At 73.2% G+C, this 42,302-nt stretch carries 44 protein-coding genes (1 of these 44 cut by a window edge); 17 read left to right on the forward strand and 27 right to left on the reverse strand.

The genetic code is table 11. The features are described from left to right. Positions 1 to 798, forward strand: the 3' portion of a protein-coding gene (gene glgC, locus HGA03_RS06595; protein ID WP_168629429.1) for a glucose-1-phosphate adenylyltransferase. Its footprint begins 444 nt before the window's first position; 798 of the gene's 1,242 nt are visible here — the last part of the coding sequence; its start codon lies beyond the left edge, outside the window; it ends in the stop codon at positions 796 to 798. A gap of 43 nt (positions 799 to 841) precedes the next feature. Further along, positions 842 to 1,483, forward strand: coding sequence for a phosphoserine phosphatase SerB (gene serB, locus HGA03_RS06600; protein ID WP_168629430.1), 642 nt, complete (start codon positions 842 to 844; stop codon positions 1,481 to 1,483). Between the two features lie 624 nt (positions 1,484 to 2,107). Here the strand turns inward: serB and HGA03_RS06605 are convergent. From HGA03_RS06605 to fabG, 3 genes are read right to left on the reverse strand one after another with little or no spacing between them, the layout of a single operon-like run. Then, positions 2,108 to 2,632, reverse strand: a complete 525-nt coding sequence (locus HGA03_RS06605) for a SixA phosphatase family protein (RefSeq protein WP_239073609.1) — start codon at positions 2,630 to 2,632, stop codon at positions 2,108 to 2,110. An 18-nt stretch (positions 2,633 to 2,650) separates the two neighbouring features. Beyond that, positions 2,651 to 3,418 (reverse strand): enoyl-ACP reductase FabI, encoded by a 768-nt coding sequence (fabI, locus tag HGA03_RS06610; RefSeq protein WP_168629432.1) that lies wholly within the window; start codon positions 3,416 to 3,418, stop codon positions 2,651 to 2,653. A gap of 35 nt (positions 3,419 to 3,453) precedes the next feature. Continuing rightward, the gene (fabG, locus tag HGA03_RS06615) at positions 3,454 to 4,182 is read right to left on the reverse strand and encodes a 3-oxoacyl-ACP reductase FabG (protein ID WP_275407594.1); all 729 of its coding nucleotides are present in this window, start codon (positions 4,180 to 4,182) and stop codon (positions 3,454 to 3,456) included. A 150-nt stretch (positions 4,183 to 4,332) separates the two neighbouring features. Between fabG and HGA03_RS06620 the strand changes: the two genes are divergently transcribed. The 4 genes from HGA03_RS06620 to HGA03_RS06635 are packed head-to-tail and all read left to right on the forward strand — an operon-like array spanning position 4,333 to position 6,416. Next, positions 4,333 to 4,683, forward strand: a complete 351-nt coding sequence (locus tag HGA03_RS06620) for a DUF3099 domain-containing protein (RefSeq protein WP_168629434.1) — start codon at positions 4,333 to 4,335, stop codon at positions 4,681 to 4,683. Next, positions 4,667 to 4,915 (forward strand): hypothetical protein, encoded by a 249-nt coding sequence (locus HGA03_RS06625; protein WP_168629435.1) that lies wholly within the window; start codon positions 4,667 to 4,669, stop codon positions 4,913 to 4,915. Before HGA03_RS06620 ends, HGA03_RS06625 begins: the two co-directional genes overlap by 17 nt. After that, the gene (locus HGA03_RS06630) at positions 4,912 to 5,778 is read left to right on the forward strand and encodes an SURF1 family cytochrome oxidase biogenesis protein (protein WP_168629436.1); all 867 of its coding nucleotides are present in this window, start codon (positions 4,912 to 4,914) and stop codon (positions 5,776 to 5,778) included. Before HGA03_RS06625 ends, HGA03_RS06630 begins: the two co-directional genes overlap by 4 nt. Before the next feature lie 29 nt (positions 5,779 to 5,807). Continuing rightward, positions 5,808 to 6,416 (forward strand): hypothetical protein, encoded by a 609-nt coding sequence (locus HGA03_RS06635; RefSeq protein WP_168629437.1) that lies wholly within the window; start codon positions 5,808 to 5,810, stop codon positions 6,414 to 6,416. On the opposite strand, the gene HGA03_RS06640 is transcribed toward HGA03_RS06635, so the two are convergent. Next, positions 6,389 to 7,987, reverse strand: a complete 1,599-nt coding sequence (locus HGA03_RS06640; RefSeq protein ID WP_168629438.1) for an ABC-F family ATP-binding cassette domain-containing protein — start codon at positions 7,985 to 7,987, stop codon at positions 6,389 to 6,391. The two genes, HGA03_RS06635 and HGA03_RS06640, sit on opposite strands and share 28 nt — an antisense overlap. 298 nt (positions 7,988 to 8,285) lie before the next feature. Between HGA03_RS06640 and HGA03_RS06645 the strand changes: the two genes are divergently transcribed. The 5 genes from HGA03_RS06645 (at position 8,286) to ypfJ (ending at position 11,489) form a co-directional block, all read left to right on the forward strand. Then, on the forward strand, positions 8,286 to 8,894 hold the full coding sequence (locus tag HGA03_RS06645) for a biotin transporter BioY (protein ID WP_168629439.1): 609 nt from the start codon (positions 8,286 to 8,288) through the stop codon (positions 8,892 to 8,894). Continuing rightward, positions 8,891 to 9,592 (forward strand): energy-coupling factor ABC transporter ATP-binding protein, encoded by a 702-nt coding sequence (locus HGA03_RS06650; RefSeq protein ID WP_168629440.1) that lies wholly within the window; start codon positions 8,891 to 8,893, stop codon positions 9,590 to 9,592. Before HGA03_RS06645 ends, HGA03_RS06650 begins: the two co-directional genes overlap by 4 nt. After that, on the forward strand, positions 9,589 to 10,140 hold the full coding sequence (locus HGA03_RS06655) for a CbiQ family ECF transporter T component (RefSeq protein WP_168629441.1): 552 nt from the start codon (positions 9,589 to 9,591) through the stop codon (positions 10,138 to 10,140). Before HGA03_RS06650 ends, HGA03_RS06655 begins: the two co-directional genes overlap by 4 nt. Positions 10,141 to 10,168: 28 nt before the next feature. Continuing rightward, the gene (locus HGA03_RS06660; protein ID WP_168629442.1) at positions 10,169 to 10,528 is read left to right on the forward strand and encodes a hypothetical protein; all 360 of its coding nucleotides are present in this window, start codon (positions 10,169 to 10,171) and stop codon (positions 10,526 to 10,528) included. 64 nt (positions 10,529 to 10,592) lie between these two features. After that, the gene (gene ypfJ / locus HGA03_RS06665) at positions 10,593 to 11,489 is read left to right on the forward strand and encodes a KPN_02809 family neutral zinc metallopeptidase (protein ID WP_168629443.1); all 897 of its coding nucleotides are present in this window, start codon (positions 10,593 to 10,595) and stop codon (positions 11,487 to 11,489) included. 151 nt (positions 11,490 to 11,640) lie between these two features. Here the strand turns inward: ypfJ and HGA03_RS06670 are convergent, their stop codons facing one another. Further along, the gene (locus HGA03_RS06670; RefSeq protein WP_168629444.1) at positions 11,641 to 12,354 is read right to left on the reverse strand and encodes an HNH endonuclease; all 714 of its coding nucleotides are present in this window, start codon (positions 12,352 to 12,354) and stop codon (positions 11,641 to 11,643) included. Between the two features lie 367 nt (positions 12,355 to 12,721). Here HGA03_RS06670 and HGA03_RS06675 point away from each other — a divergent pair, with 367 nt between their 5' ends. Both HGA03_RS06675 and HGA03_RS06680 read left to right on the forward strand, forming a co-directional pair. Beyond that, positions 12,722 to 13,195: a very short patch repair endonuclease gene (locus HGA03_RS06675; protein WP_168629445.1), complete on the forward strand. Its 474-nt coding sequence runs from the start codon at positions 12,722 to 12,724 to the stop codon at positions 13,193 to 13,195. Next, positions 13,192 to 14,154, forward strand: coding sequence for a NaeI family type II restriction endonuclease (locus HGA03_RS06680; RefSeq protein WP_168629446.1), 963 nt, complete (start codon positions 13,192 to 13,194; stop codon positions 14,152 to 14,154). Before HGA03_RS06675 ends, HGA03_RS06680 begins: the two co-directional genes overlap by 4 nt. 36 nt (positions 14,155 to 14,190) lie before the next feature. Here HGA03_RS06680 and HGA03_RS06685 read toward each other — a convergent pair whose 3' ends face one another. From HGA03_RS06685 to HGA03_RS06725, 9 genes are all read right to left on the reverse strand, one after another. Continuing rightward, the gene (locus tag HGA03_RS06685) at positions 14,191 to 15,450 is read right to left on the reverse strand and encodes a DNA cytosine methyltransferase (RefSeq protein ID WP_168629447.1); all 1,260 of its coding nucleotides are present in this window, start codon (positions 15,448 to 15,450) and stop codon (positions 14,191 to 14,193) included. Positions 15,451 to 15,752: 302 nt separating this feature from the next. Continuing rightward, entirely contained in the window at positions 15,753 to 16,085 is a 333-nt protein-coding gene (locus HGA03_RS06690) for a metal-sulfur cluster assembly factor (protein WP_168629448.1), read from the reverse strand. Then, positions 16,082 to 16,561 carry a Fe-S cluster assembly sulfur transfer protein SufU gene (gene sufU / locus HGA03_RS06695; protein WP_203767494.1) on the reverse strand — a complete coding sequence of 160 codons (480 nt, stop codon included), beginning with the start codon at positions 16,559 to 16,561 and terminating at the stop codon, positions 16,082 to 16,084. Before sufU ends, HGA03_RS06690 begins: the two co-directional genes overlap by 4 nt. 1 nt (position 16,562) lies before the next feature. Continuing rightward, a complete protein-coding gene (locus HGA03_RS06700; protein ID WP_168629449.1) occupies positions 16,563 to 17,849 on the reverse strand; it encodes a SufS family cysteine desulfurase in 1,287 nt (428 codons plus the stop codon). 74 nt (positions 17,850 to 17,923) lie between these two features. After that, positions 17,924 to 18,682: a Fe-S cluster assembly ATPase SufC gene (gene sufC, locus HGA03_RS06705; protein ID WP_168629450.1), complete on the reverse strand. Its 759-nt coding sequence runs from the start codon at positions 18,680 to 18,682 to the stop codon at positions 17,924 to 17,926. A 25-nt stretch (positions 18,683 to 18,707) separates the two neighbouring features. Beyond that, positions 18,708 to 19,031: a non-heme iron oxygenase ferredoxin subunit gene (locus HGA03_RS06710; protein ID WP_168629451.1), complete on the reverse strand. Its 324-nt coding sequence runs from the start codon at positions 19,029 to 19,031 to the stop codon at positions 18,708 to 18,710. Continuing rightward, on the reverse strand, positions 19,028 to 20,365 hold the full coding sequence (gene sufD, locus HGA03_RS06715) for a Fe-S cluster assembly protein SufD (RefSeq protein ID WP_168629452.1): 1,338 nt from the start codon (positions 20,363 to 20,365) through the stop codon (positions 19,028 to 19,030). The genes HGA03_RS06710 and sufD overlap by 4 nt, the downstream gene beginning before the upstream one ends. After that, positions 20,365 to 21,804 carry a Fe-S cluster assembly protein SufB gene (gene sufB, locus HGA03_RS06720; RefSeq protein ID WP_203767492.1) on the reverse strand — a complete coding sequence of 480 codons (1,440 nt, stop codon included), beginning with the start codon at positions 21,802 to 21,804 and terminating at the stop codon, positions 20,365 to 20,367. The genes sufD and sufB overlap by 1 nt, the downstream gene beginning before the upstream one ends. 81 nt (positions 21,805 to 21,885) lie before the next feature. Then, a complete protein-coding gene (locus HGA03_RS06725; RefSeq protein WP_168629453.1) occupies positions 21,886 to 22,608 on the reverse strand; it encodes a helix-turn-helix transcriptional regulator in 723 nt (240 codons plus the stop codon). Positions 22,609 to 22,715: 107 nt separating this feature from the next. Here HGA03_RS06725 and HGA03_RS06730 point away from each other — a divergent pair, with 107 nt between their 5' ends. The 3 genes from HGA03_RS06730 (at position 22,716) to HGA03_RS06740 (ending at position 25,514) form a co-directional block, all read left to right on the forward strand. Next, the gene (locus HGA03_RS06730) at positions 22,716 to 23,666 is read left to right on the forward strand and encodes an ABC transporter ATP-binding protein (protein WP_168629454.1); all 951 of its coding nucleotides are present in this window, start codon (positions 22,716 to 22,718) and stop codon (positions 23,664 to 23,666) included. Next, positions 23,663 to 24,424 carry an ABC transporter permease gene (locus HGA03_RS06735; RefSeq protein ID WP_168629455.1) on the forward strand — a complete coding sequence of 254 codons (762 nt, stop codon included), beginning with the start codon at positions 23,663 to 23,665 and terminating at the stop codon, positions 24,422 to 24,424. Before HGA03_RS06730 ends, HGA03_RS06735 begins: the two co-directional genes overlap by 4 nt. Positions 24,425 to 24,590: 166 nt before the next feature. Next, positions 24,591 to 25,514 carry a COX15/CtaA family protein gene (locus tag HGA03_RS06740; protein WP_168629456.1) on the forward strand — a complete coding sequence of 308 codons (924 nt, stop codon included), beginning with the start codon at positions 24,591 to 24,593 and terminating at the stop codon, positions 25,512 to 25,514. A gap of 355 nt (positions 25,515 to 25,869) precedes the next feature. Here the strand turns inward: HGA03_RS06740 and HGA03_RS06745 are convergent, their stop codons facing one another. The 13 genes from HGA03_RS06745 to HGA03_RS06805 form a co-directional block, all read right to left on the reverse strand. After that, a complete protein-coding gene (locus HGA03_RS06745; RefSeq protein WP_168629457.1) occupies positions 25,870 to 26,493 on the reverse strand; it encodes an NUDIX domain-containing protein in 624 nt (207 codons plus the stop codon). Position 26,494: 1 nt separating this feature from the next. Further along, positions 26,495 to 28,177, reverse strand: coding sequence for a CTP synthase (gene pyrG / locus HGA03_RS06750; protein ID WP_168629458.1), 1,683 nt, complete (start codon positions 28,175 to 28,177; stop codon positions 26,495 to 26,497). Between the two features lie 81 nt (positions 28,178 to 28,258). After that, entirely contained in the window at positions 28,259 to 29,335 is a 1,077-nt protein-coding gene (locus HGA03_RS06755; protein WP_168629459.1) for a glycosyltransferase family 4 protein, read from the reverse strand. Then, positions 29,332 to 30,960, reverse strand: coding sequence for a murein biosynthesis integral membrane protein MurJ (murJ, locus tag HGA03_RS06760; protein ID WP_239073608.1), 1,629 nt, complete (start codon positions 30,958 to 30,960; stop codon positions 29,332 to 29,334). The genes HGA03_RS06755 and murJ overlap by 4 nt, the downstream gene beginning before the upstream one ends. Continuing rightward, positions 30,957 to 31,859: a hypothetical protein gene (locus HGA03_RS06765; RefSeq protein WP_168629460.1), complete on the reverse strand. Its 903-nt coding sequence runs from the start codon at positions 31,857 to 31,859 to the stop codon at positions 30,957 to 30,959. Before HGA03_RS06765 ends, murJ begins: the two co-directional genes overlap by 4 nt. Next, on the reverse strand, positions 31,856 to 32,911 hold the full coding sequence (locus HGA03_RS06770; RefSeq protein ID WP_168629461.1) for a copper transporter: 1,056 nt from the start codon (positions 32,909 to 32,911) through the stop codon (positions 31,856 to 31,858). Before HGA03_RS06770 ends, HGA03_RS06765 begins: the two co-directional genes overlap by 4 nt. 49 nt (positions 32,912 to 32,960) lie before the next feature. Further along, positions 32,961 to 34,151, reverse strand: a complete 1,191-nt coding sequence (gene steA, locus HGA03_RS06775; RefSeq protein WP_168629462.1) for a putative cytokinetic ring protein SteA — start codon at positions 34,149 to 34,151, stop codon at positions 32,961 to 32,963. 6 nt (positions 34,152 to 34,157) lie between these two features. Next, positions 34,158 to 35,900 carry a DNA repair protein RecN gene (recN, locus tag HGA03_RS06780; protein WP_168629463.1) on the reverse strand — a complete coding sequence of 581 codons (1,743 nt, stop codon included), beginning with the start codon at positions 35,898 to 35,900 and terminating at the stop codon, positions 34,158 to 34,160. 400 nt (positions 35,901 to 36,300) lie between these two features. Then, a complete protein-coding gene (locus HGA03_RS06785; protein WP_168629464.1) occupies positions 36,301 to 37,206 on the reverse strand; it encodes an NAD kinase in 906 nt (301 codons plus the stop codon). Continuing rightward, a complete protein-coding gene (locus HGA03_RS06790; protein ID WP_168629465.1) occupies positions 37,203 to 38,000 on the reverse strand; it encodes a TlyA family RNA methyltransferase in 798 nt (265 codons plus the stop codon). The genes HGA03_RS06785 and HGA03_RS06790 overlap by 4 nt, the downstream gene beginning before the upstream one ends. Before the next feature lie 4 nt (positions 38,001 to 38,004). Then, positions 38,005 to 38,148, reverse strand: coding sequence for a hypothetical protein (locus HGA03_RS06795; protein WP_168629466.1), 144 nt, complete (start codon positions 38,146 to 38,148; stop codon positions 38,005 to 38,007). A gap of 48 nt (positions 38,149 to 38,196) precedes the next feature. Further along, a complete protein-coding gene (locus HGA03_RS06800; protein WP_168629467.1) occupies positions 38,197 to 39,228 on the reverse strand; it encodes an HAD-IIA family hydrolase in 1,032 nt (343 codons plus the stop codon). After that, positions 39,225 to 40,268 (reverse strand): tetratricopeptide repeat protein, encoded by a 1,044-nt coding sequence (locus HGA03_RS06805; RefSeq protein ID WP_168629468.1) that lies wholly within the window; start codon positions 40,266 to 40,268, stop codon positions 39,225 to 39,227. The genes HGA03_RS06800 and HGA03_RS06805 overlap by 4 nt, the downstream gene beginning before the upstream one ends. Here HGA03_RS06805 and HGA03_RS06810 point away from each other — a divergent pair. After that, on the forward strand, positions 40,197 to 42,290 hold the full coding sequence (locus tag HGA03_RS06810; protein ID WP_168629469.1) for a hypothetical protein: 2,094 nt from the start codon (positions 40,197 to 40,199) through the stop codon (positions 42,288 to 42,290). The two genes, HGA03_RS06805 and HGA03_RS06810, sit on opposite strands and share 72 nt — an antisense overlap. The last annotated feature ends 12 nt before the right edge of the window (positions 42,291 to 42,302 follow it).

Below are 42,302 nucleotides of genomic sequence, written 5' to 3' on the forward strand. Positions count from 1 at the left end.
GTGGCCGGCATCCGGCAGCCGATCGAGATGGCCGACCAGTTCGGCGTGATCGAGACCGACCCGGAGAACCCGGTCAAGATCGCGGCGTTCCGGGAGAAGCCCACCGACCCGGTCGGCCTGCCGGACTCCCCCGGCGAGATTCTGGCGTCGATGGGCAACTACGTGGTCAACACCGACGCCCTGATCCGCGCCGTCACCGAGGACGCCGAGAACCCCACCTCCCGGCACGACATGGGCGGCGACCTGGTCCCGGCCTTCGTCGAGCGCGGCACCGCGGCGGTCTACGACTTCATCCACAACGACGTGCCCGGCTCCACCGACCGCGACCGGCAGTACTGGCGCGACGTCGGGACGCTGGACTCGTACTACGAGGCGAACCAGGACCTGATCTCGATCGAGCCGGTGTTCAACCTCTACAACAACCAGTGGCCGGTCTACACCGGGTACACCGGGCTGCCGCCGGCCAAGTTCGTGCACGCCGGCGCCGGACGGCTCGGCCACGCCGCGGACTCGATCGTCTCCCCCGGCGTGATCGTCTCCGGAGCCACCGTCTCCGGGTCCGTGCTGTCGCCCGGGGTGTACCTGCACTCCTGGTCGCAGGTCACCGACTCGGTGCTGATGGACGGCTGCATCGTCAACCGGTACGCCCAGGTGCACCGGGCGATCCTGGACAAGAACGTGATCGTCGAGGAACGGGCCCGGGTCGGCATCGACCGGGAGCTCGACCTGGCCCGCGGCTTCACGGTCACCGAGTCCGGCATCACGGTCGTGCCCAAGAACACGGTGATCACGGACTAGACGCCCCGACCGGCGCGGACACCCCGGCGACTACCCTGCCCGCGTGAACACCTTCCCGCGCCTGGTCGTGATGGACGTCGACTCCACGCTCATCACCGCCGAGGTGATCGAGCTGCTGGCCGCCCGCGCCGGATCGCTGCCGGTGGTCGCCGAGGTCACCGCCCGGGCCATGCGCGGAGAGATCGACTTCACCGAGTCGCTGCGGTCCCGGGTGGCCACGCTGGCCGGGCTGCCGGAGAGCGTGTTCGCCGACGTACTGGCCGAGGTCGAGCTCACCCCCGGCGCGGTCGAGCTGATCGAGGAGCTCGATCGCCGCGGCTGCGCGGTCGGGCTGGTGTCCGGCGGGTTCATCGAGGTGGTGGCGCCGCTGGCCGCCCGGCTCGGCATCACCCGGGCCCGGGCCAATGCGCTGGAGGTCGCCGCCGGGCACCTCACCGGGCGGGTCGCCGGGCAGGTGATCGACCGGGCGGTCAAGGCCCGCACCCTGCGCGAGTGGGCCGCCGCCGAGGGCATCGACCTGGCCGACACGGTGGCGATCGGCGACGGGGCGAACGACCTGGACATGCTGGCCACCGCGGGCTACGGGGTGGCGTTCAACGCCAAGCCGGTGGTCGCAGCCCAGGCGGACGCGGCAGTGACCGGGCGACTCGACGGCGTGCTGACCCTCCCGCCCTTCGCGGGCTGACCCACCGCGCGCCGGCGCCCGACCCCGCAGCACGCGGGCCCACGCGGGTACGGCCACGCCCTGCTCGCGACCCATTCCGGACCCGGCCACGCCCTGCGCGCGACCCAATCCGGACCCGGCCACGCCCCGCGAACGACCCCTTCCGAGCCCGGTCCGGCCACGCGGACCCCTCCTGGACCCGGCCCTGCCGCACGCGACCCCGCGACCCCCTCCCGGACCCGGCCCTGCCGCGACGAGTGCGGAGAAACTGCCGCCCGGATCGCCCGAATCGCAGCACCTTCTCCGCACTCGTGCACCGAGGGCGCAGTTAACGGTGGCCGGGGCCCCGGTTGGCCGACGCGAACTGCGCCCTCGGCGCGCGGGCCGGGCAGGGTCGCGCGGGACCCTCCCGTGCCCGCACAGCTCCGCGCGGACCCGCCCACGCCCGGCCTGCCGCGACGAATGCGGAGAAACTGCCGCCCGGATCGCCCGAATCGCAGCACCTTCTCCGCACTCGTGCACCGAGGGCGCAGTTGACGGTGGCCAGGCGCTCGGGCCACCGACGCGAACTGCGCCCTCGGCGCGCGGGCCGGGCGGGGTCGCACCGGGCCGGGCGGGATCGCGCCGGGCCGGGCGGACCGGCGGCTACGCCGGGTCGGGCGAGACGACCGTGGCGAGCCGGACGCCGCCGACCGTCCAGTCGGCGAAGGGGGCGTCCGACTCCAGGACGCTGTACGTGGCGGTGGGCACGCCGGTGCGGACCCGGGCCAGCGCGGCGTCGTCGGACCGCTCCGGGTCGGCGAGGGTCGCAGCGGTCTGGGACACCGTGGGCTCGTGGCCGACCACCAGCAGGCGGCGGACCTCCCCCGGTGTGGCCCGGACCAGTTCCAGCAGTGAGCGCACCCCGGCGTTGTAGACCGCGTCGCTGAGCGTGGCGATCTCCGACGGCACCTCCAGCCCGGTGCGCACCAGGTCCCAGGTCTGCCGGGTGCGTAGCGCCGAGGACACCAGGGCCGCGTCCGGGATCAGCCCGGCACCACGCAGCCCGGTGCCGACCGCACCGGCCTGGCGACGCCCGGCGAGCGCCAGCGGACGCAGGTGGTCGGCCAGCGAGTCAGCGTGCTCGGCCTTGGCGTGCCGGAGCAGGACGAGCTGATAGGCGTGGGTCACGCCCACCAGGGTCGCACGTCACTGCCCCATTGCGTGCACGCCGCCGTCGACGTGCACCATCTCCCCGGTGGTCTTGGGGAACCAGTCGGACAGCAGGGCGGCCACGGCGCGGGCGGTCGGCTCCGGGTCGGAGACGTCCCAGCCCAGGGGCGCGCGACCGTCCCAGTTCTCCTCCATCGACGCGAAGCCGGGGATCGACTTGGCGGCGGTGGTGCGGATCGGGCCGGCCGAGACCAGGTTCACCCGGATGTCGTCGGGGCCCAGGTCGCGGGCCAGGTAGCGGGAGGTGTTCTCCAGCGCGGCCTTGGCCACCCCCATCCAGTCGTACACCGGCCAGGCGAAGCGCGCGTCGAAGGTCAGCCCGACCAGCGACCCGCCACCGGTCATCAGCGGCTTGGCGGCCACGGCCAGCGACTTGAAGGAGAACGCGGAGATCTCCAGCGCGGTGGCGACATCCGCCCACTCACCGGCCAGGAAGTTGCCGCCCATCACCGACTGCGGCGCGAAGCCGATCGAGTGCACCACGCCGTCCAGATGGTCGACGTGCTCGCCGACCCGGGCGGCCAGCTGGTCCAGGTCCTCGGCGCTGGTCACGTCCAGCTGGATCACCGGGGCCTCCTGCGGCAGCCGGCGCGCGATCGCCTGGGTGAGGCGGAACTGGCGGCCGAAGGAGCTCAGCACCACCTGCGCGCCCTCCTCCTGCGCCAGCCGTGCCACGTGAAATGCGATCGAGCCGTCGGTGAGCACACCGGTGACCAGCAGCTTCTTGCCTTCGAGCAGACCCATGAGTCGTCGTCCTGTCGTGTCGTGGTGGAGAGAGGTCAGTGGCCCATGCCGAGGCCGCCGTCGACCGGCAGCACCGCACCGGAGATGTACCCGGCGGCCGGCGAGGCGAGGAACTCCACCGTCGCGGCGATGTCGTCGGCCGAGCCGAAGCGCCCGGCAGGGATGGAGGACAGGTACGCGGCCTGCCGGTCCTCGGGCAGCGACTCGGTCATCGCGGTCTCGATGAAGCCCGGCGCGACGACGTTCGCCGTGATGCCGCGCGCACCCAGCTCGCGGGTGATCGACCGGGCCATCCCGACCAGGCCGGCCTTGCTCGCGGTGTAGTTGATCTGCCCGGCGTTGCCGTAGAGCCCGACCACCGAACCGATCATGACGATCCGGCCGCGGCGCAGCCGGATCATGCCCTTGGAGGCCTGGCGGACACAGCGGAACACCCCGGTGAGGTTGACGTCGAGTACCGCCTCGAAGTCCTCGTCGGTCATCCGCATCAGTAGTCCGTCGCGGGTGACGCCGGCATTGGCGACCAGGACCTCGACCGGCCCCTGCTCGGCCTCGATCGCGGCGAAGGCCGACTCGACCGACGCGGTGTCCGACACGTCGCCGGGCACCGCCAGCACCCCCGCGGGCACGTCGCCGCCGGAACGGACCAGCGTGGCCACCCGGTCCCCCTGGGCGACGAACCGCTCGGCGATCGCGCGGCCGATGCCACGGGTCGCACCGGTCACGAGCACACTGCGGGGCTGGGGGCCTGGGGTCTCAGTCACGTTCACCGACGCTAACCGAGCCGGGGCGGGCACACCGTGCAACACGGCGGCACAGGTTGCGGGCCGGTCGTTGTCCGAATCGCACAATCCGGTGACCAGCACCACGATCCTCGACCCGTCAGGGCGGTCGTGGCGCGCCTACGATCAGATGTGCCCAGGCGGACCCCTCCCGCAGTCAGCGTCACCAGTGCCCCGCAGTCACTGGCCGCCGACCAGTCCCGCCGTGCCTCGCGCTACCTGATCCAGATGGGCATCCGGGTGGCCTGCTTCCTGCTGGCGGTGCTGCTGTGGAAGCACGTGCCGCTGTGGGTGAGCATCCTGTTCATCGTCGGGGCGGTGGTGCTGCCGTACACCGCGGTGCTGTTCGCCAACGCCGGCCGGGAACGGGTGGAGTCGTCCGGGGCGATGATGGCGGGGCCGGAGCTGACCACCGGACCGGCGATGACCCGGCACCAGGACGACGACCAGACCCCGGAGGAGCCCGATGACCGACGCCGTTGACGAGCTGATCTGCTCCGCGCGCGGCTGCCGGCAGGAGGCCACCTGGGGCGTGCTGTGGAACAACCCGAAGCTGCACACCCCGGACCGGCGCAAGGTCTGGCTGGCCTGCGACGAGCACCGGGAGCACCTGGAGGAGTACCTGCGGGTGCGCGCGTTCTTCAAGGAGACCGTTCCCGCCGCCGACCTGGACCGGGTCGAGCTGGGCACCCGGCCGGGACCGTTCGGGCGATGACCCTGTCCCCCGCCACCCGCCGGGCGATCGGCCTGGTGCTGCTGTCCGTGGTGCTGGCCACGGCGTGCGCGTTCCTCGGACGCTGGCAGTGGAACCGGCACGTGGCCCGGGATGCCGCGATCCAGCTGGTGCAGGACAACTACCACGCCGACCCGGTGCCGCTGGCCGAGCTGGTCCCGACCGTCGACGACCAGCTCGATCCCGGCCTGGTCTGGCACCCGGTCACCGTCACGGGCCACTACGACCCGGACGGCACCGTGCTGCTGCGCAACCGGCCGGTGAACAGCCAACCCGGCTTCCACGTGCTGGTCCCGCTGGTCCAGGACGACGGCACCGTGCTGGTGGTCGACCGCGGCTGGGTCGCCTGGGACTCCGACGCCTCCGCCGAGGTCACCGTGCCCGAGCCACCCACCGGCGAGGTCACCGTCACCGTGCGGCTGCGCCCCCAGGAGACCGCCAGCACCCGCGGCGCCCCGGACGGCCAGGTGCAGGCGATCAACGTCGGCCAGGTGCTGGACGCCGCCGGGCTGTCCGATGCCCAGGCCTACCCGGTCTACGGCGCGCTGGTCACCGAGAACCCGGCCGCCGGCACCGCACTGGGCGCGCTGCCCACCCCGTCCACCGACCCCGGCTCGCACCTGTCCTACGCCTTCCAGTGGTGGGCGTTCGGCATCATGGCGCTGTTCGGCTTCGGCTGGATGGCCCGCCGTGAACTGCGCGACGAGCGCGGCATCCCGCGCGGACCGTCGGTGGCGCTCGGCGACCTGCTCCCCGACGAGGACGGCCGGGTCCGGACCCCCCGCCGCCGCCGGGTGTCCGACGAGGACACCGAGGACGCACTGATCGACGCCCAACTGCACTGACCGCGCCCGTGGGCTGGCAGAGTGTCCGGATGGACTGGGGTCGGACGTGGATGGCGCCGTGGCGGGCGCGACGGGGTGCGCGGTCGCTGCCGCTGGCGGTCGCCGGGTCGGCGCTGCTCGCGCTGAGCCTGGCCCAGGTGGCGGTGCCGTTCTCCCAGCGGCTGATCGTGCAGATGGTGATCCCGCCGGCGGCCGCGGTGGTGCAGTGGGTGGTGTCGGTGCGCCGGCCACCGGTCCCGGCCGGGTCGCCGGGTGAGGGCTACGCCGGGCTGGCCGTGTTCACCGCGCTGGCCTGCCTGCTGTTCCCGCTGACCATCCTGTACGCCGGGCCGGTGGCGCCGGTCGCCTTCGGGCTGCTGGTGGTGGCGCTGCGGGGCCGGGACGTGGTGCTGCTGATCGCCGCGGGCGCGCTGGCCCTGGCGGCGTGGCCGTTCCGGCAACTGATCTGGGCCTCAGCCCCGCTGCGCGGCACCGACCTGCCCGGGATCGGCGCCCAGGCCATCGGCGGGCTGGTCCTGATCCTGGTCGCACTCCGCTGCCGCCGCGACGAGCGCCGGCTCGCGACTGAGCCGGATGACGCCGAGGACCCGCGGCCCGGGCCCGATGACGCTCAGGCCAGCGTCACCAGGTCCAGGTAGTCCGCGTTCCACAGGTCCTCGTCGCCGTCCGGCAGCAGCACGACCCGCTCCGGCTGCAGCGCCTCGACCGCGCCCTCGTCGTGCGAGACCAGGACCACCGCGCCGGTGTACCCGCGCAGCGCCGCCAGGATCTCCTCCCGGGACGCCGGGTCGAGGTTGTTGGTCGGCTCGTCCAGCAGCAGCACGTTCGCGCTGGAGACCACCAGCGCCGCGAGCGCCAGCCGGGTCTTCTCGCCACCGGAGAGCACCCCGGCCGGCTTGTCCGCATCGTCGCCGGAGAACAGGAACGACCCGAGCACCGACCGCACCTGGGTGTCGGTGAGGTCGGGCGCCTGCGAGCGCAGGTTCTCCACCACCGTCCGGTCCAGGTCCAGGGTCTCGTGCTCCTGGGCGTAGTAGCCGAGCTTGAGCCCGTGGCCCGGGACGACCTCACCGGTGTCCGGCTGCATGATCCCGCCGAGCATCCGCAGCAGGGTGGTCTTGCCCGCACCGTTCAGCCCGAGCACCACCACCCGGCTGCCCTTGTCGATCGCCAGGTCCACCCCGGCGAAGACCTCCTGCGACCCGTAGGACTTGGACAGGTCGGTCGCGGTGAGCGGGGTCTTGCCGCAGGGCGCCGGCTCGGGGAACCGCAGCTTGGCGACCTTGTCCTGCGCGCGGACCTCGTCCAGGCCGGACAGCAGGCGCTCGGCACGGCGGGCCATGTTCTGGGCGGCGACCGTCTTGGTGGCCTTGGCCCGCATCTTGTCCGCCTGGGCCATCAGCGCGGAGGCCTTCTTCTCTGCGTTGGCACGTTCCCGGCGACGGCGCTTCTCGTCCGTCTCCCGCTGCTTGAGGTAGGCGTCCCAGCCGAGGTTGTACTGGTCCAGCTCGCCGCGGTTGGCGTCCAGGTGGAAGACCTTGTTCACGGTGGCGCGCAGCAGCTCGACGTCGTGGCTGATCACGATGAACCCGCCGGGGTACACCTTGAGGTACTCGCGCAGCCAGACGATCGAGTCGGCGTCCAGGTGGTTGGTCGGCTCGTCCAGCAGCAGGGTGTCCGCGCCGGAGAACAGGATCCGGGCGAGCTCGACCCGGCGGCGCTGACCACCGGAGAGCGTGCCGAGGGTCTGGCCGAGCACCCGGTCGTCCAGGCCGAGGTTCGCGGTGATCCGGTGCGCCTCGGACTCGGCGGCGTAGCCACCGGCGGCGGTGAACCGGGCCTCCAGCTTCTCGTACCGGTCCATCGCCTTGGCGCGGACGGCGTCGTCCTCGGCGGCCATCTCCGCCTCGGTGGCGCGCATCTTGGCGGTGATCGCGTCCAGGCCGCGGGCGGACAGCACCCGGTGCAGGGCGAGGGTGTCCGGGTCGCCGGCCTTGGAGTCCTGCGGCAGGTAGCCGACATCGCCGGAGACGCTGATCGTCCCGCCGGTGGGCTGGGTCTCGCCGGAGAGCGTCTTGGTCAGGGTGGTCTTGCCGGCACCGTTGCGGCCGACCAGCCCGATCCGGTCGCCGGCGGCCACCCGGAAGGTGGTCGGGGACAGCAACGTGCGTGCCCCGATCCGCAGCTCGACGCCCTGCGCTGTGATCACCGTGTCACTCCAGACGGGCCCACCGGCCCGATCGCGGCACCGGCCCCCGGGTGGCGTGCGCCGTCCGGACGGGCTCGGCGACTGTGCGGAATCCTCCAGGTGCCGCGCGGCAGCACGGCCGCTCGGCACAAACGCCGATCATTCTACGGTCGCCCCGCACGGGGCAGCACCCGGATTTCGCTGCTGGCGACTTCCTCCAAGACCGGGGTGGCGGAACTGGCCGCGGTGGTCAATGCCCCGGCGACCGCGGGCGAACTAGCGTGGCGGCTCGGTGAGTTGCACCGACGATGGGAGACCCGTGACCGACCCGCAGCCGCAGCCCGCGACCGTCCTGCCCGCCCCGGCGGTCCGGCGCTCCGCCGCCACCGACCTGGCCCTGATCGCGTCCTTCGCCGCCCTGGTCGCGGTGTGTGCGGTGCTGCCGGCGATCCCGGTCGGCGGCGCGGTGCCGATCACCCTGCAGACCTTCGGGGTGGCGCTGACCGGCCTGGTGCTCGGCCCGCGGCGCGGGTTCCTGGCGATGCTGTTGTACGTGGCGGTCGGGCTGGCCGGCCTGCCCGTGCTGTCCGGGGCCACCGGCGGTCTGGGGGTGCTGGCCGGGGCGTCCGCCGGGTACCTGCTGGCCTTCCCGCTGGCCGCCGCGGTCGCCGGTGCCGGGTCGGTGCTGGCCCGTCGCGCCGCCGGGCGCTGGCAGGTGCCGGCCCTGTTCGCCGCCGCCACCGCGGGCAGCCTGCTGGTCGTGCACCCGCTGGGCATCGCGGTGATGGGCTGGCGGCTGGGGCTGTCCGCCACCGAGGCGCTGACCGCCGGCGCGGTGTTCCTGCCCGGCGACGTGCTGAAGAACGTGCTGGCCGCCGTGGTCGCCGCCGCGGTGCTGCGGGCGTTCCCGGAGCTGCGCCGCCGGTGATCGAGCTCCACGGCGCGCTGGTCACCGCCACCGGCCCGCACGGCCGGGAGGCGGTCCGGTTGCTCGGCCCGGTCGACCTCACCCTGGCCGAACGCCGGATCGCGGTGGTCGGTGCCAACGGCTCCGGCAAGTCGACCCTGGCCCGGCTGCTGAACGGCCTGGCGCTGCCCGCGGCCGGACAGGTGCTGGTGGACGGGCTGGACACCGCCAAGGACGGCCGGGCGGTCCGGCGCCGGGTCGGCTTCCTGTTCACCGACCCGGACGCCCAGATCGTGATGCCGACCCCGGTGGAGGACGTTGCCCTGTCGCTGCGCCGGACCGCCGTACCGCCCGCCGACCGGGACGCCCGTGCCCGTGCCGCCCTGGCCCGGGTCGGCCTGGCCGAGCGCGCCGACCTGCCGGTGCGTGCCCTGTCCGGCGGCCAGCGCCAACTGCTCGCCCTGGCCGCCGTGCTGGCCACCGAGCCGGAGGTGCTGGTCTGCGACGAGCCCACCACCCTGCTCGACCTGCGCTGGCGCCGGGTGGTCACCGACCTGATCGCCGGTCTCCCCCAGCAGGTCGTCCTGGTCACCCACGACCTGGACGCCGCCGCCCACGCCGACCGGGTACTGGTGGTCGACGACGGCCGGATCGTCGCCGACGGCCCGCCCGCCACCACCCTCGACCACTACCGCACGCTGATGGCCGCCCTGCCGTGACCGGCGCCAAGCTGCTCGCCCTGGCCGCCCTCGGGGTGACCGTCGTGGTCCTGCGCGGCCCGGTCGGCGCCCTGCTGCTGCTCGCCGCGGTCGTCGCCCTGGCCCTCGCCGTCCGGCTCCCGCTGCGCTCCACCCTGCGCGGCCTGTTCCCGGTGCTGGCCACCGCGGTGGTGGCGGCCGGCTACCAGTGGTTCACCCGCGGCCCCGGACCCGCCGTCGAGGTCGCCGCCGACCTGCTCACCCTGGTGCTGGCCGCCACGCTGGTCACCGCGACCACCCCCACCGACCGGCTGCTGGACGTCCTGGTCCGCGCCGTCCGCCCGCTGCGCCGGGTGGGGGTCAATCCGGAGGCGGTCGGCTTCGCGGTCACCCTGCTGCTGCGCACCGTCCCGGAGATCGCCCGCCTGGTGTCCGAGGTGCGCGACGCCGCCCGGGCCCGCGGACTGGAGCGCGACCCCCGGGTGTGGCTGACCCCGGCGGTGCTGCGGGTGGTCGGCCGGGCGCGGGACCAGGGCGAGGCGTTGGCGGCGCGAGGCGTGCTGGACTGAGGATCGGCCGGCACGCCAAGATCGGGGCGTGTCCTTCCCCACATCCCCCGCAACCCCCGAACCCGTCCTCGCCCGGCTCGGCGACATGGTGTTGTCCGAGCACTGGGTCACCACGCCGTGGGGCTCCGCGCCGCTGGCCGGTGCGCAGTGGACCGCCACCGACCAGGCCTACCCGGCGCAGCGGATCCCGGTGTGGGCGATCGTGCTGGCCATCGTCCTGTTCCCGATCGGGCTGCTGTTCCTGCTGGCCAAGGAGACCCAGTGGCAGGGCTGGATCGACATCACGGTCCGGGCGCCCGGTCTGGCGCACACCACCCGGGTTCCGTACAGCCCGGCGGAGTCGGCGCGGGTGGCGCAGGCATTGAGCTGGGCCCAGGCCCGGTCCTGACCCCCGAGGGCCGGACGGCCGGCCCGCCGCGCGCGGGGCGATCGGCGGCGTTACGGTCCCCGGCATGACGTTCCAGCACGGCGGGCAGTTCGAGGGTGGGCGGGTCCAGACCCGGCGCGGTGGCGGCCGCGGTCGTGGCATCGCGATCGGCGGCGGGCTCGGCGGGCTGGTGGTGGTCGTGCTGGTGGCGCTGCTCGGCGGCGACCCGACCTCGTTGCTGTCCGGCGGGTCCGGCGCCGGCGGCGGCGAGCAGCACGGGGTGATCGCCGCCTGCGATGCCGAGCAGGCCAACAGCCGGCGCGACTGCCGGCTGAGCGCGACCGTCGAGGCGCTGGACAGCTACTGGGTCGAGGCGCTGCCCGCGGCCGGGGTCGGCGCCACGGCGGAGCAGATCCAGCCCGGTGTGGTGTCCTTCGAGCAGGCGACCACCACCGGGTGCGGGCAGGCGTCGGCCAGCACCGGACCGTTCTACTGCCCGCCCGACCGCACGATCTATCTGGACCTGGGGTTCTACGACCTGCTGTCCAGCCAGTACGGCGCCTCCGGCGGCAGCCTCGCCGAGATGTACGTAGTCGCGCACGAGTACGGGCACCACATCCAGCAGCTCACCGGGGTGTTCGACCGCACGGACCGCTCCGGCACCGGCGACGACTCCGACTCGGTCCGGGTGGAGCTGCAGGCGGACTGCTACGCCGGACTGTGGGCCGGGCACGCGGCGAGCACGCAGGACCCGGAGACCGGCGTGACCTACCTGGAACCGATCCGCGAGTCCGAGCTCGCCGACGCCCTGTCCGCGGCGGCGGCGGTCGGCGACGACCACATCCAGCAGCAGTCCGGCGGCGGCGTGGACCCGGACTCCTGGACACACGGGTCCAGCGAGCAGCGCCGGCGCTGGTTCACCACCGGCTACCAGCGCGGCACGCTGGACGCCTGCGACACGTTCGGGGCCGCCACGCTCTGAGTCGGTCCGGCCATACGCGTCGGAGGTCGCGAACTCTCTGAGTACCCTCGCCTGCCCACTCGGCTCCGTCGGAACCCGACAGAGATTTCGGAACACTACGACGCGCGGGGAGACGGGAGCCGCACACCTGTTGCGGTAGCGGGTCGCGAAGTCAGATGGGCTGCAATCGAGAGCGAAGTTCAGCCGGGGTGAGCCATGGTCGCGCGCGGTGGATCATGCGGTGGCAGTTAGAGCACAGGAGTGCGAGGTCCCGGAGCCGCGTGATTGTCTCCCCCGAAGTGTGCAGGGGAAGCACATGATGGACCTCAACGAAGCCCTCGCCGAGCTCTCCGTATCGTGCACCGAAGCTAAACCCGCACACCTCGCACCGGATCTGCCCACCGCTTGCGAGCACAAACTGCAGCTTCGCCTGCCGTAGCGGGCGGTTGCGCTCGCGGCGGTAGTGCGCAACGAGCATGGCCCGGCCCTCACGCGCCTCAGCCTCGGCGAGGTCGTCGTCTAGGTCCATGACCGGCCCCTCTGCCACAGGTGCAGCGGCCAACCGGAGAGCCCTGGCCTCAACGTCAAAGAGTTCGGGATTGGCCTCGTACTCGACGACGACCTTCCTGGTGAGGGATCCGCCTTTCGTCGGTGTCCCCTGGTACCACGACGCTGCCGTGACGATGTCGTATGACTTGCGCTGGATGCTCTCTGGAGAGCGGAATGCCGCATCGCGATCGGCCTCCGGGACGCTGGACAGCTCCCGTATGAGTGTTGACAACTCCGACGCCTCTTTCGAGCTCGCGTGGAACGCCTTCCAGCCCCTCGCGGCAACCGCCTCACAGATGAGGACCAGCTCGTCGCGCGTCCAGTCATGCTTGGGCATGGTGCGAGGCTACGGCTCGCTGACCCAGGGCTGCCAGGTCGTAGCATCTTCTCTGCCCTACAACACCCACGCGGTGAACGAGGTCGCCGTCCTGGCGTTCGACAGGCCTGGCAGCGCGGCACTAGGCATGTGCGCAGGTGCCGATCCAGCACCCCTTCTTCGTCTCCATAGTTCAGGCCAGGCACGCGTGCTTGCATCTTCGTTGTGACCAGTTCTCTTGGCACTACGTGGCCGAAGCGATCGTGCCGAGCAGTCGGGAGGGGATCGGACGGTCTCCGCACTTGTCACGAACGTGACCGGATCGAACAAGCACGCTCGTGACCATGCTGAGTTCGACGCTGCCCTCGGCGAGTGAGACGCTCGAAGGATGGCGGAACAGGTGTCTTGGGCGTCCTCGCCCGGCCGTCGGCGGAACATGCAGGCCAACAGGCGCCGCGACACGGTGCCGGAACTGGCCGTGCGCCGGCTTCTACACGCCCGCGGGTACCGCTACCGAGTGGACTTCGCGCCGATGCCCGGTCTACGGCGCCGGGCGGACATCGTGTTCACCCGGTCCCGGATCTCCGTCTTCATCGACGGCTGCTTCTGGCACGGCTGCCCCGACCATGGGCGGTCGAACTTCGCTCACAACCCCGAGTACTGGCCCGGCAAGATCGCGGGGAACATTGCCCGCGATTCCGACACCAACTCGCGCCTGACCGAGGCTGGATGGACCGTTCTGCGCTTCTGGGAGCACGAGACGCCCGACGACGTCGTCGCACGCATCGAGCAGGCCATCGAGCGCGGGGCTCCCGAGACTCGTCGTGCCGCCGCTGATCTGCCGCTACGCTCGCGCTTGTGATAAACGATCTCGTTCCTGGCGTGTCGGGACCACAGTACGACGCTGATGAGGCGAGAGACGCGGTGGTTGATGCCTTCCGCATCGACGATCCTGATGGTTCGCGCGCTGCAGCGGTCTTCCGCGCCACGTTCGATCAGCTCTATGACGGGCAGCACACCGGCCGTTTCCGTTGGGATCAGCTGAACAAGACCGAGAAGACCCACTACGGGACGCTGCTGGAGATCAACCTGCGCCGTGCGTTCGACGATGTGGTCGGCGACGGCAAACTGCTCGACTACCGGATCTGTGGTCATGACATCGACTGCAAGTACTCGCAGAAGATGGGCGGGTGGATGCTCCCTCCGGAGAGCTTTGGGCAGCTCCTGCTCGTCGCCCACGCCGACGACGCCGGGGGCACATGGAGCCTCGGCGTCGTTCGAGCCAGCGAAGAGAACCGCCGACGGAGCGAGAACCGCGACGGCAAGACCAGCCTCAATACCCGCGGCCGCCAGCAAGTCGTCTGGCTCCACTATGAGGCTGAGCTTCCGCCCAATGTTCTGCTCGGGCTGGACGACGAGACCCTCCAGGCCGTTCTCAAGCCGAGCAGCGGGCAGGGCCGCGTCAACGAGTTGCTGCGCAGGGTCACGAACGTGCGCATCGGCCGCAATACGATTGCGACGCTCGCCCGGCAGGCCGACTACATGGCCCGTCTGCGGGACAACGGATCTGGCGCCCGGACGATCCTGCGGAAGGAGGGTTACCTGATCCCCGGCGAGTACGAAGCCCACAAGCGGGTCGCACGCGATTTGGGCATCCCCGTCCCCGGCCCGGGCGAGGTCGTCTCGGTCCGGGTGGTCCCCGCCGGGGACGGTGATACTCCTGTCGCCGAGATTGACGGCCGCATGTGGCGCGCAGCTCGCTCGGGTGAAGCGGCCGTCGAATCGGCGCCCAAGCTGCCCGAGACGCGTCGGCGCCCCTAATGCCGCGACGCACCCCAATGCGGGCGGCGAGCTACATCAGCTGATCTTCGATCTCGCAGTCTCGAACGCAAGATGGCGTGCGTGGTCTTCCTGACCAATGAAGCCCTTGAACGGACCGAGCACGTAGGTTCGTTCCTCACCAGACCCGCCATAGGTGATCTCGAAGTCGCGCGAGAGCATACCCAAGCGCTGCTCGAAGTCCCGCGCCTCGGCCGCTCCGCCGGCAGCCTTGACGATCTGGCGGGCAGTGAGCGGACGATCCGCGTGCTTCAGTGCCACGTAGATCGGGTCGTGCATCGCCTCGGCCTCAGCCTGGACGATGTCCCTCGGCATCCCCTGGTGTGTCAGCGCCGCGGCGATCGCGCCGCCAACCGCCCGTGCCACCGGCGGCGGGAAGGCGTTGCCGATCTGCCGGTAGCGGCTGGTCTTGCGCCCCGTGAACTCCCAGCGATACTCCGGCTCCGGCCCCCATCCTTGGATGCGCGCAACCATTTCCGTCGTCAACTTCGGGACGAAGTTGACGGGATGTTCGGAAGAGGGCGGTGCGTCGCTCACACCGAGGCCGTCGACTCCGAGCGCCGCCCACGCCCGCTTGGCACGAGTAGGTCCGAGGTCTGCTCCACCGTGCTTCTTGGAACCTCCGACAATCGTGGGGGCGATACCGTTCGCGCGCGCCGCCCACGCAGCGGCGCCGGGCCACCCGCCGGCGGCCATGAGGTCGCGCAAAGCAGATCCGACAGTGCCGATGAAGGGAGTGGGTTCGGGCCAGCTGAAGTACCGCGCATCTTCCTCTCGCAAAGCAACGAGGATGAACCGGGGGCGCAGTTGTGGGACACCGAAGTCGCGGGCCTCGAGGAGCTTCCAGTCCGACCAGTAACCCAGTTCGGCAAGGCGGTCCTTGACGTGCTGCCGGTAGCCCGAGAACCGGGGCATAGACAGGCCCCGGACGTTCTCCAGGAGAACCGCTCGCGGCTGCATACGCCCGGCGAGTTCGATCGCCCAGGCGAACAGGTCGCGCTCGTCGCTGGTTCCCAGCTGCTTGCCTGCGATTGAGAACGGAGGGCAGGGAACGCCACCGGCGAGAAGCGCCAGGTCTTCGCTGTACTCCTCCGGGTTCCAGGTCCCCTCGTCAGCGACGTCGCCGACCTTGACGTCCCAAGGACGGTTCGCCTTCAGTGTGGCCGCGGCGTTGACATCGAGCTCGACTGCAAGCCTGTGCTCGAACCCGGCGAGTTCGAGGCCGAGGGCTTGGCCCCCCGCTCCCGCGCAGATCTCAACCACCGTCAGACCGCTCACAATCAACTCCTCTTGGGTCCCACCGAGGCTAGTCCACGGCGATGCTGGCACCCGCCACCGACACAGATCCCGGCGCGGGGGTTTGGGCGTCATCGTGTACACGACTGCGGCTCGCGACCAGTCCTCAGCGCTGCCAGCTGTGGAAAACGTACGTACTCGACAGGTGTGGACAGCCGAGGACCCCGGCCTTCCGGGCAGATCGTCGCTACCGCGGGCCATTCGTGTAGTCGGTTGTCGTGGAGGCACCCGGGCGCGCAACTTCGATGAGTCACTGAACCGGAGCCCGGAGGGTCCGGACCCGCTCAGATGTTGAACCCAAGCGCCCGCATCATCGCCCGGCCGTCCTCGGTGATCCGCTCCGGCCCCCACGGCGGCATCCACACCCAGTTGATCCGGAAGCTGTCGACCAGCCCCTCCAGGGACTGCCCGGCCTGGTCCTCGATCACATCGGTCAGCGGGCAGGCCGCCGAGGTGAGCGTCATGTCGATGGTCACGTGCCGGTTGGGTTCCAGCGCGATCCCGTAGATCAGGCCCAGGTCGACGATGTTGACCCCGAGCTCGGGGTCGATGACGTCGCGCAGGGCTTCCTCGATGTCGGCCGCGTTCGCGGGTGCGGCCTGCGTGGACTCGGTCATCGTGTCTCCTCGGTTGCGGCGGCCTGGGAGACCGCGTCCTTCATCGCCGACCAGCCCAGCAGGGCGCACTTGATCCGGGCCGGGTAGCGGGCGACCCCGACGAAGGCGACCGCGTCGCCCAGCGGGTCGTCCTCGTCGTCGGCGCGGTCGGCCCAACGGTCGGGCAGCTCGCCGCGGGAGTCCATCAACTCGCGGAACTCGCCGGACAGCCCGAGGGCCTGGTCGACCGGTCGGCCGGTGACCGCCTGGGCCATCACCGACGCGGATGCCTGCGAGATCGAGCAGCCCTGGCCGGTCCAGGTCAGTTCGGCGATGCTGCCGCCGTCGACCCGGACCCGCAGGGTGACCTCGTCCCCGCAGGTGGGGTTCACGTGGTGCACCTCGACGTCGTACGCCTCCTGCTCACCGCGGTGGGCCGGGTGCTTGGCGTGGTCGAGGATGAGCTGCTGGTACAGCTGTTCCATTCCGGTGCTCATGTCAGTCCTCCAGACCGAAGAACGCCCGGACCCCCGCCAGAGCTTCCCGGAAGACCTCGATCTCCTCCCGGGTGGTGTAGACCGCCGCCGAGGCGCGCGCGGTGGCGGCGATCCCGAACCGGCGGTGCAGCGGCTGCGCGCAGTGGTGACCGACCCGCACGGCGACCCCGGCGTCGTCCAGCACCTGGCCGACGTCGTGGGCGTGCACCCCGTCGACGACGAAGGACACCGCGGCCAGTCGCTGCTCCGGAACCGTGGGGCCGATGATCCGGACCCCGGGCACCGAGGACACCGCGTCCAGCAGCGCGACGGTGAGCTCGGCCTCGTGCGCGGCGACCGCGTCCATGCCCAGCTCGGCCAGGTAGGTCGCGGCGGCGCCCATCGCCACCGCCTGGGACACCATCTGGGTGCCGGCCTCGAACCGGCGCGGCGGCGGGGCGAAGGTGGTCGACTCCATGGTGACCACCTCGACCATCGAGCCGCCGGTGGTCACCGGGGGCATCGCCTCCAGCAGCTCGCGGCGACCGTAGAGCGCACCGACACCGGTCGGGCCGAGCATCTTGTGCCCGGAGAACGCGGCGAAGTCCACCCCGAGCTGGTGCAGGTCGACCGGCAGGTGCGGCACCGACTGGCAGGCGTCCAGCACGGTCAGCGCGCCGACCTCCCGGGCGCGGGCGACCAGCGGGGCGACATCGGTGATCGCACCGGTGACGTTGGAGGCGTGCGTGAACGCCAGCACCCGGGTGCGCTCGTTCACCACGGTGCCCAGGTCCGACAGGTCGATCCGGCCGTCGTCGGTCACCCCGAGCCAGCGCAGGGTGGCGCCGGTGCGGGCGGCCAGCTCCTGCCACGGCACCAGGTTCGCGTGATGCTCCAGCTCGGTGGTGACGATCTCGTCACCTGGGCCCAGGGCGAACTGCCGGGCGGCCGCTCCCCCGCGGCCGGCGCTGGCATTCGACATCGCGTAGGCCACCAGGTTGATCGCGGCGGTGGCATTCGAGGTCCAGACGATCTCCTCGGTGTCGGCGCCGACGAAGGACGCCACCTGGGTCCGGGCCGCCTCGAAGGCCTCGGTGGCCTCCTCGGCGAGCTGGTGCGCGCCCCGGTGCACCGCGGCGTTGCGCTGGGCGTAGAAGTCCTGCTCGGCGTCCAGCACCACCTCGGGCTTCTGCGAGGTGGCGCCGGAGTCGAGGTAGACCAGCGGCTTGCCACCGCGCACGGTCCGGGTGAGCAGCGGGAAGTCCGCGCGCACGGCGGCCAGCTCGGCCGCCCCCAGGGTTGTCGTCACGTCAGTCCTCGTTCCAGGAGGCCGCCACCCGGCGTGATCCGGGCGGCGGCCGTCGGCTTGATCGGTGGGCCTGATCAGGCGGAGGGGACCAGGAACCGGTCGTAGCCCTCGTTCTCCAGGCGCTCGGCCAGCTCCGGACCGCCCTCCTCGGCGACCCGGCCGTCCACGAACACGTGCACGAAGTCGGGCTTGATGTAGCGCAGGATCCGGGTGTAGTGCGTGATCAGCAGCACGCCGACATCGGTGGTCTCCCGGACCCGGTTGACGCCCTCGGACACGATCCGCAGCGCGTCGACGTCCAGGCCGGAGTCGGTCTCGTCCAGGATGGCGATCTTCGGCTTGAGCAGCTCCATCTGGAGGATCTCGTGCCGCTTCTTCTCCCCACCGGAGAAGCCCTCGTTCACCGAGCGCTCGGCGAACTCCGGGCCCATCCGGAGCTTCTCCATCGCGCCGTTGACGTCCTTGATCCAGCTGCGCAGCGCCGGGGCCTCGCCGTCGATCGCGGTCTTGGCGGTCCGCAGGAAGTTGGACACCGACACGCCCGGCACCTCGACCGGGTACTGCATGGCCAGGAACATGCCGGCCCGGGCGCGCTCGTCCACGGTCATCTCCAGCACGTCCTCCCCGTCCAGGGTGACGGTGCCGGAGGTGATCTGGTACTTGGGGTGACCGGCCAGGGAGTAGGCCAGGGTCGACTTGCCGGAGCCGTTCGGGCCCATGATGGCGTGGGTCTCGCCGGAGCGGATGGTCAGGTCGACGCCGCGCAGGATGGGCTTGGGGCCCTCCTTGGTCTCGACGCTGACGTGCAGGTCGCGGATCTCCAGGGTGGACATTCGATCTCCTCGGAAGCTCAATACATCAGCCGACGTCGACGAGCACGCGCTCGCCGTCGACGGTCAGGGGGTACACGGGGACGGGGCGGACGGCGGGCGGGCCGAGCGGTTCGCCGGTCTTGAGGTCGAAGCGGGAGCCGTGCAACCAGCACTCCACGGTGCAGTCCTCGACCTCGCCGTCGGACAGCGAGACTGCGCCGTGCGAGCAGATGTCGCTGATCGCGTACAGGCCGCCGTCCTCGGCACGAACCACGGCCACCTCGACCACGCCGGACGGCCCCTCCAGCTCGACGCGCAGTGCGCCGGCCTCGGGGACGTCGGCGGTGTAGCAGGCCAGCTGAGCGCTCACAGTCGCTCGTCCGCGCTGGTGACGCTGGCCGGCTCGGACAGGATCGCCCGCTCGCCGTCGGTCTGCTCGGTGACGTCGGAGGCGAAGTCGCCGCCCGCCGGTGCCTCCAGCGCATCGGCGAACTCCGACATCGACTGGGCCAGCTCGCGCTCGATCGCCGCGATCAGCCGCTCCTCGACCTCCGGGACACCGATCTCGTTGATCAGCTCGGCGAAGAAGCCCCGCACCACCAGCCGGCGGGCGTCGGTCTCCGGGATGCCGCGGGCCTGCAGGTAGAACAGCTGCTCGTCGTCGAACCGGCCGGTGGCGCTGGCGTGACCGGCACCCTCGATCAGGCCGGTCTCGATCTCCAGGTTCGGCACCGAGTCCGAGCGCGCACCGTCGGTGAGCACCAGGTTCCGGTTCAGCTCGTAGGTGTCGGTGCCCTCGGCCGCCGCGCGGATCAGCACGTCGCCGACCCAGACGGTGTGCGCGCCCTCGCCCTGCAGCGCGCCCTTGTAGGTGACCCGGGACTTGCAGTTCGGCACCGCGTGGTCGACGAACAGCCGCTGCTCCTGGTGCTGCCCCGCATCCGCGAAGTACACCCCGAGCATCTCGACCGAGCCGCCCTCGCCGACGAACTCGGTGTCCGGGGTCAGCCGGACCACGTCGCCGCCCAGGGTGACCACGATGTGCTTGACCGTCGCGTCCCGGCCGATCCGGACCCGGTGCGCGGCGTTGTGCACCGCACCCTCGGCCCAGTCCTGCACGGTGACCACGGTCAGGTGCGCGCCCTCCTCGGCCACCACCTCCACCGTCTCGGTGAGCTGGGCGCTGCCGACGTGGTCGATCACCACGGTGGCCTGGGACAGCGGCTTGGCGTGCACCAGGATGTGCGCCGCGGTCGGCTCGCCGTTGCCCTCGACGCCCTCGACCCGGACCGAGGTCACCTGGGAGGCGACCGCCTCGGTGGGCACGGTGACGACGGTGGCGCGCGGCGCGGAGGCCCAGGCCACGGCGGCGGCCCGGTCGCCCGGCTTGCCCGCCAGGCCCAGCCGGCTGTCGTCGCGGTCGACGATCTCGACCTCGACCTCCGGGGCGTCCACCACGGTGGTGAGCACCCCGTGGCCGGTGAGCTTGCCGGTGTCCGCGGCGAACAGCGGTGCCAGCCGGTCGACCGGGCTGAACCGCCACTCCTCCTCGCGCCCGTTCGGCACCGGGAAGTCGGTCACCTCGAAGGAGGTCAGCCGGGCCGCGCGGGAGGACTCGGGGGCGGCGGCGACCCCGTGCGAGTGCGCCTCGTCGGCGGTCGCGCGGGAATGGTCGGTCGACAGGTTCTGTGTGGTGGTCGACATCAGCCGACGGCCCCTTCCATCTGCAGCTCGATCAGGCGGTTCAGCTCGAGGGCGTACTCCATGGGGAGCTCGCGCGCGATGGGCTCGACGAACCCGCGCACGATCATCGCCATGGCCTCGGTCTCGGTCATGCCGCGGGACATCAGGTAGAACAGCTGGTCCTCGGACACCCGGGAGACGGTGGCCTCGTGGCCCATCGACACGTCGTCCTCGCGCACGTCCACATAGGGGTAGGTGTCCGAGCGGGAGATCTGGTCGACCAGCAGCGCGTCGCAGAGCACGTTGGACGCCGAGTGGCTGGCGCCCTCCAGCACCTGCACCAGACCGCGGTAGGAGGTCCGGCCACCACCGCGGGCGACCGACTTCGACACGATCGAGGACGAGGTCCGGGGCGCCGCGTGCACCATCTTGCAGCCGGCGTCCTGGTGCTGGCCCTCACCGGCGAAGGCGATGGACAGCGTCTCGCCACGGGCGTGCTCGCCCAGCAGATAGATCGCCGGGTACTTCATGGTGACCTTGGAGCCGATGTTGCCGTCGACCCACTCCATGGTGGCGCCCTCGGCCGCGGTCGCCCGCTTGGTGACCAGGTTGTACACGTTGTTCGACCAGTTCTGGATCGTCGTGTAGCGCACCCGGGCGTTCTTCTTCACCACGATCTCGACCACCGCGGAGTGCAGCGAGTCGGACTGGTAGATCGGCGCGGTACAGCCCTCGACGTAGTGCACGTAGGAGCCCTCGTCCGCGATGATCAGCGTCCGCTCGAACTGGCCCATGTTCTCGGTGTTGATCCGGAAGTAGGCCTGCAGCGGGATCTCCACGTGCACGCCCGGCGGGACGTACACGAACGAGCCACCGGACCAGACCGCGGTGTTCAGCGAGGCGAACTTGTTGTCCCCCGGCGGGATGACCGAGCCGAAGTACTGCTCGAACAGCTCCGGGTACTCCCGCAGACCGGTGTCGGTGTCGACGAAGATGACGCCCTGCGCCTCCAGGTCCTCACGGATCTGGTGGTAGACCACCTCGGACTCGTACTGGGCGGCGACGCCGGCGACCAGGCGCTGCTTCTCCGCCTCCGGGATGCCGAGCCGGTCGTAGGTGTTCTTGATGTCCTCGGGCAGTTCCTCCCAGGAGGTGGCCTGCTTCTCGGTGGACCGCACGAAGTACTTGATGTTGTCGAAGTCGATGCCCGACAGGTCCGCGCCCCACCAGGGCATCGGCTTCTTGTCGAACAGACGCAGCGCCTTCAGGCGGGTCTTGAGCATCCACTCCGGCTCGTTCTTCAGCGCGGAGATCTCCCGGACGACGTCCTCGCTCAGCCCGCGGCGCGCGGTGGCCCCGGCGGTGTCGGCGTCGTGCCAGCCGTACTCGTAGTTGCCGATCGAGGCGATGGCCTCGTCCTGGGTCATCGGCTCGCTGCGACCCTCGGCCTGTGTGGTCATGGTGATCGTCCTTCCGTGTGGGCACGGGATGGGGGCGTTCGGGGGGTGTGGTGCGACGGGGGCGCGCGGCCCCGGTGGTGCTCAGCTCACGGCGTCGCCGTGATCGGTCCGGCGCGCCGGAAGAATCGGGATGTTGGTGGTGCAGACATGTCCACCATGCGCCAGGGTGGCCAGGCGCTGCACGTGGACGCCGAGCATCCGGGAGAACGCCCGGGCCTCGGCCTCGCACAGTTCGGGGAACTCGGTGGCCACCGCCTGCACCGGGCAGTGCCCCTGGCAGAGCTGGATCGCCGCGGCGCCGGGCACCGGCCGGGCACTGGCCGCGAAGCCGTCGTCGGACAGCCCCTCGGCCAGGACCTCGGCGCGGCGGGCCAGATCGGCCCCGGCCTCGGCCATCGCACCGGCGTGCCGCTGCTCCAGTTCCTGCACCCGGCGGGTGGCGAAGTCGCGCACGGCCTCCGCCCCGCCGACCTCGGCCAGGAACCGCAGTGCCTGACTGGCCAGCTCGGAGTACTGCTGGCTCAGGGCGGCCTGCCCCGCGGCGGTGACCACGTAGCGCTTGGCCGGCCGGCCGCGCCGGGCGGGCCCGGGGGTGCTGCCGTCGTGCACGGCGATCTGCCCGTCGCCCTCCAGCGCCGCCAGGTGGCGGCGCACGGCGGCGGCGGTCAGATCGAGGTGGTTGGCCAGCTCGGCGGCGGACACCGGTCCGTCGCCGGCGATCAGGTCGAGCACCCGGCGACGGGTCCCGGCCTCCTCGGCATCCAGCTCCAGCCGGTGCCCGAGGACGGGAGACGACGATGACATGCCACCCCTCCGTTCGCTGCGCCCGATATCGGCAACATCCTTGTTGCCGAATTCGTTCCTGGCAAGGAAGGACTACCTCACATCGGTGCGGCTCGTACACTCGCCGGGTGCCACGCTCAGCCGCCCTGTCCGTCCGGGGTCTCGTCAAACGCTATGACGGCCGCCCCGTCGTCGACGGACTGGACCTCACCGCACGACCCGGACAGGTGACCGCGGTGCTCGGCCCCAACGGCGCGGGCAAGACCACCACCATCGAGTGCTGCGAAGGTCTGCGCACCCCGGACGGTGGCCGGATCGAGGTGCTGGGCCTGGACCCGCTGGCCGACGCCGCGGCGCTCCGCCCCCGGGTCGGGGTGATGCTGCAGGACGCCGGACTGCCCACCGGCGCGCCCGCACTGGCGGTGCTCCGGCACGTCGCGTCGATGTACGCCGAGCCGCGCCCGGTCGCCGAGCTGGTCGAGCGGCTGGGCATCGCCCCCTTCGCCCGGACCACCGTGCGCCGGCTGTCCGGCGGGCAGCGCCAGCGCCTGGCCCTGGCGACCGCGGTGGTCGGCCGACCGGAGCTGGTGTTCCTGGACGAACCCTCCGCCGGGATGGACCCGCAGGCCCGCCGGGCGGTCTGGGACCTGGTCGCCGAGCTGCGCGCCGACGGCGTGGCGGTGGTGCTGACCACCCACCTGATGGACGAGGCCGAGGAGCTGGCGGACCGGGTGGTGGTGGTCGACCACGGCCGGGTGATCGCCGAGGGCACCGTCGACGAGCTCACCACCGGCACCGCCGCCACCCCGACCGTGACCTTCTGCACCGACCCCGGCGTGGACGTCGCCGCCCTGGACTCGGTGCTGTGGGCGATGCCCGGCCTGCCGCCGACCCGGACCGCCGCCGTCCGGGAGACCGCGCCCGGCCGGTACGCCGTGGACCTGCCCGCCTCCCCCGCACTGCTGGCCACCCTGACCGCCTGGTGCGCCGAGCGCGACCTGCTGCTCACCCGGCTGGACGCCGGGCGCCGCACCCTCGAGGACGTGTTCCTCGACCTGACCGGACGGAATCTGCGATGAGCGCCCCCGTGTCCGCCGCCGCCCCGCCCGCCCGCCGGGTGCTCGCCCAGGGCCGGTTCGAGACCCTGGCGGTGCTGCGCAACGGCGAACAGCTGCTGGTCACCCTGATCATCCCGGTGGTCGCCCTGATCGCGCTGAGCCGGGCGGAGTTCCTGGACATCGGCACCGGTGGGGCGGCCCGGATCGACGTGGTCACCCCCGGTGTGCTCGGCCTGGCCGTGATGGCCGGCTCGATGACCTCCCAGGCGATCGCCACCGCCTTCGACCGGCGCAACGGCGTGCTGCGGCTGCTGGCCACCACGCCGCTGGGCCCGGGCGGGCTGCTGGCCGGCAAGGCGGTGGCGGTGCTGGCGGTGGCGGCCGTGCAGGTGCTGGTGGTCGGGATCACCGGCCTGGTGCTCGGCTGGCGACCGGCCCCGGCCGGGATCGCCCCCGCCCTGCTCGCGCTGCTGCTCGGCGTGGCGGCGTTCACCGCGCTGGCTCTGCTGCTGGCCGGCACGCTGCGCGCGGAGGCGGTGCTGGCCGCGGCGAACCTGCTGCTGGTGCTGCTCGCGGTGGTCGGCGGGATCGTGCTGCCGGTCGCCGACCTGCCGGGCTGGTGGGCGGACATCGCGGTCTGGCTGCCGCCGGGTGCCCTGGGCGAGGCGCTGCGCACGGCGCTGGTCGACGGTGGCTTCCCCGGGGTGCACCTGCTGGTGCTGGCCGGGTGGACCGTGCTGCTCGGCGCGGCGGTGCGGCGCTGGTTCCGCTGGTCCTGACCGCGGCCCGCGGCACCGTCCCTACCGCGGCCTGCCGCACCGTCCCCACCGCGGCCCGTCGCGCCGTCCCCACCGCGGCACACCACGGGGTCCTAACCGGCCGGACGTGACCAAGCCCTCGCCCGAACCGGCCCGCGCCACCGTGCCCGGCTCGTACCCTGGACGGGTGAGCCGCACCGAGGTCGACACCGCCGCCGACGCCCCCCGCACCTTCGCCCGCTGGCGCGACCGCTGGACGCGCCCGGTGCTGATCGCCAACCTGATCGCACAGATCGCCATCGTGGTCACCGGCGGTGCGGTCCGGCTGACCGGCTCCGGACTGGGCTGCTCGACCTGGCCGCAGTGCGAGCCCGGGCACTTCACCCCGAAGTTCCACGAGGCGCTGACCATCCACCCGTACATCGAGTTCGGGAACCGCACCCTGACCGGCGTGCTCGGCGTGATCGCCCTGCTGGTCGCAATCGTGGTCTGGACCCGGCGCGACCGCGTCGCCTCCTACCGCTGGCTCGGCTTCGCCCCGCTGATCGGCGTGCTGGCACAGGCCGTGATCGGCGGGATCACGGTCCGGGTCGACCTGCACCCGGGCTGGGTCAGCACGCACTTCCTGGTGTCGATGCTGCTGATCGTCACCTCCGCGATCCTGCTGGACCGCTCCGCCGAGGGCGACGGCGCCCCGCGGCCGGTGGTCGGCACCTGGTCCCGGCGGCTGGCCCCGGTGTTCGCCGTGCTGCTCGGCGTGGTGCTGGTGCTCGGGGCGATCACCACCGGCGCCGGCCCGCACTCCGGCGATGACGAGATCGCCTACCGGTTCGCGATCGACCCGCTGCTGATGGCCCGGGTGCACGCCGCAGCGGTCTGGCTGTTCACCGCCGTGCTGGTCACCCTGCTGGTGCTGAACCGGCGCGCCCCCCGCCCGGTCCCCCGGCTCGGGATGACGGTGGCTGTGCTGGTGGTGCTGCAGGGCGTGATCGGCTACGTCCAGGTCGCCACCGACCTGCCGATCCTGCTGGTGGTGCTGCACATGGCCGCCGCCGGGATGCTCACCGCCGGGTCGACCCGGTACCTGATGAGCTTCCGCGTCCGGGACTGACCCCCGCGCCCGCCCGGGCTCGTCCGAGACGCTCGCGATCTGGCGGGCCTGATGCTCCCGACGCCCGCGCGCCCAGGCTCGCCCCCCTTGCCGGGGCCGCCGAGCCTCCCCCGCCGGCGCTCGCCGGGCCCCGCGCCTCGCCCGCGCCCGCGCCCGCGAGATCGGCACATCCGCGGCGAGTGCGGCCACCGGGCTACCGACGTCGGCGCCGATGTACCGAACTCGGCCCCGTGGCGCGGTCGGGGCTACGGCGCGCGGGTGGGCGGTCGGCTGACGGCGCACGGGAGACAGGACGGCGGTCCGGGGCCGGACAGCACGACGGGCCCCGGGGTGTCCCGGGGCCCGTCGTGGCGGGTCAGGCGTCGCGCAGGGTCATCCATCCGCGGTCGCGGGCAGCGGCCGCCGCCAGGATCCCGACGGTCGCCGAGGGGCTGAGCACCCGTCCGGTGAGCACCGCATCCACCGCGTCGTCGAGCGGGACCCAGACCGGCACCATCCCGGCCTCCTCCTCCTCGCGGGTGAAGCGGTCGGCCTCCGGCACCGGGGACAGCTCCCGGGCCAGGTAGACGCCGATCCGCTCGTTCGAGCCGCCGGGGCTGCTGAAGAACTCGGTGAGCAGGTCCCAGCGACCGGCCCGCAGGTCGGCCTCCTCGGCCAGTTCCCGGGCCGCGGTCTCCACCGGCGGTTCCCCCGGCACGTCGCGCAGCCCGGCCGGCGGCTCCCAGAGCTCGTACCGGACCGGGTGCCGGTACTGGCGGAGCAGCAGCACCCGTTCCTGGGCGTCCAGCGCGATGATCGCCACCGCGCCGGGGTGGTCCAGGAACTCGCGGGTCACCTGGCTGTCGCCGAGGTCGGCCTGCTCGGAGACCAGGTCCCAGATCTTGCCGTGGTGCAGCAGCTGGTGGTCCAGCACCGGGCGCGGGGCCGGGCGGTCGGTCGGGTCCGGCCGCTGATCCGGCCCCACGCCGTCGTCGGTCATCTCAGGCTCCGGCCTCGACCGCACCGGACCGGACCCGCAGCGCCGCACCGACCAGACCGGCGAACAGCGGGTGCGCACTGGTCGGGCGGGACTTGAACTCCGGGTGGGCCTGGGTGGACACGTAGTACGGGTGCGTCTCGCGCGGGAGTTCGACGAACTCCACCAGCGAGGAGTCCGGCGAGGTCCCGGAGATCACCAGGCCGGCCGCCTCCAGGCGGTCGCGGTAGGCGTTGTTCACCTCGTACCGGTGCCGGTGCCGCTCGGAGACCTGGGTGCTGCCGTAGGCCTCGGCGACCACCGAGTCGTCGTTCAGCACCGCGTCGTAGGCGCCCAGCCGCATGGTGCCGCCCAGGTCGCCGTCGCCGCCGACGATCGCCAGCTGCTCGGCCATGGTGGCGACCACCGGGTCGGCCGGGTTGTCGTCGAACTCGGAGCTGGACGCGCCGGGCAGGCCGAGCACGTTGCGGGCGTACTCGATCACCATGCACTGCAGGCCCAGGCAGATGCCGAGCGTCGGCACCCCGTTCTCCCGCGACCAGCGCAGCGCGCCGAGCTTGCCCTCGATGCCGCGCACGCCGAACCCGCCGGGCACCAGCACCGCGTCCACCCCGCCGAGCGCGGCCTGCGCGCCCTCCGGGGTCTGGCACTCGTCGGAGGGCACCCAGCGGATCTTGACCTTGACCCGGTGGTGGAAGCCGCCGGCCCGCAGCGCCTCGGTCACCGACAGGTAGGCGTCCGGCAGGTCGATGTACTTGCCGACCAGGCCGATCTCCACCACGTCGGTGGAACCGTGCACCCGGCCCAGCAGGTCCTCCCAGCCGGCCCACTGCACATCCCGGAACGGCAGGCCGAGCCGCTGCACCACGTAGGCGTCCAGGCCCTCGGCGTGCAGCACCTTCGGGATGTCGTAGATGCTCGGCGCGTCCTTGCAGGAGATGACGCCCTGGGTGTCGACGTCGCACATCAGCGCGATCTTCGACTTGATCGAGGCGGGCAGGTCGCGGTCGGAGCGCAGCACGATCGCGTCCGGCTGGATGCCGATGCTGCGCAGTGCGGCCACCGAGTGCTGGGTGGGCTTGGTCTTGAGCTCGCCGGACGGACCGATGTAGGGCACCAGGGACACGTGCAGGAAGAACACGTTGTCCCGGCCCAGCTCGTGGCGCACCTGGCGGGCGGCCTCCAGGAACGGCTGGGACTCGATGTCGCCGACCGTGCCACCGATCTCGGTGATGATCACGTCGACGTCGTCGGCCGCCTGGGACCGCATCCGGGACTTGATCTCGTCGGTGATGTGCGGGATGACCTGCACGGTGTCGCCGAGGTACTCCCCGCGCCGCTCCTTGGCGATCACGTGCGAGTAGACCTGCCCGGTGGTGACGTTGGCCGAGCCGACCAGGTTGACGTCCAGGAAGCGCTCGTAGTGACCGACGTCCAGGTCGGTCTCGGCGCCGTCCTCGGTGACGAAGACCTCGCCGTGCTGGAACGGGTTCATCGTGCCGGGGTCGACATTGAGGTAGGGGTCGAGCTTCTGCATGGTGACCCGCAGTCCCCGCGACCGCAGCAGCCGGCCCAGACTGCTGGCCGTCAGGCCCTTGCCGAGTGAGGAGGCAACGCCTCCCGTGACGAAGATGTGCCGGGTCCCGGATTCCGACCGCCCGGAGAGTCGATTTGCGCGCTCTGCCACGGGCTTCAACCCTACCTCACCCGGAGGCGTTGGCCCACGCCCGCCCCGCCGTGGATTCGGGCAGCCGGACGGAAGGGCAGGTCAGCCGCGGTAGATCCGGTGCAGCTGATCGCGGACATCCGCGGGTGTCGGCAACTGTGCGGCCCGGGCGAGGGCGGCCGCACGCAGTCCGTCGCGCCGCGGGGGGTCGGTCAGCACCTCGCGGACCGCCGCCGCGAGGGCCTGCGCGTCACCCACCGGGACCAGCACCGCCGCGGTGTCCGTCACCTCCCGGGTGCCACCGGCATCGGTGGCCACCACCGCCGCACCGAGGCCGAGCGCCTCCTGCATCGCCAGCGGCTGGCCCTCCCAGACCGCGGTGGAGACCACGACATCCGCCGCCGCGATCAGCTCGGGCACGTCCTCGCGCCGGCCGAGCACCCGCACCGGCGCACCGGCCTGCTCGGCCTGCGCCCGCACGTCCTGCTCCAGCGGACCGTCCCCGGCCAGCAGCCAGACCAGCCCAGGCACATCGACCGCCGCGGCGGCCCGCACCAGGGTGTCCAGGCCCTTCTGCGGGGCCAGGCGCGCCACGGTGACCGCCACCGGCTGTCCGGGCGCCAGGTCCAGGGCCGCACGGGTCTGCTCGGCGGTCCCGGACGGGGTACGGCGTGCCGGGGCGGGCACCAGCGCCCGCTCCGCCTGCCGGGCACCCTGGGACCGGCTGAGCGCCACCAAGTCACCGGAGACGCCGAGCACGACATCCGCCCCGCGGGCCACCACCCGGCCGAGCACGGCGGACACCCCCCGGACCGCCCGGCCGCCCACCGGCAGGTTGTGCAGCGTCACCACCACCCGCGGCCGGCCACGACCCGGACGGCCCCGCACCGCCAGCACGGTCAACGCCCCGGCCCGCAGCCCGTGGGCGTGCACCACGTCGGCGCCCCGGCACACCGCGGCGAGCCGCCGGATCGCCGCCAGGTCGCCGGGCTGGGGTCGGTCGGTGATCTCCACCGGGGCGAAGTGCCCACCGTCCGGCAGCACGGTCGGCCGGACCGCCTCCGGCCCGGCGACCAGCACCCGGTCGCCCGCCGCGGTGAGCTCGGTCACCACCTGGGCCACGTGCCGGGCCACCCCGCCCGCACTCGACCCCAGTACCTGCACCACCCGCATGGTCATCCCTCCACCGTTCGTCCGCGCCGCAGCAGGCCGGTGATCGCCGACCGGTCGGCCAGCCACACCGCCGCCAGCAGCACCACGGTCCCGGCGACCGCACCGGCCACCGCCGCCAGCACCGCCCCGGCCACCCCCGGCGTGGCGAGGGCGTCCACCACCAGCCGGCCGAGCAGCGCACCGGCCGCGCCGCCGAGCACCAGCACCACCGCCGAGCGCGCCAGCCCGTGCACCGCCTCGGCCCCGGCCGCCCGGCGCAGCAGCACCAGCAGCAGCACCCCGGCGGTCAACATGCCGATGCTGTTGCCGATCGCCAGCGCCCGCAGGGTGGCCGGGCCGTCGGTGTGCCCGCCGCCGACCAGCAGCACGCAGCCGATCCAGGACGCCGCGATCACCACCGCCCAGCCGGTGCTGGCCCCGATCACCGCCAGTCGTCCGCGCTCCAGCGCGTACAGCGCCCGGGACACGTGGAACACCAGCCCGAAGCCGAGCAGCCCCGGCGCGGTCAGCGACAGCGGCAGGCTGAGCGCGGCCAGCAGTTCGGCGTCGCCGTTGCCGATCCGGCCGAACACCGTCGTCACCGCCGGCGCGGCGGCCACCAGCGCCACCACCCCGACCGTGCTGGCGGTGAGCACGCCCCGGGTGGTCACCGCGGTCAACCGGGCGAAGCCCTCCCGGCCCGGACGGCTGGCACGCTCCGCCAATCGGGGGAAGGTGCTGGTCGCCAGCGGCACCGCCAGCACCGCATAGGGCAGCAGGTACACCGGCTGGATCAGGGTCTGCCAGGCGACCAGCGTCGGGCCGGTGCCGTAGACGTCCACCAGCTTCAGCACCGCCAGCACGGACACCTGCTGCGCCACCAGACCACCCAGCCCGGCCAGTGCCAGGTTCAGCGCCCGCGTTCCGACCCCGGCCGGGAACCGGTAGGACGCCCGCAGCCGCACCCCGGAGCGCAGCACCGGCACCAGCAGCGGCACCCCCATCGCCAGCACCCCGGCGGTGGTCCCCCACGCCAGCAGCTCGATCGCCCCCGACGGCAACTGGCCCGGGTCCGCGGTCACCGGCAGCCCGTCCCGGCGCAGGAACCAGCCGTAGCCGGCGTAGGTCGCGATCACCACCAGGCTGGACAGCACCGGCACGAAGGCCGGCCAGAAGAACCGCTTCTGCGCCTGCAGCACCCCGGCCAGCACCACCGCCAGGCCGTACAGCGGGATCTGGACCGCGAACACCCGCAGGAAGTAGACCACCAGCTCCGGGTCGCTGTTCGAGGCGGTCAGCGCGGCCACCGGCTCGGCGAACACCGCCAGCAGCCCACCGATCAGCACCAGCCCGGACAGGGTCCAGGTCAGCATCGCCGAGGAGATCCGGGACACGTCCTCGCGCATCCCCCGGGCCAGCGGGGCGGCGATCACCGGGATCAGCGCCCCGGCCAGCGCACCACCGGCCGCGACCTCGAACAGCACGTTCGGGATCGTGTTCGCCGCGTTGTAGGCGCCGCCGATCCCGGTCAGGCCCACCGCGGAGCTGAACACCAGGCTCCGCACGAAGCCCAGCAGCCGGCTGACCACGGTGACCGCCGCGATCAACGCGGCGGCCCCGGCCAGCCCCGACATCAGCCGGCGGCGGTTCACGTCAGCGGCGACCCGTCGGCGGGCTGCGGCGCGGCCGGCCGCCGGCCCCAACCGTCGATCTCGCGCAGCACCGGGGTCCGGGCGATCACCCGGGTGAAGGACACCTTCTCCGAGGCGACGGTCAGGCCGACCACCCCGGCCAGCAGCGCCAGCCGGGCACCCCGGGGCAGCCGCTGCACCGCGACGGTGCCCAGGGCGGCCCCCAGCCCGTTCGCGCCGGAGTCGCCGAGCATGTCCCGCTCGGCCAGGTCGTCCGGCAGCTCGGCGATCACCGCGCCCAGCACCGCGGCGGAGGTGCCGGATCCCGGTCCGCCCAGCACCGCGCTCGGGGCGGCGGCGATCCCGGTCGCCTTCAACGCCCGGCCCGGCCGCAGGTCCAGCAGGTTCACCAGATTCGCGCTGGCGGCGATCAGCGCGCCGTCCATCCCGATCTCGGCCAGCCGCAACCCGGCCCGGGCGCCACGGCCCGCCGGGCGTGGACCGTGCGGGCGGCTCAGCGTGGCGGCCACCAGCGCACCCGCGCCGATGCCCAGCACCTTGAGTCCGCCGGTGGTCAGCTCACCCCGGGCCAGCGCGCCCAGGTGTCCGCGCAGGCCCTTGGCGACCTCGCCGGAGCGGTCCTCGGTCAGGTCGTCCACCAGGCCGAAGCCGGTGCCGCTGACCGTGGCGACGGTCAGTGCCGCCGCGTCCCGGCCGCTCCCGGCGCCGACCAGTCCCCCGGCCAGCACCCCGGCGGCCACCGAGGGCCCGCCGAGCAGGCTCACCGGCTCACCGCGGTGGTTCGTCCGCTCCCACCGTCGCGGGCCACCGGGCGGCTCGTCGTCCAGCATCCCGCGCACCACGGTGGTGGCGATCCGGGCGGTGACGGCGGCGACCGTGCGCCGCAGCGCGCTGGTCACCCCTGGTCCCCGTCCGCCGGCTGGTCACCGTCCGCGGCCTGGTCGCCGGCATTCGGGTCGGCCACCGGGCTGCGGTCCACCGGGGTCAGCGCGGTCGCGGTCGGGATGACGGTCAGGCCGTCGCCGCTGCCGTAGTGCCCGACCTTGCCACCGGCGTCGGCGTTCAGCGCCAGCGGCACCGACACCTGCCCGGCGGCGGTCCCGGCGGCGTTCACCGTGCTCACCGAGTCCGCGAGCTCGCCGTCCGCCACGATCGCGGCGATCAGGGTGTCCTCGGCCACCGGACCACCGGCGACCACCGCGCCCGCGGCCCGCTCACCGGCGACCCGGACCAGCGCGGCCAGCGAGTCCTGGGTCGCCTCGTCCTGGTCGGTGGCGGCGTCCTGCGTGCTGGTGCCCACGGCGGTGATGTCGTCGGTGAGCAGCAGCACGTCGTCCGCGGGAGCGGTCACCTCGGCGGCGAGCTCGATCAGCGGGTCGTCGCCGGTGCTCAGCAGCTTGATCAGGGTGGAGGCGTCCGCGCTCACCTTCGCCGGATCCGCCGGGTCCGCGCCGGTCAGGCCCTGCACCAGCGCCTCGGCCATCGCGGTGTCCGCACCGGTACCCGACTCGGGCTGCGGGTCGAGGTAGGCGGTCAGGTTCGCGACCAGCGCCTGGCGGAAGCTGCGCAGGTCGGTGGAGGACCAGGCCGGGGTCAGCGTGACCTGGGCGGTCACGGTCGCACCGGCGGCGGAGAGCTGCTCCTCGATCGCCTCCTGCGCCTCGGCGTCCACGTCGCCCATCGCGATCACCGCGACGTTCCGGTCGGTCAGCGTGTTCTTCACCAGCGCCGGACCGGCCGCGGCGATGTAGTTCTCCGCCGCGGTGGTGGCGGCGTTCGCCTGGTCGAGCTCGGTGCGCAGCGAGTCCTTCTCCTCGCGCAGCTGGTCGACCTGCCCGGTCAGCGTGTTGCCGATGCTCTCCTTGAGCGGGCCGGCGCCCAGCGCGATCCCCACGGCGAGCGCGAGGAACACCGAGATCAGCGAGACGAGGTGGTAGCGGAAGTCGATCACAGCGAGGGCTCTCGGTAGCAGGAGTCGATCAGGTGCGGGGCGCGGCCGCTCACGACGGTCCGCCGAACAGCGAGCCGAACCAGCGCGCGATGTCGTCCCAGCGGGCGCCGAGCAGGCCGATCAGGGTCTGGCCGGCGGTGGTGGACGCCAGTGCGACCCCCAGTGCGAGCAGGCCCGCCAGCACCAGCAGGGTGAGCTGCACGTTGGAGATCCGGTTGCGGTAGAGCCGGGACACGCCCTTGGCGTCGACCAGCTTGCCGCCCACCCGCAGCCGGGTCAGGAAGGTGCTGGCCATGCCCGCGCGGCCCTTGTCCAGGAACTCGACCAGGGTGGCGTGGGTGCCGACCGCGACGATCAGCTCCGCACCCTTGTCGTCCGAGAGCAGCATCGCGATGTCCTCGCTGGTGCCGGTCGCCGGGAACACGATGTGCGGCACGCCGAGCTGGTCCACCCGGCTCAGGCCCGGCGCGCGGCCGTCCCGGTAGGCGTGCACCACGATCTCGGCGCCGCACTTCAGCGCCCGGTCCGAGACCGAGTCCATGTCGCCGACGATCATGTCCGGCGTCCACCCGGCGTCCAGGATCGCGTCCGCGCCGCCGTCCACCCCGATCAGCACCGGGCGGTACTCCCGGATGTACGGGCGCAGCGTGACCAGGTCTTCCTTGTAGTGGTACCCGCGCACCACGATCAGGACCTGACGGCCCTCGATCTCGGTGGTGATGTCCGGCACGCCCACGCCGTCCAGCAGCAGGTCGCGCTCCCGGCGCAGGTAGTCCATCGTGTTCGCCGCGAAGGACTCCAGCTGGGTGGACAGGCCGGCCCGTGCGGTCTCCTGGTCGGCGGCCACCGTCTCCGCGGTCTGGACCACACCCTCCGCGAGCAGCGCGTCGCCCTGGTAGACCTTGCCGTCGACCACGCGCAGGTCACGGCCCTCGCGGGCGGTCATCACGTCGGAGCCGAGGTCGTCGATCAGCGGGATCCCGGCCTCGACCAGGATGCCCGGGCCCAGGTTCGGGTAGCGACCGGAGGTGGATCGTGCGGCATTGAGCACGGCGGCGGGTGCGGCCGCTACGAGCGAGTCGGCGGCCACCCGGTCGATGTCCACGTGGTCGATCACGGCGATATCGCCCGGACGCAGGCGCTTGGTCAGCGCCTTGGTCCGCGGATCGACCCGTGCGGGTCCGACGATCTCACCCGCGCGGGCCGCAGCGGAGCGTCGGCGCGAGGGCAGGAGTTTCATCGGTGTTCATCGTGCCATGTTTCGTTGCACCATCAGCTCTGCTGCGTGTGCGCGTGCCGCGGGCGAGTCGTCGCCGGACAGCATCCGGGCGAGCTCGTTCACCCGTTCCTCGCCCTCGACCGCCCGCACGTCCGAGGCGGTGACGACGTCACCCGAACCGTCCGAACCACCGCGGGACTTGGTCACCACCAGGTGCCGATCGGCGAACGCGGCGACCTGGGCGAGATGGGTGACCACCAACACCTGTGCCCCGGTGGCCAGCGCGGACAACCGCCGTCCGACCTCGGTGGCGGCCCGGCCACCGACCCCCGCATCCACCTCGTCGAAGACGAACGTCCCGGGCCGGTCGTCGCCCTGATCCGGGGAGGTCGCCAGCGCCACCTCCAGCGCCAGCATCACCCGGGACAGCTCACCGCCCGAGGCCCCCTTGCCCAGCGGACGGGCCGGCGCACCGGCGTGCGGGACCAGGAGCATCTCCACCGAATCTCCACCGTGTGGGCCCAGCTCACCCGCGTCGGTGACCCGGACCTCCAGCCGCGCGTCGGCCATCGCCAGCCCGGTCAGCTCCGCGGAGACGGTGTCCGCCAACCGCACCGCGGCCTCCCGGCGGGCCGCCCCGATCCGCTCCGCCAGGTCGGCCAACCGCCGGTCCAGGCCGTCCCGCTGCTCGCGCAGGGCGGTCAGCCGGTCCTCGCCGCCGTCGATCTCCAGCAGCCGCTGCGCGCTCTCCTGCGACCAGCGCAACACCGCCTCGATGTCCTCGCCGTAGCTGCGAGTCAGGCCCACCAGGGCGGCCCGGCGGTTCAGTGCCTGCTCCAGCCGCGCGGGGTCGGCCTGCAAATCCTGCAGATAGGAGGACAACTCGGTGGCGGCATCCGCCAGCAGATAGCCCGCCTCGGCCACCCGGTCCCGCAGCTCGATCAGCGCCGGGTCGTGGTCACCGGCCGCCTCCAACTGCCGCCGGGCGTGCTCCACCGCGGCGGTCGCCGACAGGTCGGTGCCCGCATCCTCCTCGCCCATCAGCACCAGGTGCGCCCCGGCCGCCGCCTGGCGCAGGTCCTCGGCATGCGACAGCCGCTCGATCTCGGCCGCCAGCGCCACGTCCTCGCCGGGCTGCGGGTCCACCCGCTCCACCTCGGCCAGCCCGAGCCGCAACAGCTCGGCCTCCCGGGCCAGCTCCTGGGCGCGGGAGGTCAGGTCGTCGATCCGGGCCTGCACCTGCGACCGCTCCGCCCACGCGGCGCGGTAGTCGTCCAGCAGCCCGCCGTGCGCCTGCCCGGCATAGGCGTCCAGCGCATCCCGCTGGTGCGCGGCCGAGCGCAGCCGGGTCTGGTCCATCTGGCCGTGCACGGTCACCAGGCTGTCCGCCAGCTCGGCCAGCACCGATTGCGGCACCGAGCGACCGCCCAGATGGGCCCGCGACCGGCCCGGCGCCCCGTCGGTGCCCGCCCCCACCGTGCGGACCAGCAGCAGGCTGCCGTCGTCGTCCAGCGCTCCCCCGGCCTCGATCGCCCGCTGCGCCACGGCGGAGTCCGGCGGCACCACGATCCGGCCCTCGACCACCGCCGACTCCGCGCCGATCCGCACCGTCGCCGGGTCGGCCTTGCCACCGAGCAGCAGGTTCAGCGCGGTCAGCACCATCGTCTTGCCCGCGCCGGTCTCGCCGGTGAGCACGGTGAGGCCCGGGTGCAGCTGGATCCGGGCCTCGCCGATCACACCCAGGTCGCTGATCGTGATCTCGTCGAACACTCTCGCCCTCGTCGTCTCGTCGATGCCGTTCCGCCGGTCGCCGGCCCGGTGCAGCCGGGCCGCGGCCAGGTCGATTCTGCCGTGTACATACGTTCGATCGCGCGCTTTCCGGGCCGCCCGGGCATGTCGCGCCGTGGTCTGCGGGCCCGGAGTACGGCCTCGGTGGACCTGGTGGCCGTCGGGCGTCACCCCGCACCGGCGCCGGCGCCTCCCCGGGAGGTGGGTGCCTCTCACCGGCCGTCGGCGCCTCCCCCGGGCGGGCTGTGCCTCCGGCGGGCTGTGTCTGCCCCCGTCGGGCTGACCTCCCCCCGGCGGGCTGTGCCTCCCCCCGTCGGGCTGGCCTCCCCCCGGCGGGCTGGCCTCCCCCCGGCGGGCTGGCCTCCCCCCGGCCATCGGTGCGCTACTCCGGTGTGGTCGCCGACCCGCGCCGGCTGCGCATCCCGTCGAGTTCCGGCGACCGGCCGCGCCAGCCCACCACCGGCAGGTCGAACTTCTTCACCAGCCGGTCGGTGAACGGCGCCGGGGTCAGCCGAGCCAGCCGCACCGGCACCGGCGAGCGGCGCACCTCCACCCGCGACCCGGCGGGCACCTCGATCCGTCGCCGACCGTCGCAGACCAGTACGGCGGGCGACGGCGACCGGGTCAGCACCTCCACGGCGACCACGCTGCGCGGCCCGACCACCAGCGGCCGGGCGAACAGCGCATGCGCGGACAGCGGGACCACGATCATCGAGTCGACCTCCGGCCAGACCACCGGGCCTCCGGCGGAGAACGCGTGCGCGGTCGACCCGGTGGAGGTGGCCAGCACCACGCCGTCGCAGCCGAAGGAGGACAGCGGCCGGTCGTCGACCTCGATCACCACCTCGACCATCTTGGCCGGCTCGGCCTTCTCCAGCGCCGCCTCGTTCAGCGCCCAGCCCACGATCGGATCCCGCGCGCCGGGCAACTGCACCTGCACCTGCAGGGTGGTGCGCTCCTCGACCGCGTAGTCCCCGGCGGCCACCCGGCGCACCGCGTCGCCGATGTCGTCCCGCTCGCTCTCGGCCAGGAAGCCGACGTGACCGAGGTTGATCCCGAGCAGCGGCACCCCCGCCGCCCGGGCGAGTTCCGCGGCGCGCAGGATCGTGCCGTCGCCGCCGAGGATGATCGCCAGCTCGATGTCGTGGAAGGACATCCCGGGCATGTCGTCCCCGGCCAGCACCGGCTCGAACCCGGCCGCCTCCAGTGCGGCGACCGCCTCCTCCTCCGCGGTGACCGCCTCCGGACGGCCGCTGTGCGTCACCACCAGGACCCGGCGCCCGGTCATGTCCGGACCCCGTCGCCGTGCACCACGTCCGCCACCCGCTGCTCCCATCCTCCGACCGACCGTTCCCCGGCGTGCAGCCGCAGGAAGTACTCGACGTTGCCGCTCGGCCCGGGCAGTGGACTGGCCACCGCGTCCCGGACGCCCAGGCCCAACTCCTCCGCCCGGCGACCGACCGCCTCGACCGCCTCACACCGCAGGTCGGGGCTGCGCACCACGCCGCCGGAACCCAGTCTCTCCCGGCCGACCTCGAACTGCGGCTTGACCATCACCAGCAGCGCCGCCGCCGGGGCGACCACCGCGGCCAGTGCGGGCAGCACCAGGGTCAGCGAGATGAACGACAGGTCCGCGACCACCAGCTCCGGCGGCGGCCCGAACTGCCCCGGCACCGCCTCGCGCAGGTTGACGCCCTCGTGCACCTCGACCCGCGGGTCCTGGCGCAGCCGGTCCACCAGTTGATCGTGGCCCACGTCGACGGCCACCACCGACGCCGCACCCCGGCGCAGCAGCACATCGGTGAACCCGCCGGTGCTCGCCCCCGCGTCCAGGCAGCGCAGCCCAGCGGGGTCCACCCCGAACGTGTCCAGCGCCCCGACCAGCTTGTAGGCCCCCCGGGAGGCGTAACCGTCGTCCGCGGCGTCGTCGGCCACCGTCAGCACCTGGCCCGGCGACCACGTCGCGGAGGGGCGCCGCACCGGCCGGCCGTCCACGGCGACCCGGCCGGACTCGATCAGCTCGGTGGCATGCCGACGCGAGCGGGCGAGCCCGTCCCGCACCAGCACGGCATCCACCCGCATCCCGTCAGTCCTCCGCCTCCGCGAGCCGCTCCTGCAGCCCCGCGTGCACGGCCTCGAACACCTCGAGCTGATCACGCGGCGCCAACTCGCTCACCTCGGCCAGCCGGTGCACCAGTGCGTCCACCCGCTCGTCACCCGTCGACTCCATCACGGCTCCTTCCCGCACCCCACGCTACCGGCGGGTGCGCGCGGCGGATCAGTTGTCCACAGGCAGGTCCGGCACGCTGTCCGCGTCCAGCCCGGCACCGCTGTCCACCGCGTCCCAGGCCGCCGCACAGGCCGCCCGGATCAGGTCCACCCCGCGATCTGACCCACCCTCGGCAGCGTGCAGCTCCAACCGGCGGTCGACCACCCGGGCCGCCGCGCCGCGCACCCGCCACCAGCCCTCGGCGGACTGCTCCGGCTCCGGGTGGGGCGTCAGCAGCTCGCCCAGATCCGCGGCGATGTAGTGCGGCCGGAACCCGGCGTCGGCGAGCACGTCGTCCCGCCCGGTCGACACCCCGGTGAGCACGTGCAGCCCGGCGTAGCCCCCGGTGCGGGCACCGGCCAGGTCGGTGTCCAGGCGGTCCCCCACCACCAGCGGGTTCGCCGCACCGGCACGCTGCACCGCCAGCTCGTACATGGTCGACGCCGGCTTGCCCGCGCTGTCCGGCCGCACCCCGGTCGCCGCGGTCACGGTGCCGACCAGCGCGCCGTTCCCGGGTGCGAAGCCCCGCGCGGTCGGCAGGCTCAGATCCAGGTTGCTCGCCACGAACCACGCCCCGCCGGCCACCGCATAGGCGGCCTCCGCGAGCTGGGTCCAGCCGAGCTCGGGTGCGAAGCCCTGCGCCACGGCATCCGGCCGGTCGTCCGCCGACTCCACGATGGTGAACCCGGCCTCCCGCACCGCGGTGAACATCCCCGCGCCGCCGACCACCAGCACCTTCGCCCCCGGCGACAACCGGGAGGCCAGCAGCTGCGCGCACGCCTGCGCCGCCGTCATCACGTCACCGGCCTGCGCCGGGATGTCCAGCCCGGTCAGTTGCTCGGCCACCGACCCCGGCTCACGGGAGGCATTGTTCGTGACGAACACCAGCCGCATCCCGGCCGCGCGCGCCCCGCTCAGACCTGCCGCGGCGCCCGCGATCGGCTCGTGACCCTTGTAGGCCACACCGTCCAGGTCGACCAGTGCCAGGTCGTACCGCTCCGCCAGCGGGATGTCGCTGCCGATCAGTCGCGCGTCGCTCACTCGTCCTCCGTGTTCCCGGCCGGGGCCGCCGCCCCGGTGCTCTCGTCGTCCCCGCCGTGCCGCGACTCGGCCGGGGCCTCGTCCGCGTCCCGAGCCGGGTCGTAGAAGTCGTCGTCCGCGGCATCGGCCACCGGCTCCGCCGCGGACACCTCGTCGCCATCCGACTCGGCGCTCGCCTCGTCCTCGCCGGACGCCTCGCCCCCGAAGTCGGCATCGGCATCGGCATCGGCATCGGCCGGAGCGTCATCCACCCCGGCTCTGTCGACCGGAACCGCCTCCGCCTCATCCGGGTCAGCGGTGTCCAGCTCCGGCCCGTCGCCGCCCCCTGTGTCGGCACGATGGCTGTCGTCGGCTGCGTCATGCTCGTCCGCGCCGCCGAACTCACCCGCGCCGTCGCCCTCCTCGTCCTCCTCCAGGTCGTAGAGCAGGACGTCGTCCTCGTCGTCGACCTCGCCGGAAGCCTGCGCGAGCAGCGCCGCCGAGAACCCGGCCGTCGCCTCCTCGGCCTCCTGCTCCCGGCCGGCCGCGCGCAGCGCCTCCGCCTTGGCCTGGGCCACCCGCGCCGCCAGCAGCGTCTGACCCCCGACCCGGAAGCCGGTCAGCGCGGCCAGCGCCCCGTCGACGTCGCCCAGGTCCAGGCGCGCCCCGGAGACCACCATGGCGAGCTCGACCTTCGCGGTCGGGTCCAGCTGCTCCGCCTCCGGCGACTGGGCCAGGGTGATCGCCCGCTCCGGGCGGCCGAGCCCGCGCTCACAGTCGGCCATCACGGCGAGGTGCTCCGAGGACCCGTTCAGCCTCCGCACCGTGCGCAGTTCGCGCAGCGCCTCGGCGAACCGCCCGGTCCGGTACGCGGTCAGCCCGGCTGCCTCGCGCACCACGTCGACCCGACCGCCACGGCGCACCGCGGCCTGGGCGTGCTGGTAGGCCAGTTCGGGGTCCTCGTCGATCAGCCGGCCGGTCATCACCAGGTGCAGACCGACGATCTCGGCGTTGTCCTTGCTCAGCGTGCGCAGCCGGGAGCGGACCTCCCGGTCGAGCATGCTGAACGTGATGTCCTCGGGGAGCTCGGGCCCCGGCACCCGGACCGACTGCGGCGGCCGGCTCGGGCGCCGCTCGTCGTCGCCGTACCCGCGCCGGTCGTCCCGGGGACCACGACGGTCGTCGGAGAAACTGCGCGACCCCCGCCGATCGTCACCACCGAAGCCCCGCCGCTCGCCGCCGAAGCCCTCGCGACGCGGCCCACGATCCGAGCCAAAGCCCCGACCCTCCCCGCGACCGAAGCCTTGGACGCCGCCCTGGCCCGCGCCGCGCGGCCCGAACCCCTGGCCGGAACGACCCTGACCCTCACCGCGTGGTCCACCGGTCCGTGCGCCGTCACCGCGCCGATCGCCGTACCCGCGCCGCTCACCGGCACCCGGACGGCCACCGGGACGGTCGCCGCCACGCTCGAAGCGCGCCTCACGATCACCGCCGGACCCCGGTCGTCCTCCGCTTCCGAACTCGCGCCGCGGCGCACCACCGGCACCGTCGGGCCGACCGCCGCCACGCTGAAACCCGCCGGACCGCTCGTCCCGGCGCTGACCGCCCGCGCCGCCCTCGCGCCCGCGGAACTCCCGGTCGCCACCGTCACGGAACGACCGGCCCTGGAACCCGGCGCCCCGGGGCCCGGAGTCCCGCCCGCCACGCTCATCGAACCGGCCACCGGTCCCACCACGCCGCGCGTCGCGGTCGCCGAACGAACCCGCGCCACGAGCATCGCGGCCCCTGAAGGAAGCAGCACCGCCCTCACGGCCACCGAAGCCACCGCCCGGTCGCCCACCGCGGTCGTCACGCCCGCCCGACGCCCCAGCACCCCGGCCGTCACGAGACTGGTACGGCCGATCGCCGCCACCCGCGCGCCCGCCGAATCCGCCGCGGTCGTCGCGCGCCTGGAACGGCCGCGCGCCCCGGTCGTCGGACCCGCGGGCACCGCCACGCCGATCCCGGTCCTGACCGCCGGCGAACCCGCCACGGCCAGCACGCCCATCCCGGCCCCGGAAACCACCCTGGCCGCCGCGCTCCTCGCGGTCGCCAAAGCCACGACCGCCACCGTCGCGGGCACCACCGAAACCGCGCCCCGTGCCCCCGCCCTCGCCACGCACGTCGCGGTCGCCGAAACGCCCGCCGCTCCGGTCCTCACGACCGCCCGAGCCACCAAAGCCACGGCCACCGCGCTCGTCCCGGCCACCAAAGCTGCCGACGCCACCCTGGGGCCGACCGCCGCCGCGCCGCTCCTCGGACCGGCCGGCACCGCCACGCTCGTCACGCCCGCGGTAGCCCTCGCTCCGACCCGACCGGTCGCCATTGCGAGCAGACCCGTAGCCACCCCGCGACGGGCCCTCGCCCCTCGCCGAGCGTCCACCGCCGACGTCGCCCCGGCGGCCACCGTCACCGGTGGACCGGACACCGCGTCCGTCACCCGCACCCCGTCCGCCGTCGGCACCGAACGAGCGACCGCCCGCGCGCCCGGCGCCGCCACGGTCGTCCCGGCCGGAGGACGATCCCGCACCCGGTCCGCCGCCGAAGCGGGACCCACGATCCGCCGCACGCCCACCGGCCGCGTCGCGCGAACCGTCCCGGGCCGGCCGGCCGGTGAACCCGGAGGCCGATCCGGAAGCACGCCCGTCATCACCGCGGGTACGGCCTCGTGCACCGGCAACGCGCGGAACCCGTGCGCCGCCCCCGGCATTCGGTCGTCCGACCCGGGTCCGGCGAGGTCCGCCGCTCCGCTCGCCGTCGAACCCACCGCCGGCGGAGTCACCGATTCGGTCGCGTGCGTCACTCATCGTTGGTCCATCTCCTCGTCAGACACCTGCGCGTCATCGTCTCATCCGCGGACCCGACACCCCCACCGGGGCATCCACGGGGCGCGCGCTGGGACACTCACCTTGCTCACCATGTGCCGTGACACACAAGTCCGGAAACGACGAAAGGCCACCCCATCAGGGGTGGCCTTTCGTGAAAGGTGTCCGGCGGCGTCCTACTCTCCCACACCCTGGCGAGTGCAGTACCATCGGCGCTGAAGGGCTTAGCTT

It is taken from the genome of Cellulomonas denverensis (assembly GCF_012396125.1).
Taxonomy (GTDB): Bacteria; Actinomycetota; Actinomycetes; order Actinomycetales; family Cellulomonadaceae; genus Cellulomonas; species Cellulomonas denverensis.

Bases quoted from the DNA above. Each gene is read 5' to 3' on its own strand.
- sufU (WP_203767494.1), bottom strand. From the start codon at position 16,561: ATGAGCACCGGAATGGAACAGCTGTACCAGCAGCTCATCCTCGACCAC.
- HGA03_RS06735 (WP_168629455.1), top strand. From the start codon at position 23,663: ATGAGCGCCCCCGTGTCCGCCGCCGCCCCGCCCGCCCGCCGGGTGCTC.
- sufD (WP_168629452.1), bottom strand. From the start codon at position 20,365: ATGTCGACCACCACACAGAACCTGTCGACCGACCATTCCCGCGCGACC.
- sufB (WP_203767492.1), bottom strand. From the start codon at position 21,804: ATGACCACACAGGCCGAGGGTCGCAGCGAGCCGATGACCCAGGACGAG.
- HGA03_RS06675 (WP_168629445.1), top strand. From the start codon at position 12,722: ATGGCGGAACAGGTGTCTTGGGCGTCCTCGCCCGGCCGTCGGCGGAAC.
- HGA03_RS06670 (WP_168629444.1), bottom strand. From the start codon at position 12,354: ATGCCCAAGCATGACTGGACGCGCGACGAGCTGGTCCTCATCTGTGAG.
- HGA03_RS06630 (WP_168629436.1), top strand. From the start codon at position 4,912: ATGACCCTGTCCCCCGCCACCCGCCGGGCGATCGGCCTGGTGCTGCTG.
- HGA03_RS06690 (WP_168629448.1), bottom strand. From the start codon at position 16,085: ATGACCGAGTCCACGCAGGCCGCACCCGCGAACGCGGCCGACATCGAG.
- HGA03_RS06755 (WP_168629459.1), bottom strand. From the start codon at position 29,335: ATGACCATGCGGGTGGTGCAGGTACTGGGGTCGAGTGCGGGCGGGGTG.
- sufC (WP_168629450.1), bottom strand. From the start codon at position 18,682: ATGTCCACCCTGGAGATCCGCGACCTGCACGTCAGCGTCGAGACCAAG.
- HGA03_RS06625 (WP_168629435.1), top strand. From the start codon at position 4,667: ATGACCGACGCCGTTGACGAGCTGATCTGCTCCGCGCGCGGCTGCCGG.
- HGA03_RS06785 (WP_168629464.1), bottom strand. From the start codon at position 37,206: ATGACCGGGCGCCGGGTCCTGGTGGTGACGCACAGCGGCCGTCCGGAG.
- HGA03_RS06795 (WP_168629466.1), bottom strand. From the start codon at position 38,148: ATGGAGTCGACGGGTGACGAGCGGGTGGACGCACTGGTGCACCGGCTG.
- fabI (WP_168629432.1), bottom strand. From the start codon at position 3,418: ATGGGTCTGCTCGAAGGCAAGAAGCTGCTGGTCACCGGTGTGCTCACC.
- HGA03_RS06790 (WP_168629465.1), bottom strand. From the start codon at position 38,000: ATGCGGGTGGATGCCGTGCTGGTGCGGGACGGGCTCGCCCGCTCGCGT.
- HGA03_RS06805 (WP_168629468.1), bottom strand. From the start codon at position 40,268: ATGCTCGACCGGGAGGTCCGCTCCCGGCTGCGCACGCTGAGCAAGGAC.
- ypfJ (WP_168629443.1), top strand. From the start codon at position 10,593: ATGACGTTCCAGCACGGCGGGCAGTTCGAGGGTGGGCGGGTCCAGACC.
- HGA03_RS06725 (WP_168629453.1), bottom strand. From the start codon at position 22,608: ATGTCATCGTCGTCTCCCGTCCTCGGGCACCGGCTGGAGCTGGATGCC.
- steA (WP_168629462.1), bottom strand. From the start codon at position 34,151: ATGAAACTCCTGCCCTCGCGCCGACGCTCCGCTGCGGCCCGCGCGGGT.
- HGA03_RS06745 (WP_168629457.1), bottom strand. From the start codon at position 26,493: ATGACCGACGACGGCGTGGGGCCGGATCAGCGGCCGGACCCGACCGAC.
- HGA03_RS06635 (WP_168629437.1), top strand. From the start codon at position 5,808: ATGGACTGGGGTCGGACGTGGATGGCGCCGTGGCGGGCGCGACGGGGT.